The sequence below is a fragment of the Acinetobacter sp. AM genome, from assembly GCF_003105055.1.
GTDB lineage: Bacteria > Pseudomonadota > Gammaproteobacteria > Pseudomonadales > Moraxellaceae > Acinetobacter > Acinetobacter tibetensis.
The window spans coordinates 115,344-173,014 of sequence record NZ_QETG01000002.1 but is presented as its reverse complement, the minus strand read 5'-3'; the positions used below and the strand labels follow the sequence as shown (position 1 = coordinate 173,014).

Here is a 57,671-nt window from a genome sequence, read left to right as displayed (position 1 = left end):
GGCACACATTTATTGAATCCGATAGATGCTTTCTTTCATGTAACAATCAACTAGAATTCCCATTTCAGTCACAAAATAAGTATTAGAATCTGCAACTTCAATATTATAGACATAATCACAGTAAGCTTCATCACCGCCATAAGGAATACATCATTCAATTGCATCATCATATAATGCGATAAAATCTCTATCCTTACGCTTATCTAAATATAAATAATCTCTTTCATCTTGTTTTATTAAGGTTTCTGGTAATACACCACAATGTCCAATGACCTCGCTAGATAACTCTTATCATCTTGATATAGTAAGATCGTTCTTGGACGACCTAGACTAAAATCGACCAATTCATAAGTACATTCATATCGCAAATATACCGAATTGTTCATTTTAGGCTGTTCAATCGGTACTAAATCTTGTTCTGCATGGATCCATATCCCTGCGACAAAACCATATTCTTTTTGTTGTTACATTTTATAGATTCCTAAAAACAAAGACCTTTCAAAATTGAAAGGTCTTTGTCAGATTCACGTAACTAATCGAAATTAGTCACCTGCATAACCTTTTAGTTTCAAACGTGCAGCATGTAACAATGGCTCAGTATAACCAGAAGGTTGAACACCACCTTTGAAAATTAAATCAGAAGCTGCTTGGAAAGCGATATTGTTATCAAAGTCTGTTGCCATTGGTGTATACAATGGATCATCAGCATTTTGACCATCTACAATTTTAGCCATGCGTTTCAAGACTTCTTCAACTTGTTCACGTGTAACGATACCGTGACGTAACCAGTTTGCAACGTGTTGTGAAGAAATACGTAATGTTGCACGGTCTTCCATTAAACCAACGTTGTTGATATCTGGAACTTTAGAGCAACCTACACCCAAGTCGACCCAACGAACTACATAACCCAAGATACCTTGACAGTTATTTTCAAGTTCATTGTTGATCTCTTCAGCCGACCAGTTAGTCTCTGGAGCAAACGGAGGCGTTAACAAATCATCTAAAGAAAGCATTTGTTCAGCTTTTAACTGATCTTGACGTGCTTTTACATTCACTTGATGGTAATGCATCGCATGTAGAGCAGCACCCGCTGGTGATGGCACCCAAGCACATGATGCACCAGCATTTGGATGTGCAGCTTTAGTCGCTAACATATCTTTCATACTGTCTGGCTTAGGCCACATACCTTTACCAATTTGCGCCTTACCTTGCAAACCACACTCTAAACCAATTGCTACGTTACGGTTTTCGTAAGCTGCAATCCATTTTTGTGTTTTCACTGCTTCTTTACGAACAACTGGTGCTGCTTCCATAGAAGTATGGATTTCATCACCTGTACGGTCCATAAAACCAGTGTTAATAAAGATCGTACGGTCTTTAGCAGCCTCAATACAGTTTTTCAAGTTAACTGATGTACGGCGCTCTTCGTCCATAATACCGATTTTTAAAGACTTCGCTGGTAAGCCAATTGCTTGTTCTGCACGTTCAAACAATTCAACTGCAAATGCAACTTCTTCTGGTCCATGCATTTTTGGTTTAACGATATACATTGAACCTTTACGAGAGTTCTTGTTCTCATTTTGACCACGAATATCAGCAACACTGAGTAACGGTGTTACCAAAGCATCCATAATGCCTTCAAAAATTTCTTCGCCATCGACCAAAATAGCAGGGTTCGTCATTAAATGACCGACATTACGTAGAAGCATTAACGAGCGACCATGTAAAGTTGTCGTACCACCAATCAAGTTTTTAATGGTACGGTCTTTATTTAATGTACGAGTAATGGTCTTGCCATTTTTCTCGATCGATTCTTGCAAATCACCTTTCATTAGGCCCAACCAGTTACGGTAGCCTTCTACTTTTTCTTCAGCATCAACAGCAGCAACAGAATCTTCTAAATCCTGAATCGTTGTAATTGCTGCTTCAAGAACTAAATCTTTAACACCAGCAGTATCTGTTTTACCCACTGGGCTTGCCGCATCAACTTCAATAATGACATGTAAACCATTATTGAGTAGAACAACTTCTGATGGATTCGCCTCTTCACCATTGAAGCCAACAAATTGTGCTTCATGTGCTAAACCCGTTGTAGAACCATCTTTTAAAGTCACAACAAGTTTATTATTTTCCACTGCATAACGTGTAGCGTCTGCATGTGAACCTTGTGCCAATGGGAAAGTTTCGTTTAAGAAATTTTTAGCAAATGCAATAACTTTGTCACCACGTACAGGGTTATAGCCTTTACCTTTTTCTGCGCCACCTTCTTCTGAGATTACATCGAAGCCGTAAAGTGCATCGTATAAAGAACCCCAACGAGCGTTTGCCGCATTTAAGCAATAACGCGCATTACGCACAGGTACGACCAATTGTGGACCTGCCAATAATGCAACTTCTTCATCAACATTTTCTGTGCTGATCTGGAAATCTTCTACTTCTGGTACCAAGTAGCCAATTTCTTTAAGGAAAGCTTTATAAGCTTCTAATTCAAATGTGTTGTTGCGGTGCCATTGATCAATTTTAGCCTGAAGATCTTCACGCTTAGCTAAAAGCGCTTTATTTTTTGGGCTAAGATCGACAACGACTTGCTCAAAGTTTTTCCAGTATGTTTCGCTGTCCAAACCAGAACCTGGTAAAGCTTCATTCTCGATGAAATCGTAAAGTTCTTTAGCAATCGCTAACTTACCCTTTTGAATACGTACAGTCATTGTCTTTCCTGATATTGCTACTTTTTATAACAAGAGATTCCAGTATACCTATTTATACTTTTCTGAATACGAATATCACATTCCTAAATAGTAAGCATTTTCTGTGCAATAAATATTGACTTCATCAAATAAAATCCTATTTAGTTTGTATTATCACGTTCATGAATACTCTTTTTACAGTGTATTAAGTTTTTGAAATGTCGAAATTAGACTTAAGTTCAGCGTTACTTCGAACCTGCCTCATTTCTTGAATTTTTACTTGTTTTGAGGTATTCACATTTCCTTATACAAGAAAAAATGTTGATTTAACATACAATACTTTCACCCATAAAAAAACGCCATTTAATGGCGTTTCTTTATTTATTCGTTAAAATCTTTGGCAGATTTCTCAATGAGTCGGTGTTCTGAATGCAAATAGTCATCGGATTGCATTTCAAGTAAGCGCGAACGTGTCCGTTCAATTTCAAATGCCAACTTTTCACCTTGATAAATATCAATGATCGTGTCTTGCGACGTCAGCAACAATTTGACTCCGCGGTCATAAAACTCATCGACTAAATAAATGAATCGGCGCGTCCCTTCCGACAGGTAATCAGTTAAATGCGGGACATTACTTACCAGTACCGTATTATAGATATTCGCAATTTCAATAAAGTCGGCTGGACTACGAGGTTTCAAGCACAGTTCAGAAAACTCACACCACAATACATCTTCAGTATGACCAATAGTTTCTACCAGACGATTATTGATCACAATTGGTTCTTGCGACTGATGCTGAGTTTGGGTCAATGCTGTAAAACGCTGAGCAATCCAAAGTTTATGGTCATGCGTTAATGGATGTTTAAACAGTTGTGCCTGCTTGAGTACACGCAAACGGTAGTCTACACCCGCATCTACATTTAAGATGACACAATTCTTCTTCACCATCTCAATAGTTGGAATAAAACGATCTCGATGAATCCCATTTTTATACAAACCATCTGGCGCAATATTTGATGTCGCAACCAAAGTCACACCACGGCTAAACAACTTCTGGAATAACTCACTCAGAATCATTGCATCCGTAACGTTGGTAACGAAGAATTCATCAAAACAGATAATCACTGCATCTTTATAAATTTGATCTGCGACCGCATCCAAAGGATTACGCTGACCAGACAATTTATTCAGCTCACGATGCACATGTTGCATAAAGTGATGAAAATGCATACGTGTTTTACGACGGAATGGAATCGAATCATAGAACTGGTCCATCAACCATGTTTTACCTCGACCCACACCACCCCACATATAAACACCTTGTGGAGATGTCTGACGACGGAAGCGACGAAATGCTTTCTTTGATGCCTTATAGCGTTGAATCAGTTCTTGCCAGACGCGATCTAACTCGTGCACAGCCTGCGCTTGAGCTTCATCAGGCATAAATTGCCCCGAAGCTAAGGCTTGTGCATAACGTTCAGCTGGTGATAAAGGAGCAAAGGCGGTGCTGTGAAGATTTAAATCCGACATATCTTGATTACTATTTTGGTCTGACGAAAGTATAACGAAAATTGGAGAACAGTAAATAAAACTTTGGCATGAGTCCAAGCACTACTTGGAATATTGCCTTGGACTACGCCCAAACCATCGTTTAAATGCATGGTTAAAAGCAGCAGGCTCAGAATAACCCAATAATTCAGCAATCATTTCAATGGTGTACTCCTGATATTCAATTAATCTTAGAGCCTTTTCCTTAATTAATTGCTCTCTAATCTGTTTATAACTGCTATTTAACTGCTGCAACTGGTGTCTTAACGTACGTTCAGGAATATGTAATGCTTGTGCTGTTTTCGCCATAGTCGGAATAACACCTTGCTGTAAATCCAAATAATCCTGCACACGCTCTACCAAATCAGGCACTGCCGATTGCTGAGACAATCGCTTCATTTCAGCCTGACATTTATAATCATAAATACGGAAGGTCATCTGATCAGCCGAAGGAATTTTAATATCCAAAACTGCTTCATCAAACCAAAAAGCGGCATAAGACTTTGAAAATGTAATGTCCAATCCATAGTACGCTTGATACATTGCCAAAATCTCGGCATTTTCAGGTGGATCAAAAGGCAGCTCAACTTTAAGCTGAGGTACGCTTAAGCCCATCTTCTTATACAACTCTTGAATAAATTTGTATGTCCCTGCCAATTCAGATTGCGCACGCAACATATTTAGTTCATCGGTTAAATCATTGGCTTCATAACACAATGCCACCTGATGATTCTGAAATTTTAAACTCAGTTTAGCCGTAAGATGTGTTAAAGGTTGATATGCAATGACCTTTTCAAGTGCAACTCTAATATTATCACTGGTCACCAATAACATTAATAAAGGACCATATCCAGCCAATGCATAATGTTGCCCAATATTTAAGCCTTGCTCAGAAGAAATATGCTCACCTAAGACCATCAATACATCACGTTCCAAACTGGGCTGAATAATGGCAGTTGGATCCAACGCATCCGCACTTAAACCAATACTTTTTAATTGCTGATCGATATCAATCCCAGCTTTACGCATCGCTTGTATTAAATACATGAGACTGAGAATCGATCTTTTCATATTTGTGTCAATAAAGATAAGAACCCTTTTTTAACCCAATTCTTTGTATTTGAAAATTGCCGAATCTATCAAACTACAATCGTATATAAAGATATACTTCTTTATTAGACTTGTGCCGAACCTCAAAAATCTTGATTTACCTTTGCATGAGTCACTGCAACATTCGCACACTTAAGCTATGATGGCACAACACCAAATTTTCACTTTACCTATGCAAGCCTTTATACTGATATCTCAGCTTCTTTTGTGCTTAGCCGCTGGATATTTCTTTGCAAAAAAAATTCCAAGTAGTTTGATCAAACTATCTTTTAAGGTCTTACCTTATTTTTCATATTTGCTTTTGATCGGCATTAGCATGGAGTTTACCCATGCCCTTGAAAATATTCACGACTCTTCTCAGATATTAAGCAGTGCAACCGCATTGGCTTTTTTTACGACAATAGGGTCATTTTTATGTTGCTTTGCGCTTTATAAATTTATTGGCATACAACCCGTTTCAGGCAAAATCTCACTTACCCTACTATTCAAATCTTTCATTAGTATTTCCTATGCTTGTATAGCCTTAGCTGTAGGATTTCTTTTAGCAAAAGTACTGGAAAATATAGGAATTCCAATCCAAGTAAATACATGGTATCTACTACTGGTTTTCATGTTCTTGATTGGACTCGATCTTGCATTCAGCCCATTAGATCGCTCTTGGTTAAATTTTAAAATTCTTTTAGTGCCTATTGGCTGTATTATTGGTTCTATTATTGGGGCCTTGCTGTGTAGTATTTTTCTAGAACAACTGCAACTGAAAGATCTAATTATGCTGTCCCAAGGTTACGGTTTCTACTCCATGAGCGGAATTGTCGTTTCAGAACTTAAAAATCCTGCTCTAGGTAGTATTGCTCTCATTAATGATTTATTTAGAGAGATCTTTGCAATCATTCTCATGTATTGTATTGGTTGGCGTTATCCGCGTTCAGCGATTGCTTCAGCAGCAGCTACTGCAATGGATGTTTCGCTTCCAATGGTCAAGCAAGCTTGTGGTAACGACTTTATCCCTCATGCCATGGTCAGCGGTTTTATTCTCTCTATTCTTGCACCCATTGCTGTTAGTGTACTTGCTGCACTTTAAGAAAAAGATAAGCCCTTGGTATTGATTTTGATAGTTAACACCAAGGGAAATGAATAAAATCGAACCAGACGCACTACAGATCTATATCAATATTACCAATAATATCACCTATAGCTTCAATGATGGCAGATCCGATATCTACCAAATCAATTCCAGATGACCAATCAGTAGAAGACTCTTCTTTCTTTTCTTCAAGTAACTGCGTTTCTTCTAAAGTGTTCTGCAACGCGGCAACATGCTCTGCATCACCAACCTCACTAAGCTCAAACATTTTTTTATTTTCCATCTATTCACCTTTTTAATGTTGTATTCATACAACAAAGCCTTTCTTTCGAAAGGCTTTTTTCGATTATTCGCAATATTAAAGATTAAAGTGTTGCCAAAATATCTTTTAAAGTTTGACGTGGATTTTCAGATTTTGTAATTGGGCGACCAATGACCAAATGCGTAGAACCATCTAGCATCGCTTGTTTTGGCGTAACAATTCTCTTTTGGTCATCCGCATTAGCACCTTCAGGGCGAATACCCGGCGTCACCAAAGCAAAATCTCGACCTAACAATTCACGCAACATTTTTGCCTCTTGCGCTGAACACACCACCCCATCTAAACCACTATCTTTCGTTAAAGCTGCTAGACGCTTTACTTGTTCAAATGGCTCAACATCCAAACCAATATCACGCAAGTCTTCACGACCCATTGATGTCAGCACAGTCACAGCAATCAGTTGAGTTTGATAACTCCCAGCCTTTAAACGCTCCACACAGGTTTCCATCATCTTACGGCCACCTGAGGCATGTACATTCACCATCCACACACCCAAATCTGCTGCTGCACATACAGCTTGTGCCGTGGTATTCGGAATATCATGAAACTTCAAATCCAAGAAAACTTCAAAACCTTCTGCGTGTAAAGCTTTGACTACCGATGGACCCTCGTGAGTAAATAACTCTTTACCAACTTTTACTCGACATAATGCAGGATCTAACTGCTCTGCAATGTGCAATGCATCAATTTGGCTTTTAGCATCTAGTGCAACAATGATACTCAAGAGAATTTACCTTTGATTAGACAAAAAGAAAGCCCATTATAATGGGCTTTTATTATCGTTTGTTACATCAAATACAGTTTTTTCATGCCTTACGTTCGCAGCTGCCTCAGCAGCCGCTAATTGCGCAGCTTGAATTTGTTCTTTTCGAAGGTGATCAATATCTTTACGTAAGCGTTTAATCTCCCAACTTGTCTGAAACACTCGGAATACTTGTACACCAAGCAATAATCCGACCACCACACCCAAGGCTAAAGTCAGTAATAAAACTAGACCTAAGCGCATAGCTGGGACTTGTGTAAATAACAAATCGACCGTGACTTCAGTACCGTTCTGTAAAACCAAAGCCAAGGAATAACCAAATAAAATGATTAATATGGCGACCAATACATAACGCATATACACCCCTCTTATTATTAATCTATAGCTTCATTCACCGCGTCACGTAATGCCTTACCAGGTTTAAAATGTGGAACTGCTTTTGCTGCCACTTCAACAGATCTTCCTGTTTTCGGATTGCGACCAATTCGTGGTTCACGATGATGCAAGGCAAAGCTACCAAACCCGCGAATTTCAATACGACTATCAGACGAAAGTGATGCAATCATTTGATCAATCATGATCTTAACAGCTTCTTCCACTAAAGGCTCCGCTAAGTGCGGGTTTTTTAGGGAAATACGCTCAATTAAGTCAGACTTATTAAGAGCTTCAGTAGTCATCGGCGACCTCTTTAATTATCAAGCTACTTTGTACCTAAACTGATAATAACCTGTTTAAATACAAAACGGTAGCGCAATAATTAAATACTACGCTACCGTTTACAGTATTTGTGTAAAAAGTATTAGTTAAATTACATTAACAATACAATTTATACGACCTACTTAGTGGTTCATTTGAGCTTTGATCAAGTCACCAATAGTCTTAGGACCATTTTCTTGAGAAACAGATGTAGTTTTCAAGTTAGCAACAGCTTCTTTCTCTTCAGCTTCGTCTTTCGCTTTGATAGACAAGTTGATAGAGCGAGATTTACGATCAACGTTGATGATTTTAGCTTCTACTTCTTGACCAACTTCCAAGAATTTAGTTGCATCTTCAACGCGATCACGGTTGATTTCAGAAGCTTTTAATTGAGCTTCTACTTCGTCAGCCAACTTAACAGTAGCGCCTTTAGCGTCAACTGCAGTTACAGTACCTTTAACCAAAGCACCGCGTTCGTTAGCAGCTAAGAAATCGTTGAACGGATCGCTGTTCATTTGCTTGATGCCAAGGCTGATACGGTTGCCTTCAGCGTCTACAGACAAGATAACAGCTTCAACAGTGTCACCTTTCTTGTAACGACGAATCGCTTCTTCACCTTGTTCGTTCCAAGAAATATCAGACAAGTGAACTAGACCGTCGATACCACCTGGTAAACCGATAAAGATACCGAAGTCAGTGATAGATTTGATCGTACCAGAAACTTTCTCGCCTTTGTCGTGGTTCTTAGCAAACTCTTCCCATGGGTTAGCACGAGTTTGTTTGATACCAAGAGAAATACGACGACGCTCTTCATCAACTTCAAGAACCATAACATCAACTTCATCACCAATCTGAACAACTTTAGATGGGTGGATGTTTTTGTTAGTGTGGTCCATTTCTGAAACGTGTACTAAGCCTTCAACGCCTTCAGCGATTTCAGCGAAGCAACCGTAGTCAGTTAAGTTAGTTACGCGAGCTTTAACGATTGAACCTTTAGGGTAACGGCTCATGATCGCTAACCATGGATCTTCGCCTAATTGCTTAAGACCTAAAGATACGCGGTTACGCTCTTTGTCAAATTTAAGTACTTTAACAGTAACTTCTTGACCAACTTCAACAACTTCTGATGGGTGCTTGATACGTTTCCAAGCCATGTCAGTGATGTGAAGAAGACCATCGATACCGCCAAGGTCAACGAATGCGCCGTAATCAGTAAGGTTCTTAATAGTACCTGTAACTGTTTGACCTTCTTCAAGCTGAGCAAGAAGAGCTTCACGGTCAGCTGAAGATTCAGCTTCCATAACAGCACGACGAGATACAACAACGTTGTTACGTTTCGCATCAAGTTTGATTACTTTGAATTCTAACTCTTTACCTTCAAGGTGAGTCGTGTCACGGATAGGACGAGTATCTACCAAAGAACCTGGTAAGAATGCACGAACTGGACCGATGTCAACAGTGAAACCGCCTTTAACTTTACCAGAGATAACACCAGTAACGATTTCGCCATCTTCAAAGATTTTTTCAAGTTTAGTCCAAGTTTCAGCACGTTTCGCTTTTTCACGTGATAAAACAGTTTGGCCCATACCGTTGTCAAGAGCTTCAACAACAACATCTACTGTATCGCCAACTTGAACTTCAAGTTCACGTTGTTCGTTTAAGAATTCAGCACGGTCAACAACGCCTTCAGATTTAAGGCCAGTGTCAACTGTTACCCAGTCAGAGTCGATGCTTACTACAACGCCCTGGATGACAGCACCCTTTTCAACGTTGAGGTTTAATTCACTTTCTTCAAAGAGGGCTGCAAAAGATTCGGTCATGATATACCCGATAAAGTATGCGGTCTTGGATCAGACAAGGCCGTTTTAGTTACGCGTCTACATAGTCTTTTATAAACTGATCAAGCTATGCTTTCGCTAAAAATTTCTTTACTTAGCTAACTGCTTGTCGATATATTGAGTCATCAGGTTAAACACTTCATTAATGTTTAACTCAGAGCTATCAATAATCAAAGCGTCTACTGCGGGTCTGAGTGGAGCGACTTCGCGTTCCATATCTCGTTTATCGCGAGCTTCAATATTAGCTAAAATGTCGTTTATTTTAACATCCAGCCCCATACCCTGCAACTGTTTTACCCGACGCTCAGCTCTGGATTGTGCTGAAGCGGTCAAATAAATCTTCGCTGGCGCTTCTGGAAAAATTGAAGTTGCCATATCTCGACCATCTGCAACCAAGCCTGGCGCTTGTGCAAAGGCACGCTGACGCTCAAATAATGCCGCTCTAAGTGCAGGAATTGCAGCGACTTTTGATGCTAATTCGCCTACACGTTCAGTACGAATGGTTTGAGTGACATCTTCGCCATCTAACAAAATCTGTGTTTCATTTGGGGTTGTTACAAATTGTATGTCTAAATTTGTTGCAATTTCAGCACAACGGTCAATTTGAGAATCAATTTCTTCTAATAGGTTTTGCTTATGCAATGACAGTCCGAGCAACCGATATAAAGCACCAGAATCTAATAAATGAAATTGATAATGTGCAGCTAATTTAGCAGCTAGAGTACCTTTGCCCGAACCACTAGGGCCATCAATTGTAATAATTTTAACTGTCATTACTTTTCCGTTATGCCTTACACAGATTTCGCGAGTTTAGAAAAACCTAGTTTAATCGCAGAATTAAGCTGTGCAAGGATTAATTTACTGACAAAAGGAACGCGTGCTTGTAATTCAATCGTATACGTCACCAATGTTGAATCTGGCGTCAATGCTTCAAACTCAATAATCCCGAGATGGTGTTTAATGAGTGGATTCTGAATAATTTTATATTCAATACGCTGGTTTTCTTGCATTAATGTTATTTTTTCACGCAAAGGCTTTACAGGACCAATCCCCATTCGTCGAACTGAACCTAAGCCATCTGGTCTTTGTGGATCCTTTGAATCCACTACACGCTCGACTTGAATCGGTGCGAAAGCTACATTATAAGTCGCATGTTTTGCTAGCAAATCAAAAACTTGTTGAATTGGGGCTTCAAATTTCTTTTTAACTTGAATTGAATTCATATATACATCCATCTTGACAATTTTTATTGTCATTAAATTCTACATGAAATTGACTTAATTAATCTGAACCATCAAGTTTTTCTTGTCTTTTTTGCTCTTTCTTCTGCTGACGACGCATTCTAAAGAAATCACTCAATTGCTGAGAACATTGCTCCTGCAAACATCCAGAAACCACTTCAAACTGGTGATTATAATAGCCCGTTTCCAATAACTTACGTGCACTCACCAAAGAACCCGCTTTAGGTTCAGTTGCTGCAAACACCACTTTAGCAACACGCGAATGAATTAAAGCCCCGACGCACATGGTACAAGGCTCTAAAGTTACATATAAAACTGCATCTGAAGGTAGTCGGTAATTTTGAAGTTTGTGACATGCCTGACGAATCGCTTGGATTTCCGCATGTGCTGTTGGATCAGTTTGTGAAATGGGGGCATTATGACCCACTCCAAGAATTTGATTCTGACTGACCAAGACAGCCCCCACAGGGATTTCTTGCTGTGAAGCGGCAATAGCAGCCTGCTCATAAGCAAGCTGCATCCAATATTCATCGGAATAAAGTTCAAATTCCGTCATTTAATTAGGCAATCACACCATACTGTTTAAGCAATTGATTCCAACTTTCAATCGTCGTGACAGGTGGATTTGCAGATAAGATGCCTTTTAAGGACAAATCTGCTCCTTGAGTCCATTCTGGAGCCAAATCTTTGTCCACCAAACGTGCGCGAACGCCTTCCACGAAGTCAGCATGACGAATTTTCCAATCAGAAATTTGCGTTTCTAACTCAAATACTTCATTCCAAGAGTGAATCTGCTTACCCCATTGCCATAACAACCATGTTAGCGCAGCAGTCGCAGGTGAACCTTTTTGTAAATTTTCACTGGCTTGACGCAACCAATCGCTACGGGCATCTCTCAAACCAATGATCGATTCATAATCATGTTCAAAATTTACACCACGACAAACGCTTTGGATCACATCCAAAGAGTTTTGTAACGGACCAGGTCCTACAGGTCTATGCAAACTGTTTAAAGTATCATCAATTGCGCGAAAGTCCCCTGCTGGGTAGTGCCCCCAATCAATATTGACTAGCTTATCAAGTACCTTATCGCGATGTGCATCACAAATATGCGTTGCCCAACCAATACTATAAGCACCAGCAGCCGTCATAATTGAGCCTGTTAAACCTGTAAACAACCCAATCGCACCACGATCAGCCAAGAAACGTGTTGCACCCACATCAGGATATAAACCAATATTAATTTCAGGCATTGCCAAACGCGAATATGGTGTCACCATACGAAAAGGAGCTGCCATAAACAGGCCTAAACCGCCACCCATGACATAGCCTTCACCCCAAACCAATACGGGCTTCGCATAGTTATGCAAAAGCAAATCAAGCGCATATTCCTGTTCAAAGAATTTGTTTGCTGAATCAACTTCTGAATTAATGACCAGTTGGCGTAATTTACGGACATCCCCACCCGCACAAAATGCTTTTGGTGTCGTAGAATCCAGCCAAATCGCCTTTACGCGATCATCATGATGAAAATCTTGGAATACTTCTAACAACGCTGAGACAATAGACTCATCTAGCGCATGTAGAGACTTCGGACGATTTAAGCGCACAATACGCCAACCGTTAATTGCTTCTTCAACAAGAATATCAGGATGATAACTTTTTAATATGGGAGAATGTGTCATGCGTCCAGCTGCCAATTTATAGGCTCAATGCCATTATGTTTGAGATAATTATTTGTTTTTGAAAAAACTTTACATCCAAAAAAACCGCCACGATTTGCAGCCAGTGGAGATGGATGTGCCGCTTTTAAAATTAGGTGCTTATTAGGATCTATTCTTTGCCCTTTCCGTTGAGCATATGCGCCCCAAAGAATAAATACTATGTGTTCACGTTGTTCATTTAACACATCAATCACATGATCAGTAAAATTTTCCCAACCACGCTTTTGGTGTGAAGTCGGTTGACCCGCCTCAACAGTAAGCACGCTGTTTAGTAAGAGCACACCTTGTTCAGCCCAATGCGTTAAATCACCGTGACGAGGAATTTCAACACCTATATCCGCATGTAATTCATGAAAAATATTACGTAAGGATGGAGGCAATGCAACACCTCTTTGCACAGAAAAACTTAAACCATGTGCCTGATTTGGTCCATGATATGGGTCTTGCCCTAAAATCACCACCTTAACTTGCTCTAAAGGTGTTGTATTAAACGCATTAAAAATCAAGCTACTCGGTGGATAGATTTCTTTCTGCGCTTGTTTTTCTGACACCAAAAAATCTCTTAACTCATCCATTTGTGGGCTGAGTAAGAAATCACTGAGTCCATATTTCCAACTGGCATCAAGCTGAACTTTATCCAACTTGTGTAGTTGTTGATCGGTATAAGACATGCTTATTTCCTAATCCCTTTGAGTTCTTTCTTAATGTGTAAATTAAATTTTTACTTGTAAATCCACGCTCGGATTTTGGAATTTAAAGCCCTGTTTCAGCTTTTCATACATTAAAGGGTCAGTCCATTCTGATTGTACTTGTTCAGAAAATACAATTTCATCTAAGGACAATATTCCCATCTGTTTATTATCAATATCTTCTAAAAAGCTTTGTGCATAACCTGTATCAGTTTCATGCACAATTACAGAATAGACTTCTACATCACCTTCACCATTTTGTGTTTCGGTTGATGCCAAAATCTGTTGTGCTAAAAAGAAGAAAATACGAGAAAATTGTTCTGCTGAAGGTGAAACAGGTAAGGCTACCCAACGTGCACTAAATTGTTTACACGCCTGAATATACTCTGGGTCATCATGCTGCCAAAAACAAATTGCATGATCAAAACTATCAAAAATGTCTTTGATTAGCCCTTTAAGCAAACCAAAGTCATATACCATTTGACCATGATCCAACTTCGAAGCTTTAAGTAGTAATTCAACTTTATAGCTATGCCCATGAATCGAACGCTTGCAGCGGTCTGATGTGCAATTTCGCACTATATGCGCATTTTCGAACTTAAATAACTTACGAATTAACATGTGCCTTAACGGTATCAGTCATCAATGAAATAATATTAATTATAGAACAAAAGTGACCTAAAGCACATTAATTTTCCCATTTATCACGATCGGTCCTTGAGATTTACCTATTCGGGAGCAAGCGACCGACTCAGTACATAAACTTTCTTATCTTCTCTCAATAAATTTGTTTGAAATTGACGCTTCCGTTCACTCAGCACAACTTCAATTTTTGCACGAAAGTAATTCGACTTTACCCCAAGTAAACTTTGAACTGAGCTTCGTGTATTAGCGTTAATTTGACTAAAAGGCGCTAGCTTCCAGAACTCATCCAGATTAGCAAAATGCTCTATATTCTGCTGTTTAGTCTCCAAAGCTACCTGCACAGTTTTTACATCTAAATGTTCATCCAAACTCGCCAATACAATTGCAGGTGCAGTATTAATATTCAACTTGGTCTCTTTAACCGAAATAGCACTGACGTATGGTGCAATTTTTAGGTATTTCTCACCTTCAAACCCTCGGACCATTTTTAGCTCATCAATCGCATGAAATTTCGTATTTGCTGGCAAATAGGCATTATTGAGCCCTCGATAATAGCCGTCTTCTGCCCCCATTGGTCCTATATTTTCATTATCAGCATCTTGCCAGTCAATTACGGCTTCACTTAATTCTGCTGTCAAACCCACATTCAGCAGTAGTCGTTCAAACCATTGCTTTGCAGCGACATTCACTTGCCCCGAATCATCAATAAGACTATTCAGATTAAATTTGCCTGATTCATCGTAAAGCTGCCCTGTCACATAGCCATCTTCAACAGGGAATGCAGGCATAGGCTTTGCCCAATTTTCTTGTAAGAAATCGACATCACCTGCATTTTCAGCATCTTCAATCAACAATTCCGAAAAAAAAGTTTCCGCACTTTTTGCATACCACAATGATTGATTCTGTCTCATCAGATAAGCAGTATTGTCCGCGGTGAACTTTTGGCGCTGACCAATGGTTGCAGCCAAAATAGTAGCTAAAGCCACCATCACCAATATCGTGATTAATGCGATACCCTTTTGCTTATTCATTTAACATCCCATTGTGTCAGTCACCCAAAATACACTGCACTTTAACTTTTTTGCTTCTGCTCTAAATAATCAGTATTCAGCAAACTAAATATCCACTCATACGCAACACCATTGACCGTTAGATTTATTTTTATTCCTTTTGGCAGTCTCTTTTTTTGCACCAAATCGTCTTGCTGTTGCGCAAATTCAGGCCATGAGAAGAGTTCATTTGGATTCAACACACTTACTTGAAACTGTTCAACATTTTCAAGTAATACACTTGATTCTGGCTGCATTTGTGATGCTGCATTCAAACCACGCGTACGCAATCGGTTTATGCGCTGCGTATCTGCTTGATATTGATATTGAATGCGTTCCTCGGCTGGAATGCCCTGTAATAGCGGATCAGTGACACCAATTTTACTAAAAACAAAACGATCATTTTGCAGAACCAAAGCAGGTTCAATTTCACCATTTACATTTGAGGCAAGCGGTGCAATTTGAATACTGTCTTTCAAAATTTGCTGGTAAGCTTGTTGTAAATTCGCCAACTTCTGCTCATGTTGAGCATTACGCTCTTTTACTTTTATTAAATAATCAAAAACTTTCCAACCCAAAGCAGACAAAACTGCAAAAATTGCGATAGCAACCAACAGTTCGACCAAAGTAAAACCAGCGCGTTTTTGCATGATTATGTTCTATTATTAAAAAAGACCAGATGGGTAACTCCCGCTTCGGCCTTACCGGTTTCCGTATTAAACAAATGCACTTGTATTTCTACGCGTTGCACATTTGGACTAATCGTAGACTGTGCACTTTTCTCTATCTGCCAATGCTCACCTTGTTGGGATAACTGTTCAGACTGTGTACCATCCAACCATTCACCTTTGATTTGCATTTCAGCGATTTCATTCTGCGCAACAAATTGAGCTTTGGTTCGTAAAATCGCTTGTGCTGTCGCTTGTGTATATTGCATTGCGACTTTGGTCAATGCCATCGCCGCAGTTGCGAAAATTGCCAAAGCCACCATGACTTCTAATAGTGTAAACCCTTTAGATTTCATTAATTTTACCTAAATGGTCAATTTCAATTTCAGGTCCAATTGGCTGTTGTGAATAATAAAATTGTATTCTTACTGGTTTGACTTCACCATTACCCAACCAAATTAATTGGGGTGCTTTAGCATCCAACAAAGTTGAGTTCTGTGCTTTATCATATTGATAATCTGTCGATTGTATTTGAAAACTGACATTCTCTGGCAAAGGTTGTATTTTAAAAACTGAATATTCTGTCCAAGAAGACTGATTCGCGACCGTATTCACTTCAGTTTTTGCAGGATGATATTCAACAACCATATATCGAAAAGGATTTACATCTGTTGCAGGCTGTACATTTAAAGCCAAAACAAGCGATTGATCATTCGACTCACGAGCAATACGTTGCACATTCATAATGAAAATTTCACGCGCTTGCATCGCTTTACGCTGATCAATCCCGCCAAAATTCATCATGATTAATGAAGTAACAATAGCGACCACCACAATGACCACCATCACCTCAATCAGTGTAAAACCTCGACTCGAAGCGCGTTGATGGTATTTCATTATTTGAACGTCTACGAACTAACTTGTTTGGGTAATGCAAGGGCTTGGTCAATATACGCCACGCGTAAAGTATCACGAGAGCCAAGATAGCGTTGATAGAAGCTAGAATTCAAAATTGCAGCAGCACCATAGGTTAAAGACCAAATTGATGCCAGATAATCACGCACAGACATCAAACTCTGAATAGAGCCCAAATAGGTTTCTGTCATATTAATAATGAGTCGCAAACGATGACGCCGTACTTTGTACAACTCACTAAATAAATGTTGAATGCCTTGACCTGTAATAGAAAGGCGTTCTTCTATTTGATGAAAAAGCACTGTCCGTTCAGGATGATGAAGATGATGAAGCATAAAAAATGCGAGATGTTCAGGAAAGGCTTTTTCCGAGTCCATAATCATCTCTAGCAACATACGCTCATTACGAATGATGAGCAGCATATACAGTTCATCTTTACTTTGAAAATGCTTGTAGAGTGTGCCTTTTGCTAAATCAAGCTCAGCAGCCAAAGCATCGAGAGTCATGCCTGATTCGCCATTTTCAAGCAATAATTGCTCAGCTACTTGGAAAATTAAAGTTTCTCTTGCTCGAAACTGAGCTTGACGATCCATCTTCACTCTACACTCTCTTCAATTCTTATATTCAGTCTAAAGCCACACAATCTATTACTTTAATTGCAGCAAGTTTTCAAAATTTTGCGTGGTAATCAATGCCATTTCTTCCAGCGACTTATCATATACATCAGCCAAGGCTTTGGCTACATATGGCACATATTTTGGTTCATTTGTTTTACCACGATAGGGCACTGGCGCAAGATATGGGCTATCCGTTTCAATCAACACGCGATCTAAAGGAACTTGCTTGGCAACATCTCTTAAATCTTGCGCATTTTTAAAAGAAACAATGCCTGAAAAAGAAACATAATAGCCACAATCTAAAACAGCTTTCGCTGTGGCCCAGTCTTCTGTAAAACAATGCAAAATTCCATGCGTCGACTTTTCCGCACGAATAATATCTACTGTGTCATGCTTAGCCGAGCGAGTATGTACAACGACAGGCTTTTTCACAATTTGTGAGGCTTGGATATGTCGAGCAAAACACTCTTTTTGTTCTTGAATAAAGTCTGTACTGTGAAAATAATCCAATCCAGTTTCACCCAATGCCCAAACCTTGTCTGCTCGGGCTAGCTCCACCAAATAGTCAGTTGTTGCACGCGCCATCGTACCTGCATCTTCACAAGGATGCACACCCACGGTATAGCCCACATCGGCATGGCGTGCGGCAATTTCAGCTAAAGCAATATGGTCATCTAGATCGACCGAGATACTCATAAATTTGGTAACGCCAGCCTCTCGCGCTTGCGCCAAAGCCAGATCTAAATTTCCATCATATGGCGTCAGATCAAGCATAGTTAAATGACAATGAGTATCTACAAACACAATTTTTTCCTATTTTTAAACCATATTACATGGTGTAACTATAACGACCTTCGACCTTAAAACCTGCGAGAATTTTTTCAGCTTCGGCTTTAAAGAAAACACCTTTTTCACCCGATAATTGCATACCAAAACCTTGAGGTTTGATGCCGTTTTGTTTCTGCGAAATCCAAATCACTTTACCTGTTAGAGGTATTTTTTGAGATTGTTCTGGCAATGTCGTGAGTACAAAAACCTCATCCCCTAATTTTACAGCTTGTTTTGAAGGAATAAATAAACCGCCGCCTACGACATAAGGCATATAGGATTGGTACAATGTTTCCTTATCTGGAATGTTTGCCTGAATGATACCGCCCATACGTGGTTGCATTGTTTTCCCCTTTAAACATTCATTAGTTTTATACACAGTTGATCGAGTACTAAATTTGTTTGTACGTTTTGCTCAATAAACTGCTTGGACTGTTGCAAATCTGAATATAAATTGAAAAGCATTTCTAAAGAATATTGCTCAGAAAGCTGTACCAACTCCAAATCTATATTTTTAATTGGTTGATTTAGCTTGACACAAATCAGGTCAGCCAACAAGTACTCAAACATGCGACTAAAATCATCAAATGGCAAGGCTTTCTGCCATTTGGTCGCGATTGCCATTGGCATATTTTTATCATGAAGTAATTTTTGCCAATCATTTAAAAAATCTTGACGTAAATTCAACCATTGACTTTGTGCCAACTCTAAAGCTTGTAATGGCATATCGTTCGACAGATTCAACAACAGCGTCAATTGCTCTTGTGAAAGTTCAGAAGCAAGATGTTCTGCCAAGTACGTCCGTGTTTGCTCCGTGCTAATTCGATCAAGTGCAAAATGCTGTAATCGACTGCGTATCGTGGCAGGTAATTTTAAATAATGTTCCGCCATAAGAATAATGAGAACACGATCACCTGGCTCTTCTAATGTTTTCAAAAGTGCATTAGCAGAAGCCGTATTTAACGCTTCTGCTGGATCAATCACAATCACCCGCCAACCATCTACAGTTTGTTGTACAAATGGCAATAATTCTCGGATTTTTTCAATCTTGATTTTTGCGTTTTGCTTTTTATTCTCTTCATCCGTTGAAATATAAACATAATTTGGATGTGTATCCGATTTCAACCACTGACAACTACCACACTCCCCACAAGGGGCATTACGCAAATGACGTTGTTGGCACAAAATCCACGCCAAAAAATATTGGGTAAATGCTTCTTTACCACAGCCTTTTTTGCCATAAAACAATAAGCCATGTCCTAACTGTGGGAAACGTCCTGTTAAGGTATCCCACACATGTTGTTGCCACGGAAACACTTGCGGTTGAATATCGGTTTGCATCATCAATCTATCTTATTCAAAATGTGCAACATCCATGCTGTTTAAGCGATCCAAATCCGCTTGGGTATCTACACCTGGCGGTAAATTCGCTTCTGCAACTGCAATTGCAATACGATGTCCATTTTCAAGCACACGCAGTTGCTCAAGACTTTCTAGTTTTTCTAAAACACCCATGTCCCAAGTCACATATTCTTGTAGCAAGCTGACACGATAAGCGTACAAGCCTAAATGGCGAAATGCCTGATCATGCAATACTGGATTGACAAGTTTCGCTCCATCACGATCATAAGGAATCGTTGCACGGCTGAAATAAAGTGCCTGATTAAACTTAGACTTAACCACCTTCACGATGCTGTCACGCTGGAATTCATCTAGACTATGTATTGGCTCACACAAAGTGGACATCGAACAATCTGGTTGCGCAACCAAAAGCTCTGCCACCTGCTTGACCAATGTCGCAGGCAATAATGGCTCATCACCCTGCACATTGACAATGATATCGTCTTTATCCCAGCCTTTTAAACGTGCCACTTCACTTAAACGGTCTGTGCCAGATGGGTGGTCTGCACTGGTCAGTACAACATCTACACCTTCCGCGCGACATACCTCTGCAATACGCGCATCGTCTGTCGCCACACATAAATCATCAAAACCTTGCACTTTTTTGGCTTGATCAACCACACGTAAAATCATGGGACGACCATGAATTTGCAATAATGGCTTACCAGGAAGTCTTGAACTGGCAAAACGCGCAGGAATGACGATATGTTTCATAATTCACTCTTATTCAATTGAAATGCCTAAATCAGCCAATTGCTGATTTAACACACGATAACATGCACTAGACAGTACAGCTTCAACAGGCACTACCCAAATTTCACGTTTAAAATCTGGATGTTGTTTTAAAATAGACAGCAGTTTAACTGCATCTTTTTCCGTGGTAATAATCGGATTGCTATCTTCAAACTGTAGATCTGTTAAATCATAATCATAATGATCTGGAAATTCATGACACTGGAACTGCTGCACACCTAAGGACTCAAGGGTACGGTAAAAACGTTGTGGAAAGCCAATACCCACAACTGCATAAAAATTTTGTTTAGAGTCAAAGCTTCGAATTTCATCTGTATTCAGCAAATAAGGTTCAGCAACCTCTAAATGCATGTTCAGTTCTGTTTCTGGCTGAGCGGCATGTTCAATCACAGTACCTGTATTCAAACGACTTTTCGGTTCACGCAAATAACCTTCTGGCAACAATTTTTCATTGCCCAAGCCACGATTACGATCTAATACAATCCACTCAAGCTGCCGCGCAAGCGCATGATGCTGCAAACCATCATCACTAATAATCAAGTCCAACTCATGCTTAGCCAACAGCAACTCTATGCTTTGTTGACGACTTGAACCCACCACCATCGCAGCGCCAGTAGATTGTACAATCAGGCAAGGCTCATCACCCACTTGTTCAGGTGTAGCATCTAATCCCACAAATGCAGGGAATGGCCCTTTCCCCCCATAACCACGACTGATGATACCTACACGCACATTCTTAGATTGTAAGTAATTCACTAAATGGATCAATAGCGGTGTCTTTCCACTCCCACCCACAGTAATATTACCAATAATCATGACTGGCACTGGCGCGGTATAAACGGCTTTTATACCTTTTTCATAAAGCTTTCGATTAAACCAAAACCCAAAATGATACAAGCAAGACAAAGGACGTAGCACAATTAACCACTTTGCTTGTCTATTCCAAGCATTTTGAATAAGTTGTGCTACTGACATTGCTTAGTTTTCCTCAAAATTACGTTGATGTAACTGGAAATATGCCCCACGCTTCTGAATCAATTCGGCATGTGAACCATGCTCAACAATACGGCCCTGATCCATCACTACAATGCGATCTGCATTTTCAATTGTTGATAATCGATGTGCAATAACAATCGTGGTGCGATTTTGCATCGCCGAATCAAACGCTCGCTGAATAAAGTATTCAGATTCGTTATCTAATGCGCTAGTTGCTTCATCTAAAATTAAAATCGGTGCATTTTTTAGAATCGCACGTGCAATTGCAATACGTTGACGTTGACCACCTGATAGATTCAAGCCTTGCGCACCGAGTTGTGTATCATAACCCTTGGGTAGTGCCATAATAAAATCATGTGCATAGGCCGCTTTTGCGGCAGCAATTACTTGTTCATCTGTCGCATCTTGCAATAAACCATAAGCAATATTTTCACGTACGGTACGGTTAAACAACACAACCTGCTGATTCACCATCGCAATTTGCGAACGTAAGCAATTGACTTCAATATCATCAATTGCGTATTGATCTAATAGCAATTGACCCGAACTTAACTCTTGAAAGCGCGGTAACAAATTAACTAAAGATGTTTTACCCGCTCCTGAGCGCCCAACCAATGCAACTGTTTCGCCAGTTTTGACCTGCAAGTTAAAATCATGAATGGCATGATGACCATCAGAATAAATTAAATTGACATCCTTAAACTGGATATTGCCTTGTAAGACAGGTGTTAAAGTCCCTGTATTTTTTTCTTCTGGTAAATCAATTAACTCAAAAACAGAATGCGCCGCTGCCATACCACGCTGTAATTTTTCATTCACATCGGTTAAAGCTTTAATTGGCTTACTCAGCATACCTGCCGCAGTAATATATGCGACGAATTCACCCGCAGTTGTATCCCGTAAAATTTCAGGACGCAAAGCAATCCACATGATCGTAGCCATGGCAATGGACATAATGAACTGCACGATTGGGCTGTTCAACTGCTGCACCACCACCATTTTCAATCCACGCTTTAGGTTTTCAATAGACGTCGCTTTAAAACGCTCTTGTTCAAAAGCCTGTCCACCAAAGCCTTTCACCACTACATTACCATTGACCGTTTCTTGCACCACATGGTTGACGTCACCCATCGTGTCTTGCACTTGTAATGACAATTTACGCATACGTTTTGATGCTTTACGAATCAACAAGCCAATTAGTGGTGCGAAAATAAGAATAATCAGGGTTAAGCGCCAGTTGGTATAAATCAAATATCCCAACAAGCCCAAGGTTATTAAGCCTTGCTGCACAATGGTCTTTAGCGAGTCAGATGAAGCAGCGGTTAACTGCTCCACGTTATACATAATTTTGGCCGTGATATGACCACTAGTATTGTCTAAGTAGTATTGCGAAGGCAAACGTAATAACTTGGCAAATACTTCCTGACGAATATCAAAGACCAAATTTCTCGAAATAACAGCAGTAAAATAACCACCGATAAATGAGCCCACACCACGAAAGAACATTAATAGCACAACCAAAAACGGGATAAGGTTAGTAAAACTCTGATCCCGATGTTGTATGGCTGTGATAATTTTTTCTAGCAACTTAGCAATTGATACTTCGGTTGCTGCATTAATAGCAAAACCAATGACGATTAAAATCGCTACGCCCCAAAATCGCTTCAGATAGCTCAGAAGACGTAGATAGACCTTGAAATCCTGACTCACTAATAACCTCGAGATGGTACTTTGGTACTGATATTAATATTCACAAAACCGAGTTGCCCTGCAACATCCATCACACGGATGACGTCTTGATGCGTAGCTTTCGCATCAGCAGCAATCACAAACATTAAATCACGTCGCTCATTAGAAATCTGTTTAATTGCAGTACTTAAATCAGCAACTTCTTTACTCGACAAGGCCTGTCCATTGACGGCATAGTGCCCTGAAGAGTCCACAATCACTTCAATCTTTTGATTGTATTGCTTCGGTGGAACGCCTTGCGCATCGGGCAAAGTCAAGTTCATGCGACTGAACTGATTAAATGTGGTTGATAACAGCAAAAACACCAAGATAAACAGTAAACAATCTATCATTGGTGTCAAATTAATATGAATATCTTCAACTTGCCTACGCTTGAATTTCATCTTCCACCTTAACCTGCTTTACGTAGTTCTTGCTCTTCAGTAGCAGAATTCTGGTAGTAAATCGCCGCGTGGAATAAGGTTGATTGCTGCTCTAATTCCGCCACATATTCCTGCACCAAGCGCTGAAAATAACGATATGCAAATAAAGCCGGAATCGCGATGAGCATGCCCGCGGCTGTGGTAATTAAAGCTTTTGAAATTCCTGGAATCATCATGGTTGGGTTACTGTTGCTTCCCATATCAATCACTAAAAAGGATTCAATAATCCCCACGACTGTCCCTAATAATCCAAGTAATGGTGCAACCGCACTTAAAGTACCCAAGAAATTAATATTTTTTTCTAAAAAACCAATTTCTTGTGATGCTGTTGCTTCCATTTGTGCACGTGCATATTGCTCTGTTTGCTTTTGACTATTTAAACCAGAGACTAAAATGCGTCCAAGGCTACTCAACTGCAAGCTTTTGCTATTTTGTAATTGTTGCACGACCTGATGTACATCTTGTCCTCCATTCAACAGTAGCTCTTTTGGTAATACCATAGAACGCTTTAAACGAATAAAACGCTCAATGGTAATCGCCACTGTAAAAATGGAACATAAAACCAGTGGTATCATTAACCATCCACCAGCTTTCACTAATTCCCACATTATTCTTCCCCAAGAATTTTTAAAATATTAATCAGCTAAACAAATATTCAAAATACCATCCAGCTCATCGAGTGAATGATAATGAATCACGAGTTTGCCTTTACCTTGCTTATTATGATCAATTTTTACATCTGCACTAAAGCGTTCAGCTAAACGCTGCGTGAGCTGTTGTAAATCTGGCGCAACGTCGGTTTTTGCCTTTTCAGTTTTTGGCGCAGTCAAATCACGTACGAGTTGCTCTGTTTGACGTACCGACAAGCTTTTAGCAATCACTAACTCTGCGACTTTTATTTGTTCTTTCGCTTTCAAAGTCAAAATTGCTCGCGCATGCCCCATGTCAAGCTGCCCTTGCTGCATCATATCTTTGACTGATTCAGCCAAAGTCAGTAAACGCAATAAATTACTCACCGTGGTCCGTGCTTTACCCACTGTATCTGCAATCTCTTGATGACTTAAACCAAATTCATCGTGGAAACGCTGTAAAGCAAGTGCTTGATCAATTGGATTTAAATCTTGACGTTGAATGTTTTCAATCAATGCCAAGGCAATTGCAACTTGATCATTTAAATCACGAACTAACGCTGGAATTTCAGTCAAACCCGCCAATTTCGCTGCGCGCCAACGACGCTCACCCGCAATAATTTCGTATGGATGCTCTTCATCAGCAATCGGACGGATCACAATGGGCTGCATCACGCCATGCTTTTTAATTGATGCAGCTAATTCTTGTAAATCATTTTCCTGAATAAATCGACGCGGTTGATATTCGCCACGTCTAAGCAAATTAACATCAATTTGTTTTAGCTGACCATGATCTAATGCTTGCACTTCAAGTTGTAGTTTTTCTTTTTGGATTGACCCAAGTAAGGCATCCAAACCACGACCTTTGGCAAGTCCGCGTTTTTTTAAGGTCATGCTTTACTTCCTTTCTTCACTTTGCTTTTCTTTAAAATCTCAGCTGCTAAATTTAAATAGGCAACTGCACCCTTTGAACTTTTTTCAAAATAAATAATCGGTAAACCATGAGCAGGTGCTTCAGCCAAACGCACATTACGCGGAATCACACAGTCATACAGCTTTTTACCAAAATACTGCTCTAGTTCAGCCGATACGTCACGGGTTAAAGCATTACGACCGTCATACATGGTGCGTAACACACCCACTACTTCTAGCTCAGGATTTAAAGCCTGTTGAATGCGATCAATGGTCTGGGTTAAGTCTGCTAGACCTTCTAGGGCATAATATTCACATTGCATTGGAATAATGACACCTTGAACAGCAGCTAATGCATTTACTGTAATCAAGCTTAAACTTGGCGCACAGTCCACAATAATATAGTCAAAGGCATGATCAATACTTTGTAAAGCATCACGCAAAATAAACTCACGACCTTCTTGCTCGGCAATTGCAAGTTCCACGCCCGCCAAATCTCGGTTTGCCCCAAGAACTTTATAACCGACTTCCGCTTTGCTAATTGCGGTTTCAATAGGTACTTCACCCAAAAGCACATCTGTTACTGAATATAATAGGTCATTCTTTTGAATGCCTGACCCCATTGTGGCGTTACCCTGTGAATCCATATCCACAAGTAAAACTCTTTTTTTCAGCACGGCTAATGATGCTGCCAAATTAACTGCGGTTGTGGTTTTTCCTACGCCACCTTTTTGGTTCGCAATCGCAATAATTTGAGCCATGGTAACCCCAGTCCTTCGAAAATAATTAAATCTGTTTCAATAATAATAAATGGCGTTGCTCATCTAATCGAGGTACTTTTAACTCGGTCACTTCACAACTGTATTCATCTTTTAACGCGATAATTTCATCTTGAGGAATCAAGCCTTTCATTGATGCAATGATGCTCTTTTCATGCATGTAGGGCTTAGATGCAGTAACGAAGTCGGTCAGTGAAGCAAATGCTCGACTGGTAATGACATCAAACTTTCCTAAATCTTGAATACTATCTTCATCTTCAACACGTGTTTGTACAGCAACCACATTTTTTAATTTTAAGTCTGCGATAAACTGCTTTAAAAAACGAATTTTTTTACCATTCGAATCTAACAACACACAGCTACGTTCAGGCTGACATAACGCAATGATCATGCCCGGCATACCACCCCCTGTACCAATATCGAGCAAACGACCTGCTGGTAAATCCTTTAAAATACTGAGGCTATCAAGCAAATGCTTAACCAACATTTCTTTAGGATCTCGAATTGCTGTCAAGTTATACGCCTTATTCCAAAGAACTAAAGCGTCTTGGTATTTGAGTAATAAATTTAAAGTCTCTTCACTGAGCTCTAAACCTAAAGCTTGACTACCCTGCTTTAGTTCTTGAAAAAACATGTGCATATACAATTAACGTCTCGAAAATGTTAGGTGAAGTATACCGATTTATCCATGAAGTCATAGTGGCTTGTGCTTAGTGAATATGCACTTAAGCATACATGCCTTGCCTAATCTGCAAATCTAGAGCAGTTAAACGCTCTGGCGTCCCCACATCAACCCACGAAGCTTGCATTTTTTCTGCTGAAACTCGACCATCCAACATCGCCTGTTTCAATAAAGGTGCCAAAGGACGTTTACCATTTTCCAAGCCTGCGAACATCTGCGGATGTAAGACAGCCACACCACTATAGGTTAAATCTTCGCCTTGCTGTGCTTGTTCAAAAGTATATGCACGGCCATTGACCAAGGTAAAGTCACCTTGTAAATGTTGCGGTGGGTTCTTCACAAAAACTAAGTGTGCCAAATCCTGATCAAGCTCGACATCTAGTAATGAAGCAAAATCGAAGGTCGTCCAGACATCGCCATTGACTAGAATAAACGGCTCAGTCCCCAATAAAGGTAATGCATTAATAATGCCACCCGCTGTTTCTAAACCTTCGTCTTCGCGTGTCCACAAAATATTGACGCCAAATTGTGAACCATTGCCTAATGCACCAATCAACACATCGGCTAACCATGCAGAATTGATCACAATTTCGGTTACGCCAATTTCTTTGAGTTTTTCAATGTGCCAAACGATCAATGGTTTGCCACCAACCTCAAGTAAAGGCTTAGGTTTATACAGCGTTAAGGGACGCATCCGATTCCCTAATCCCGCCGCTAGAATCATCGCTTTCATGCAGCAACAACCTCGTATTTGCCATATTTTTGTTCAAATTTCGGCATTACTTTAACCTGAATGAACTGCATAAATGGTTGTAATTCTGCATATGGCTTGCTTTCTTCGAATAAATACCACATTACCCGCGGTAAATCTTTGAGATAACCCGATTTACCATCCCGCTCAAACAAGCGCACAAAAATGCCTAAAATTTTGATATGTCGTTGAATTGCCATGAAGTCTGCATCTTGCTTAAACTGTTCAAAGTCACGCCCTTCTTTCGCAGAAGCAGGCAACAAGTCATAAAATACTTTAAACCAACCATAAACACGCTCAGGATCCCACTGCACGTATGCATCACGTGTGATAGAGATGAGGTCATACGTATCCGCCCCAATCACAGCATCCTGAAAATCAATCACGCCTTGCTCTTGCTCATCTGCCAAAAGCATTAAATTACGACTGTGAAAATCACGATGCACAATCACTTGAGGCTGAGCCAAAGCGGCATTGGCTAAAATCGCAAAAGTACGTTTAATCAGTGCAGCCTCATCATCAGATGGCTGAATTTGCAAGCTCGGCAGTAACCAATCTGTTAACAGCGACATTTCTGTGAGCAATTTCTCATAAGAATAGGCGGGAAAGTGACCCTCGCCATCAATCGATTGTAATTGAATCAATTGCTTAAAACTTTGCTCATAATGTGCGTCGACCGTGTTGTCATCTAACTGTGTCGACAACAGCACATCGCCAAAATCCTCAAGCAACAACAGACCTTGTTCTAAATCTTTCGCCACAATATGCGGTACGCGTACACCATGTGCATCAAAAAATTCATCAATCAACACAAAAGGTACACAATCTTCTTTCTCAGGTGGTGCATCCATCAACATAAATGTTTTATTATTCAAATTGATTCGTGCATAACGACGGAAACTTGCATCGCCTGCTAAAAAATTAATTTCAAATTGATCTGAACCAAGTACAGATGTAATCCATGTTTGTATCAATTGTTCACGTTGTGTATTCATTTGCGATAAATTCTAATACAGGCTGAGTTTTTAAAGTGCTAAGTGTAGCCACTTATCAACTTTTTCTCTATGATGCGACAATAATTAATTGCGATTAAGCATACTTGGTTAATGACACAAATGAAGCATCAGTTTAAATTCAATCCTTTAGCGACTGCTATTTTCAGCCTCTTATGCGGAAGCTCGATTACGGCATACGCAGATACATCTAATACTGTTTCGTCCCTAACCAATGAGCAACTGAAAGCAAGTATAAATGAAGCCTATGCGGGACAGCATTTTTTTGAACAATACTATGTCGACAAATCTGCACCAGAAGCACAGCAACGTCAGGGTAAATCGCTGAGTGCAGCTTATTGTCAAGGTGCATGGATCACTCCAATTGCCTCAAACACAGCAGCAGTCGATCCAAGCAAAGCCACCTCTGTTGTTACGGCTGATTATGGTCATTATGACCCAAATGGTGACTCTGTCCTTGAAGGTAATGTCCTGATTGACCAACAAGGTCGACAAATTCGTGCCGATAAAATTACCATTGATAAAACACAAACTTTTGCCAATGCCCAAGGACGTGTGCAAATGGCACAAGCGGGTCTTTTAGCGCAAAGCGATCAAATCAATTACAACTTAAAAACCCAACAAGGCGATTTAAACAATAGTTACTATATTGCTGAAGAACAACATGCACATGGTCATGCTGAAAAAATTGCACGTACCTCTGAAAATGTTGTCGTTTTAAGCAATGCCACTTACAGCACTTGTCCGCCAGAACAAAAACCTACTTGGAAAATTCAAGCCAATACCATTGAATTGAATCAAGACACAGGACGTGGTGTTACCAAAGGCACCAAGCTATATGTGAAAGATGTCCCTGTTTTAGCTGTACCTTACTTTAACTTCCCAATTGATGATCGTCGAACCACTGGGATTTTAACTCCAAGTTTTGGCTACACCAATGATGGTGGTATCGAATTTTCAGTTCCTGTTTATTTAAACCTTGCGCCAAATTATGATGCCACACTGACACCACGCTATATGAGCGACCGTGGTGCCATGATTGATGCAGAGTTTCGCTATTTAACAGAAAACTTTGGTGAAGGTAAAATTTGGGGTGGTTATTTACCTTCAGATGAGAACTATGAAAATCAAGATCGTAAAGATTTGCACGTTATCCACAAATGGCAAATCAACAACAGCTTTTCAACCAACCTTGAATACAACTATGCATCGGATAAAGACTACTTTAGCGACCTAAGCAGTAATCCAAATACCAAAACCGACTTGAACTTACGCCGTGCTTGGGAGCTTAATTACAAAAACGGTATTCCTGGTCTAACTGCCCAGTTAAAAGTCGAAGATTTCCAAACTTTGGATAAAACAGTTTCTGATGAAGACCGTCCTTATGCGCGTTTACCTCAATTCTTACTCACCTACAAAGGTGGAAATCCACAAGGCTTCCAGTACGAATTTAACAACGATACAGCTTATTTTAAAAAGAATATTGACAACACCACATTAGCAACATCTGAACCAAGCGGTACGCGGTTCTACAACGATTTCGCTGTCCGCTATAATTATCGTAATCCATGGTCATTTGTCATTCCTGAAGTATCCGTTCGCAGTATCAATACCTTCTACGACCAAGACACCATTACTGCTCAGCAGAATCAGACCACAAGTATAAGCAATAGTGATCAAAACAAATCTGTCGTTGTACCGCAATTTAGCCTAGATACAGGCTTAACATTCGAAAAAGATGGTAAATACTTACAAACCATTACCCCGCGTGCCTTCTATGCTTACTCGCCTTATGAAAATCAAGCGGATTATCCAAACTTCGATACCATTAGCGCTTCAATCAATTATGATCAATTATTTAGCTCAAGACGTTTCTATGGCCACGACCGCTTAGAAGACAACAATTTTTTATCATTGGGTTTAAGTTATAGCTTATTTGATGATATTGGCTTAGAACGCTTAAAAGCGAGTGTAGGGCAAAGTTTCTATTTTGATGATCGTCGCGTGACTTTAGATGGTACAACGGATGAATTAAACACAGAATCACATACGGGTCCTATCGTTAGTCTGTCCAGCCAACTCTCGCAGCATTATCGTGTAAGCGCAAACTCTGCTTGGATGGCAAATGGAGATAATGCACAACGCGATGTGCAAATTTATTACATGGGTGATCAAGGGAATATTTATAGTGCGGGTTATTTCTATCGCAAAGAAATCGCCAACCGCCAAGATAAATATGACCAGTTTGTTGCATCATTTATACAACCCATTCACAACAACTGGCGTATTATGGGCCACGCTCAATATGACATGGACAACAATGTTGCGCGTGAATACTTACTCGGTGTGAATTATGAATCGTGCTGTTGGGGGCTCTCTCTCTACGGGCGTTCTTACTACAATGACTTGGATGATGTAAGTGATTCTAGTGTTAAACCAAAACGTGCTTTTATGGCTGAAATTAACCTGAAAGGTTTAGCTGGTTTCAACAACAAACTGGCATCCATGCTTGAAAATCGAATTTTAGGTTACGATCGTATTAATTAATTTGGACACGATGTTAATGAAGACAAAACAGTTAAAACAATTCTTTAAGGCAACTGCGCTAGCAATTGCCCTTTCTTCATCAATGCCGACATTTGCCCAGACTTCGGATGAAGTTGTGGCAGTTGTCGACAACAGTGTCATTTTACGCAGTGATTTACAACAAAGCGTTGCTGAAACCAAAAGTCAATTAGAAGCCCAAAAGCGTCCTGTTCCGCCAGAGCAGTATCTTGAGCAACAAGCCCTTGAGCAACTTATTCTACGTCAAACTCAGTTAGAACAAGTAAAACGCTACAACATTAAAGCCGACGAAAAGAGCTTAAATGAAGCCGTACTCAAAGTAGCGAACCAGTCTGGAAGTAACTCATTAGAAGCATTTCAGCAAAAATTAGACAAAATGGCACCAAACACTTACGAATCACTCCGCAAACGCATTGCGGAAGATTTAGCCATTACTCGTTTACGCCAACAGATTGTGATGTCGCGCATTAAAATTAGCGACCAAGATGTAGCAAATTTCCTTAAAACCCCACAAGGACAAGCCGCTCTTGGTAGTCAAGTTCATGTCATTCACGCACGCATAGCGGGTGACAGCAATGTTGAAGCCGTTGCTAAACAAGTACGTACTGCTTTAGACAGCAGCAATGACATAGCAGCGATTAGCAAGCAATACAGCACCAAAGACATCAAAGTTGAAGGTGCGGACATGGGCTTCAGAAATCTTTCTGAGATTCCCACAGAACTCGCAGCACGCGTTACACCATTACAAGTTGGTCAAACCAGTGAGCTGATTACAGCTCGTGATGGTATTCATATTATTAAGCTGTTAGAACGAAAAGGCTCTGAACAAAAAGCCATTATTCCTCAATACCACACTCGACACATTCTGATTCAACCTTCAGAAGTTGTAAGCCCTGAAAGTGCTAAACAAATGATTGATAGCATTTACAACCGACTTAAAGCGGGTGAGGATTTTGCAGTGCTGGCTGCCACATTCTCAAATGATTCTGGCTCTGCACGCGATGGTGGTAGCTTAGGTTGGGTAAGCCCAGGCACGATGGTTCCTCAGTTTGAAGAGCAAATGAAGAACACTCCTGTAGGTCAAATTAGTCAACCCTTCCAAACTCAGTTTGGCTGGCATATTCTTCAAGTGACTGAGACACGTCAGCAAGATATGACACAGGAATATCAAGAACGCATGGCTCGACAAATTTTAGGTGAGCGTCAATTCGATACCGAATTAGACAGTTGGTTACGTGAAATCCGTAATAATGCTTTTGTCGAAATTAAAGACCCAACTTTAGACCGTAAAAATAATAAAACATCTTAAGTGATAACTTAAGAAGCCAGTCAAGTGACTGGCTTTTCTTTGCCATAGAGTGATGTAATTCATTTACCATTTATAAACATTTAATGGGTCTTTACTCTTGTTATTAATCTAGTGTAAATATTATCCCTATACCCACTCTGCGTAATTTGTAAAATACCTATAATTTCTATTAAAAAAAAGCCTCTCACGTGAGAGGCTTTTTTAATGCATATCAATTAACGATTGTTGTCGTCTTCTTGAGAGTCATCAAATTTAGTTTCGCTATCAAAGCCACCTTGACCACCGAAGCCGCCGCCTTGACCACCGAAGCCACCTTGACCACCGAAGCCGCCACCTTGACCACCGAAGCCACCTTGACCACCGAAGCCGCCACCTTGACCACCGAAGCCACCTTGACCACCGAAGCCGCCACCTTGACCACCGCCAAAGCCGCCGCCTTGACCGCCACCAAAGCCACCGCCTTGACCGCCACCAAAGCCACTACCTTGTGCACCACCAAAGCCTGCACCTTGTGCACCACCAGCAGGAGCACCAGCAGGACGTGGGTTACGCGCAGGAACAACCGTAGAAATAGCGTGTTTGTAAACCATTTGGCTTACAGTATTTTTTAACAGAACAACATATTGGTCAAAAGATTCAATATGACCTTGTAACTTAATACCGTTTACAAGGAAGATAGATACAGGAATACGTTCTTTACGGAGAGAATTCAAGAACGGATCTTGCAAAGTTTGACCTTTAGACATGTTATACAACTCCAAAAAAAATATTAAAAATCAGCGCAAAAAACTATCTTTATTTTTCAATTAAAAATTATAAAAAAGACAGTATGTAAATTTTGCTTTATCCGTAACAGTTTCGCAAGTCTTCTTGAGCCTGCTTTATTGTTAAATATGTTTTAAATTTATGCGACTGTTGCAAAGATCTTAACCAAGTATATTGACGTTTCGCAAGTTGTCGTGTTGCAAAAAGGGCTTTATCCTCCATTTCTTTCTTATTTTCGAGACTTTTGTCGCTTTTTAATAAAAAATCTAAGGCTTGCCTATAACCGACTGATCTCATTGAAGGCAAATCATCAAATAGATCGTATTTTTCAATTAGTGATTCAACCTCATTTAAAAAACCGATTTCCCACATAATTTCCAAGCGTTTTTCAATTCGCTTATGTAATTCTAACCGATCTGGCAACAAAGCATAATTATGAAAAGTGTAACGATATGGTACATTTTTAGGTTGTTCTGCTTGTAATTTGGTAATCGGCTGCCCTGTAATACGAAATACTTCGAGTGCACGAATAATACGCTGCTTGTCACTGACTTTGAATTTCTCACCTGCAAGTGGATCCACTTCACATAAAGAAGCGTAAACTGACTCCCAACCTTCTCGATCACCCTGTGCTTCAATTTCAGCACGGATTGCATAATCCGCACTTGGCAGATTACTCGATAGGCCTTCTAGCAAAGCTTTGAAATACAACATCGTACCTCCGACCAAAATCGGAGTTTTGCCTTTAGCATGTATCTCATCAACCAGCCTAGTTGCATCTTCTACAAATTGCGCAGCAGAATACACTTCTAGTGGGCTAATAATATCAATCAAATGATGTGGATACTGTACTTGCTCAGCTTTACTTGGCTTCGCTGTCCCGATATCCATATCTCGATAAACCAATGCCGAGTCAACAGAAATCAATTCAAAATTGCCCTGTTCATATAACTCACATGCTAAAGCCGTTTTACCACTGGCTGTAGGTCCCATCAAATTGATGACAGGCAATTGATTCGACATTTAGGTTTACTCTCCTCGAGCAAAAAGTTTATCTAGCTGAGCCAATGGGAATGCACGCCAAGTCGGTCGCCCATGGTTACATTGACTCGCAAATTCGGTCTGCTCCATTTGACGAAGCAAGGCATTCATTTCAGAAAGGCTCAACAATCGATGTGCACGCACAGCACCATGGCACGCCATACCCGCCAAGATTTGATCACGTTTCTGCAATAGCCCACGCACCTCGTCTGTTGGATCCAAATCGTTGAGTAATTCGGGAATCAAAGCCGAAAAATCAGCTTTATGTAAAATAGCAGGGACACCACGAACAATGACTTGTTCATCACCATATTGATCAATTTCCAAACCCAATCGCGCTAAAGGTTCTTTTAAATCTTCTACTCGAAGGGCTTGCATCCGATTTACATTAACTATTTTCGGAATCAACAATTGCTGAGATATCCAAAACTCTGGATTTTCCCAAGCAGATTTCATTTGTTGTAATAAAATCCGCTCATGTGCAGCGTGCATATCAACAATAATCAGACCTTCGGTGTTCTGCGCCAAAATATAAATGCCGTGTAACTGCGCAATCGCAATACCCAAAGGATGCTCATCTACCCGAGGAGCCATATCATCCACCACAACATCATCAGTGGACTGACCAACTGCTCGTAATGGCGCAAGATAGCTCTGCAAAGCAGCAGTATTTACCGGTGATGCAGGATTGACTCGATACGCTTTGGTGTCTTGCGCTACATACTGCACAGCTTGTGGCTGTGGAGATTCAAAGTCTGTTAATACTGCGACAGACTCAGGCATTGATGTTGATGCTGCTGCACGATGCAACTGAAACTGCTCTTGATAACGGGGTTGCTGTATATTGGTTGGGCTTGCTGGCTCGACTTTCAATGCTTGCGCTAAATCTGCACTCGCAGTTTGAAATTGAGACAGCGTATCTTTTGCAAAATGACGTACAAACTCATGAACTTCGCGTTGATTTAAAAAACGAATTTCATGCTTGGTTGGATGTACATTGACATCGATATTTTCAGGATCAACCTCTAAAAATAACAAATAGGCAGAGTGTTGGTGTCCGTGTAAAATACCATCATAAGCCATGCGTAAAGCATGGGAGATCGTTTTATCTTTGACAATGCGTCCATTGACATAGACATACTGCAAATCTGCCTGTGCTCTTGCATCAGAAGGATGCCCCAACCAACCACTGAGACGCATATTGATGCTGTCTGCATCAATCCAATACGCATTTTCTGTGAATTGACGCCCCAGTAATTGTTGTACCCTTTGAAAGCGTAATGCACCACTATCAGCAACAGGTAAATTCAAACGAATGTTATTGTTATGTTCTAGCACAAACCGAATATCAAAATGAGTAAGGGCTAAACGACGCACAATTTCTTCGATATGGCCGAATTCCGTGCCTGGTTTTTTTAAGAATTTTCGGCGTGCAGGAACATTAAAAAATAAATCCTGTACTCGAATCTGTGTGCCACGCGATGCTGCTACAGCTTGAATTTCTTGGTGTTGAAATGCAGTGCCATTCACTTCAACCTGATAACCAACACCATCGTCTACTTGGCTACTGGTCAAGGTTAAACGCGAAACCGCTGCTATCGATGCCAATGCTTCACCACGGAAACCTAAACTCACAATCGCATGTAAATCTTCTGCGGTTTGAATCTTACTGGTCGCATGACGCATCACTGCCAAAGATAAATCATCAGGATGAATACCTCGACCATTGTCGATAATTTCAATCAGCGTACTACCACCTTGTTCAACACGAATGATCAGTTCTGTTGCGCCTGCATCAATTGAGTTTTCCAACAGCTCTTTGACTACAGAAGCTGGGCGTTCAATTACTTCACCCGCAGCAATCTGGTTGGCAAGTGCAGGATCTAAGGTATGAATGCGGCGTACAGAAACTTCATCACGCATGTTGAAATGCCTGCTCAAGTGCTTTATAGAGCATTTCATCTTGAAAGTTTAATGTGGCATGACGGGATAACTCGTCTTCAGACTTTAAAATTTCAATAGTGAAATCGGCAGCCGGAATTTCTTCACCACCTTTAGTTGGCCATTCAAATAAGAATAAAGCGTTGGGTGTATCCAAATAATCGCGAATACCCATTAACTCAAGTTCATAAGGATCATTGAGGCGATACAAATCAAAATGAAAGACTTGTTTATTCTGAATGCTATATGGTTCCACCAAAGTATACGTTGGGCTTTTTACTGAACCTTCATGCCCAAGTTGTTGTAACAAATAACGGGTAAATGTCGTTTTCCCTGCACCTAAATCGCCAATTAAATAAATTACACCCTCAGTAAAATGTTGTGCAACCACACGCGCAAGTTGCTGGGTATCTGCTTCAGAGTTTAGGGGCAAATGAAATGAATACGACATATGACTCACAGCATGATTCAAAAGTGGAATTATGATAGCATCGCCACGCTCTTAATACCTATGCCATGCATACGAAATGTGCATTTTTAATACAGTGCATGGTATACCCTAACCTGTTGTGATTGATGACTTATGACTGTGCATGACTTTGTTCCGCCGATGATTCGTGGTGTAACTGCAAGCAAACTGTTCTTACCTGCTTTACAACCTGCGCCACAGCGTTTGTATGATTATCTCTGCCAACAGTTTGCACATATTTCAGCACAAGAGTGGCAACAGCGTTTTCAAGACCAACTAATTTATGCAGCCGACGGTACGATTCTAAGCCTAGATAGCCAATATCTTGCCAATCAACATATCTATTACTATCGTTTTTTAGCACATGAAATTCATGTTCCGTTTCAGCATGATATTTTGCATGAAACTGATGATTTATATATCGTCGATAAACCACATTTTCTAACCATGAGCCCTACAGGTCAGTATGTGCAGGAAACCTTATTGGTTCGCTTAAAAAACCAAACAGGCAATGCGGATTTAACCCCGATTCATCGTTTAGACCGTGAAACTGCTGGACTGGTTTTATTTTCCAAACGACCAGAAACGCGTGGTATTTACCAACAAATGTTTGCTAATCGCAAGGTTAAAAAGACTTATCATGCGATTGCAGCTTATCATTCCACCCTTGAATTTCCTCGTACCGTTTGTTTAAGAATGGACAAAGGGCATCCCTTTTACACCATGCAAATTGTAGAAGGCGAACCAAACAGTGAAACTCAGATTGATATTTTGGAACACAATTCTCAATGGGCCAAATATCTGCTAAAACCCGAAACAGGGAAACAGCATCAGTTACGAGTTCACCTGAATCATTTAGGCATTGCCATTCAAAATGACCCTTTTTACCCAACCGTTCAGCATAAATCTGATGATGATTTCTCCAACCCATTACAGTTGTTAGCCAAGCGAATTCAATTTATAGATCCTGTCACAGGAGAATCTATAGACTTTTCATCCAATTTTGAACTGACACTGTAGTTTGTTTGTCATTACAAAAAAATGAAGTTTTCAATTCAAAAATATTGAAATTACAATAAAATTGATTAAAATGAAGGCTAAAAGTTCAATCTTCAAATTTATAAAAATCATGAGAAAAACCGAAGTTTATCAAATTCGTCTCGATTCACAGGAAAAGAAACAGGCTTTTGCTGTCTTTAAACAATTGGGGATTACGCCAGCTCAAGCTGTGCGGCTCTTTTTCAAACAAGTTGTACTGACAAAGTCCATCCCCTTTTCTATTGAAAATCAGAATATCAATTTAGAGCAATTGATTAAATTAAGACGGCTTAAACAAGAGCAGAAAACCACTACTGTTACACATGAAAGTGATGACACAATAAACAGCGTTCAACCTAGCGATGAATTTCTTATGGATGATGACCATCTAGACTTATTTGAAGAACTTAACGCGATCTTGGGTGAAAGTGATAAAAATTAACCCTGTTGCATTTTTATACATTATTTCAATTTTTTCATTTAAAAACTTAGGTATGCTTCATGCAAGGACAATAAAAAATGCATGGAGCAATCAATGATTGTAAAAAAAGCCACATTAGATGACCTCAATCAACTTGCAGTTTTATTTGATGAATACCGTCAATTTTATGGTGCTTCTTCTAATTTAAATCTTTCCCAACAATTTTTAAAACAACGTTTTGAAAACCAAGAAAGTGTCATTTTTATTCATGTCAAAGATCATGTATTTACAGGTTTTATTTTGCTCTATTTAGGTTTTTCTTCTGTCGCCTGTTCAACCTACTATATTTTGGACGATGTCTATGTAACGCCCCAATTTCGTCGTCAAGGCTCAGCCAAACAACTGATTGATACTGCAATTATGTTTGCACGACATGAAAATGCGCTTCGTATTAGCTTAGAAACGCAAAAAACCAATCGTGAATCTCATCGACTATATGAAGCTATGGGCTTTATTGCTGACAACGAGTTTAGAACCTACCATTGTTTCCTCAAATAGTTTCTCGGGTACGTGCTAACGCTATCTGCTCAGGTGTCAAATAGATCCATTCGCCTTCTTTTAGCTCAGGGCATTGCAATGCACCGATTTGTACGCGATGTAATTGTTCAACTTTATTCCCAACCGCAGCCAACATTCTTTTTACTTGATGATAAACACCTTGATGAATCGTCATTTGCAACTCACACGCTGCCAATTGCTGAACATCTGTAGCCGCAAAAGTACCTTGTTCATTGCGTAATTCAACACCCTGTTCAAGTTGCTCAATCTGTTCAGCGGAAATAGGATCGGCAGTTTGCATCCGATAAACTTTGCCCACATGTTTTTTGGGATGGGTTAATGCTTGAAGAAATTGACCATCATCCGTGAGCAGCAATAAGCCTGTCGTATCTTGATCTAAACGCCCAACGCATTGTAATCCTCGATTCAACAGCACATCATCAAACAAGTCGAATACACTAAAATGATGCGTCGCCTGATGAGAACATTCATAGCCCGCGGGTTTATTCAAGGCAATATAAACGTTTTCTCGATATTGATAGTGCTTTCCATACACCTCGAAAACTAAGTTGTCCAAATTTAACTTCTGCTTAGGATTTTGCATAATGTCTTGGTCAATGCAAACAACCCCAGATTTAATCAATTGTTGGCAATGCTTACGCGAACCAAAACCTTGAGATTGCAACATTTTTTCCAAATACATAATGTAAGACCTTACAATAGACTGCCGCATTTTAAACAATTTTCGACTTTTCCGCTGATTTTCTCGATGTGATAGGCAAAAAATCGCTACAATAGTTGCATTTTCACACATTCTCCCTGCATCTCATGCCTAATTTAGATCTAAATTTGCTTGTACTACTGGTTTTATTGGCTTGTGGTATTTTCAGTCATAACAATGCGGTCACCATTGCTGCTGCTGTACTGATTGTCTTCAAAATTACCCCCTTAAGTGAGTTTTTCCCACTATTACAGCAACATGGTTTAAATATTGGTATTGTCATTTTAACCATCGGCGTTTTAACCCCAATTGCTAGCGGCAAAATTCCCGGCGAAGCTATTCTTAAATCCTTTTTAAGCTGGAAGTCATTACTTGCGATTGCGATTGGTCTTTTTGTCGCTTGGTTAGGTGGCCGTGGTGTAAAACTAATGACTCATCAACCAAATGTGGTCGCAGGATTGCTCATTGGAACCGTTGCTGGGGTTGCCGTATTACGCGGGGTGCCCGTTGGCCCTTTAATTGCCGCAGGCGTACTGTCATTATTTATAGGACAATCTTAGTCCAATTCAATTTTGTGTGATGATGCAATCTATAAATTGCACCATCACAGCAAACTGCATCAATTTGATTAAGACAAATAATATTGATGACGCTTCTGTGAAAATTTATCCAATTGCTTCAAGAAGCCTTCAAAATAAGTTTTCTCTTTTTCATCCGTTCGATACCCTGCATATAAAGTACGGCGTAGACCTTTTGCAGACACACAATCCAAACGGCGTGACGTTACCCAACCTTTTTGCTCATATTCATTTACAACCCAATCAGGCAATGCAGCAATGCCGCGCCCACTTGCGACCAATTGAATCAACATCTGAGTTAAATCCGTGGTACGAATCTGTTTAGGTAGAATGTTCGCTGGAATGAACAGCTTTGACATAATATCTAAGCGATGTTTATCGACTGGATAAGTAATTAGAGTTTCTTCAGCCAAATCCTGTACTGTAATCTTTTCGGCACGCACCAAAGGGTGTGTATTAGATAATACTAAACGCGATTCGTATTCAAAGATTGGAAAGTAATCCACCCCTTTCAAAGCAATTGGATCGGCAGTAATAAGCAAATCAAACTCGCCATTTTGCAACAATTCATGCGGATTGGCTTCGAAACCAGAAGCAAAATCTAAATCGACATCTGGATATTGTTGGCGATATTGATTTAAAAGAGGCATTAACCAATCAAAACAGCTATGACATTCTGAGGAAAAAATAATACGTCCTGTCTGACCATGTACAATTCGCGTAATGTCGGTTTGCGCAATTTGAATTTGTGGTAGAACATCATCGGCAAGCTTAAGCAAACGTTGTCCAACATTGGAAAATGATACTGGGCGACTACGGCGATTGACCACTTCTACCCCGTACCAATGATCTAACTCTTTTAACTGATGCGAAATAGCAGAAGGTGTCAAACATAAATCATTGGCTGCTGCAACCAAAGAGCCATGTTCACGAAGTGCAAGTAATGTTTTTAGATGTCGAATTTCAAGCATGTTTATTATCAGTCCGCAAAGATCAAAAGCTAAAATATCAGCGCAATAGTTTAAATCGGCTTAAATGCCGCAAACTGAGCGAGCAACAGAATAAGAGATTATTGATGTGATTTAATGTAAAATCACAAAATGAATTTGACTCATTCTAACATAAGATTAATTAATATATTTCACCTTAAATACAATTTCAGTATTTGTTTATCTAAAGAAATTTATAATATTTTCCTAAATCCATATTAAAAAAATCCATCTTCTGCTTTGTGATATTTATTTCTTAATAAAACACTTAATATTTCGACCAATTTTCATAGAGTATTTATTGCAATATCTCATTATATACATGATTATATTAGATAATTAAAAATATTAAACTTACAGACACCTAAATTTAATCTATTCATCAACTCCATGAATTCCGAGTAAATGACTTAACATTATTCGCTCATTTCACCTATAATTAGCTCTTTCTCCCCCTCCCAATATTCCGATTAAAAATGATATCTCCGAGTTTAAATACGGCGACTAATAATACGCCATCCTATCGCCTATTTTGGGTCATTCTGGCACTCGCCTTAGGTGGCTTTTGTATTGGTACAACAGAATTTGTCGCGATGGGGCTTATTCAAGAAATTTCACATAATTTGAATGTAAGTATTCCTGTAGCAGGTCATTTTATTAGTGCCTACGCATTAGGCGTTACTATCGGTGCTCCAATTATTGCAATCTTAGCGGCCAAAGTACCAAGAAAAACCCTACTGATTGGACTTATGCTCTTTTATGGTATTGCCAATGCTATCACAGCATTTGCCAATCATTATGAGAGCATGTTGCTGTCACGTTTTATCTCAGGATTGCCTCACGGTGCTTATTTCGGTATTGCAGCCTTGGTTGTGGCTGACTTCGCAGGCAAACAAAAACGTGCTTCTGCGGTTGCCAAACTCATGATGGGCTTAAATGTTGCAACGGTTATTGGTGTGCCTTTTGCAACATGGTTGGGACAACATTATGGTTGGCGGTCTGGGTTTGAATTTTCGGCTTCAATTGCATTTTTTACCGTCATTGCGATTTGTTTTTTCCTGCCAAAAATTCAACTCGACCATACAGCTAGTATTCAAAATGAACTTCGCGGACTTAAAAATACGCAAATGTGGCTAACTTTAGCTATCGGCGCTATTGGTTTTGGCGGTCTTTTCTCGGTGTATAGTTACGTTTCACCCATTTTGACTGAATATACACACGCCAGTATTGAAATCGTACCTTTTGCACTTGCAAGTATTGGTTTAGGTTTAGTACTTGGTGGTTTAGTTACAGGGCATTTCGCCGATAGAAACTTGAATAAAGCAATTATTTGGGTCCTCCTTTCAAATGCAGGCTCTTATATTATTTGTGCACTCGCCATTGGAAATCTCTATACCGCGTTTGCTGCATTATTCTTAGTCAGCTTTAGTATTGCAGGTTTAGGACCATTGCTACAAACCCGTCTCATGGATGTTGCGGGGAATGCTCAAAGTTTGGCAGCTTCTCTCAATCATTCAGCATTTAACATCGCCAATGCTTTTGGTGCTTTCCTAGGTGGTTGGTTAATTAGCCAAAACTTGGGTTGGCTCGCACCCATTTGGGTTGGCACACTACTCAGTTTTGGTGGTTTAATCATTTTATTTTTTGCTTTTCAGCATGAGAAAGCTGCGACACTAGTTGCGCAAGAACAATTATAAAATTTCAACACATACTCAGGCCATAAAAGATCAATCCATCATTTATGGCTTAGTCTTAACATTTTAAAACACCCTAAATTATTCAGGTAACTTCTTACCACAATGTGGACAATAGGCATATTGTTCACGTTCCTGTTTTAAAGATTCCTCTTTTTGCTCTCGAATCAATTGCAAAATAATATCTTGGGTCTGCTCTTGAGTGAGTCCTACTTCTTTACGTATTTCCTCAATCTTTTCTTTTTCAAGAATAAAATCAATATCACTGTTTTGAATCAATTCTCGAAATCTAAGTTCCAGTTCTTGTTTACGCAATTCAAGTTCATTTGCCAAACCATTGGCTAAAATACCTGCGGGCAAAGCTGCCAATCCGACACCTAGAATGGTAATTAATGCCCCTAAAAAACGTCCAAGCGGCGTTACAGGAGTCACATCACCATAACCCACCGTGGTTAAGGTCACGACCGCCCACCACATCGATGCTGGTATTGAACTAAAGACATCGGGTTGTACCCGACTTTCGATCAAATACACACCTGCCGCAGCCATAATAATCATAATCACCAAGATAAAAATGACGGCTTGGAATGAACCTTTTTCGCGTTCAATGACACGTAATAAAATTTGCAATGAAACAAAATATCGAGTCAGTTTTAATAAGCGGAGTAAGCGTACAATTCGAAGGAAACGTAGGTCGAAATGAACAAAGAAATTGAGATAAGCAGGTAAAATAGCCAGTAAATCAATAATCGCTCCACCACTTTTAACCCAATGTAAACGATTTTTCCAAGCCGATTCAAAACTGTCTGACTCTGCAACTGACCAGAAACGTAAAATGTATTCTACGGTAAAAATAAAAATTGAAAAAAGTTCAAAATAATAAAAAAAAGTTTCGTAACGTACATAATATTGGTGTACTGACTCAAGTAATACCGCAGCAGCATTACTCATAATGAGTCCTATCAGAAAATAATTAAGCCCTCGACTTAAGCGAGTTTCATAATCTTCATTGTGCAAATTGTTATAGACAAACTTGCGTAGCGTATACCATGCCGTAAATTTCATTGCTGTTCTAAGTTATTCTTATCGCTTATAAATCAGTGTATATGAACTTTAATTTAAAGTAAGCAAGAATTACCCCTGCCTACTCCTTTTCCATATTTAAGTTTTATTCAATATAAAGTAACGCTAAACGCACTTGGTCATAGCCCATACGTGGATTAGTTGCCTCTACAATTGGGCGTAATTTAATGGCACCATCATCCGCAAAATGATCTGGGCTTTGGCGTTTTTGCAAACGTTTATAAATCTTACGGACTTCCTCTACAACCTCTTCACCTGGATGCGCAACAGAAATATCTAAGCCTTGTTCTTTATGCAACCGTCCCAAATGATTAATAATGGTGGCAGGCGTGAGTCCACGTTCCGTTGCAATATCTTCAATCTCATAACCTGACTCAAAGAGTTCACGAGTTTCATCTAAAGTTGCCGAGGCATAGTTTTGCTTACCTGCATTTCGAGCAATTTTTTTCTCATTTCGCTCAATTTCAACGTCATTCAGCGTTCCGCCACAATGGCGAATGAAAGCTTTATGTTGCACGGTTAAATCGGTTTCAGCAAAATTTGTTTCAGCTTCGGCAGATAGCTCCTGAAAACGGCGATCTGCTTTAATCGCAAGACTATCCAATTCTAAGGCTTGCATATTAAAACCCAGCAGTTTTAAACCATTTAATGATTTTAACCGTGATAATGCGACATAACCTTGTCCTTTTTCAAAGGTATGACTTAAGTTTATTTCTGCCGCCGCCAAGGTCATACCTTGGGATTTATGAATGGTAATTGCCCATGCCAGACGCAGGGGAATTTGCTGCAAACTGGCAATACTCTTCCCCGCTTCGTTATCCACTGACCATGTTTCTGGCTCAACCAATAAGACTGAACCATCAGTGAGTTTCACTTTTGGCAAAATGCCATGATCATCATCTTCTTCAAAACCAATGACTTCTCCTAAACTGCCATTGATATAACCCATGTCAAAGTTATTTTTTACAAACATCACTTTGGCATTCTTCTTCAATGTTAATGCTTCAGGCGCACGTACAGAGGATTTCAAGGTTTCAATTAATTTATCGTTACCATCACAGACCGCCATAAATTCATGACCTTTCTGCTCAATGGCATTTAAATGTTGAAAATTAATCGAATCAACGTCCATATTATGGGTGTATAAACGTGTGAAAGTCTCACCAATATCTTGTGAACGCGTTTGTTCTAATACACGTATATGCTCCGAAGTAATACTCTGACTACGAATGGCATTCAAAATATCATTAAGATAATCATTACCTTGACGATGCTGCTCGGTCAGATAGCAAACACGGAACTTGGCTTCAACCCACGCCTCAGACATAAAGCAGAATTTATCCCGATTTAGCTCTTCTTTTTTCCCAACAGGTGGCAACTGAAAAAAGTCACCTGCAACAATCACCTGAATGCCACCAAAAGCGTCATCACTTTCTTTGAAGTATTTTAAAACTTGATTGACCAAATTCAGTTGTTTTGCGTGCAACATCGAAATTTCATCAATAATTAATACCTGTGCATTTTCTAAATGTTCTTTGAGGTATTTGCGCTCTTTCATACGCTTAAGATCATCATCACTTAAGCTATCTTTAATACCAATACCTGCCCAAGTATGAATAGTCATCCCATTCATATGCGTTGCAGCAATACCTGTAGAAGCCGTAATCGCAACAGGTACCTTACGCGCTTTCAAATAATTGATGTACTGATTTAAAGTATAAGTTTTTCCTGCACCAGCCGAACCTGTAAGGAAGACATTTTCGCCAGCTTTGAGGAGCTTAAGTGCAGTTTCTTGTTTCATATGACCGATAACCAATAAATAACGGCTATAGCCTAACGAGTTTTGCGTTAAAAGTTAAGTCTGAGAAGAAACACACTCGTTTTTTCGTACATCAAATGATTAAATAACAAAAGCTTATCCATGAATTAAAAAAAAGAACCAAAATAGTTTTTGTTAATTGGTTAAATCATATGAAGTCTATTTCTGTGATGGTGAAAAATGTTCGTTAAACCATTGAATAAATTGTTCCGCAATCGTCACCAACAATTGCTCCGCTTTTTGATTATTTGGATATTCCAATTGATCAAATAGCAATTTCCCTGCCTGAATATGGCAACCCAGCGTTAAAGACTGCGCGTAATGCGGTGATGACATATGAAAAGCGACATATTCTCCCTGCATAATTCGTTCCGCATAACTCATCGCCAGGCAATGATGAAATACATTCGATTCTTCAATAATACGTTCAATTTGATGCAGTTCCTCAAAACTCCAACCTGAATATTGCAAAATGGTTTGAGGCGATACCGCATTCCAGGTATTCACAGCAAAACTCTGTTTTAAACGCGCTAAAATTTCATCTTTATGTAACTGCCGATGCCATTCTACAGCGTGGTGAAACAAACCTAGCCATGTACTATTTTTGGCAATTTCACGGTTTTCATTAAAACAATAAATCAAATAATCTCGAACATAGGCATCAAATACAGACACTCTCAAATTCTGATATCTTAAATAAAATAAAGCCCTAAACTCATTCACAGGGACATGATGCCGACGTAAGGTACGATAAAACCCCCGATTTTGGTGCGTACTTGGATGCACATAATTCAATAACTCATGGGGTAAATCTTGCACAATATGATGTAAATGCAACATATATGCCTGCATGACGCGGCTAATTTTTTTATAGACCTGCTTGACTATAGTTTCATTCTTATTGGCAACATTACGCAGTAAATTCATCCATTCATCCAAATATAAAATAGATGGACTGATGGCAATGCGCTGATCCTCAACCGTTTGCTGTTGTCCTTTCAGCACCACACTTTGATTGTTTTGGTGCTCAAACCATTGTTCTGTGGTCGCATGAATATCACAACTTTGAATGAACATCCGCGCACAGGTATGTTGAAAATATTGCAGTATTAATAAAATGATACAAGGATGAATTTGACTGGTATCGACAAAACTTAAAGCGGTAACGGCGATGCGTACATGACTGTGCTGGATGTGTGCACTTAACCAGTCAAGCACCATTGCATCTTGCTTAAACAACCAATTGACCGTTCTGGAATAGTCAAATATAGGTAAACGCGCGACTTTCTTTTGCCAGATCTGCGCATTGGGTTGCAAAAAATTCTGTTTGGCCAATAAATCATCTTTATGCCACAACTCCCGATTCATCAAGCGTACAAAGGACAAAACATGACTTTGCTGTAAGGCATAAGGTTGCAGTAATGCAAAATCCATTTGATGATCAAGCAGTTCATCTAAATTAAATTTTTGTTCAAACGTTAAAGTCGCTATCCGATACAGTGCTGAAGGTAAAAACTGCGCTGCACTGTGACAAAGCTCATCATAACAATCCATTAAGCCCTGCAACGGTAAAAAGTCTTCCCCATTCACAATGTGTAAAGCACAAAGCTGACTAAAATGTTGTTGTAATGCAGGATCCAAATCGGTTCCCATTTGTTTAGACTGGGCAAAACAAGCGTATTTCGCCATTCCGAGTACCATTAAACGCCGATCTAACAACTCAGCTTGAACCATGCTCATTTGGTTTAAACATGCAATGACACGCGTAGGTCCATCCACCCACTGATAAATTTGTTTCGCAATAAGTTCACGTAATTGCTGTGCTTTATTTTTAAGAAATAAGGAGTGTTGTTCATTCAATTGATCAGTCAAAAAACCAACATCATTCAAAAAGAAATCTTCAAGTAATTCCGCATGTTGATCTTGATCATTAAAATTGTATTGAATAAATGGGGTATGTTGGTTGTGGACTAATGCAAAAGAAATATGAAACATCTCGTTCATAATAAAAATGGTCTGCTTTTCTTGATCAATCCGAAACATATTTTCTGCATTCAGATTCCCCAAGATTTGCCACTGTTGATGCTGCATGGCGATTAAATCTGGAGAAAATCCCAGAATCAATTGAGCAATTTGACGATGTTGCGGTATTAAACGCTCTTGTTCCATACACGCCCCTCATTCTACTTTTGTATAATGCCTCTTTCTATTGTAATCAAATTTTCAAAAAATTCACCCCAAGATAGAATTCATATTTTTATATTAATTTTCAGTTATATATAAGAATAAATTTTCTCATTCAATTTATATTTCATATCTAACTACCCATATTGTTTTTTGTAAAACATTTGATGGTAGGTGTTTGGTAGGTAGGTTTAAAACTGTCTTCGTTAAATACTCAAGCCACGGTGAGGGTCACCGCTTAGAACATAACAATGGTAGAAGGAATCGCACCATGGCTTTTAAAAATATTGCAGATCAAACAAACGGTTTTTACATTCCATGTGTTTCACTCTTTGGTCCAGGCTGTGCTAAAGAAATTGGAACCAAAGCACAAAATTTAGGTGCTAAAAAAGCACTGATTGTTACCGATGCAGGTTTATTTAAATTTGGTGTAGCAGACACTATTGCGAGCTATCTCAAAGATGCGGGTGTCGACAGTCATATCTTCCCGGGCGCAGAACCAAACCCAACAGATATTAATGTCCATAACGGCGTACAAGCATATAACGACCATGCATGTGACTTTATTGTTTCATTGGGTGGTGGCTCCTCACATGACTGTGCAAAAGGTGTTGGTCTGGTAACAGCAGGTGGCGGTCATATTCGTGATTATGAAGGCATTGATAAAAGCTCTGTCCCAATGACTCCCCTGATTGCAGTAAATACAACTGCTGGTACAGCATCTGAAATGACGCGCTTCTGTATTATTACCAATACAGACACACATGTAAAAATGGCAATTGTCGATTGGCGCTGTACTCCACTGATTGCAATTGATGACCCTAAACTCATGATTGCAAAACCAGCAAGCTTAACCGCTGCTACAGGTATGGATGCATTGACTCATGCTGTAGAAGCCTATGTTTCTACTGCTGCAAATCCAATTACCGATGCATGTGCGGAAAAAGCCATTTCAATGATCAGTGAATGGTTACGCCCAGCGGTTGCGAATGGTGAAAACCTTGAAGCTCGTGATGCGATGAGCTATGCACAGTATCTTGCAGGTATGGCATTCAACAATGCCTCTTTAGGTTATGTGCATGCGATGGCACACCAATTAGGCGGTTTCTACAACCTGCCACATGGTGTATGTAATGCAGTATTACTACCACATGTTTGCGAATTTAACTTAATTGCATGCCCTGACCGTTATGCACGTATTGCAGAACTTATGGGCGTTAACACCACTGGATTTACCGTGACCGAAGCTGCCTATGCTGCGATTGATGCAATCCGTGAGTTGTCATCTTCTATCGGTATTCCATCAAGCCTAGCTGAACTCGGTGTGAAAGAGCAAGATTTAGGTATTATGTCTGAAAATGCTCAAAAAGATGCTTGTATGTTAACCAACCCACGTAAAGCTACTCATGCTCAAGTGGTTGATATTTTCAAAGCAGCATTAAAAAGTGGTGCTGAAGTTGTAGATTTTAAAGCAGCGGTGTAAGTCTCTCCAATCTCTTACTTTTTGCTTTTGGCAACCCAGTTCTGTTTGAATCGGGCATGGAATGTAACCAATGTTGACTAACCATTGGCTACATTCTAGATTCTTAACAGAAGAAGGCACTGGGTTGCATTTTTTTATTTTACAATCAATTCAATTTGACAAATGTTCCAACATCATCAAGGATTAAACCATAATAAATCTTGATGAGTATAAAAATGACATCGCTCAAAATTCCTACCACCTATCAAGCCGATGTTCTGGGGCCAGATTATCAACAGCTTGTGCTTGAATTCCCCGATGATTATGAAGGCAAAGTCGTTGCGACTTTAGTCCGCAAAAAAAATACTCAAACTACCACCAAAGCAATTTTGTACATTCATGGTTTTATTGATTATTTCTTTCAAACCGAAATGGCAGATCAGTTCAATCAGCAGGGTTTTGATTTTTACGCACTGGATTTACGCAAATATGGACGTTCCCGTTTAGGGCATCAACAACTCTATAATGTACGTGATTTAAGTGAATATGATGCAGAAATTAATAAAGCGTTAGAAATTATTCAAGCTGAAGGTCATGATGCTGTGTTGTTAAGCGGGCACTCAACGGGTGGACTCATTTGTACCCTATTTGCAGCCCATCACCCGCAGCATTCATTGATTAAGGGGCTATGGGCAAACAGTCCTTTTTATGATTTCAACATGAGCGAGTTTGAAAAAAATAAAGCGTTACCACAACTCAGCAAACTAGGTCGATTGCTTCCGAATCTCACTATTCCAAGCGGTCTGAATAAATGGTACGTCCCTAGCCTACATTGTCACTATCACGGTGAATGGAAGTTTAACCTTGAGTGGAAACAACCAAGCTACAAGATGGTAAAACTCAGCTTTGTGCGAGCCATCTATGAAGCTCAAAAAGAGATTCACGCAGGCGTAACACTCACTATTCCCACTATAGTTATGCATTCACATCAAACCACGAACCCGAAAAAATGGGGGATTGAAGCTCAGACCAGTGACGTGATTTTAAATGTTAATGATATTCAAAAATACGCCGAGAAAATGATTGGGGATATCAGCATTCAAACCATTGAAAATGGTTTGCACGATTTGGTTTTATCCGCACCTAAAGTTCGTGAACAGGTTTATCAGCACTTATTTGCTTGGATAAAAGAGAAAGGGATCTGAATTAAAAATCCTCTCTATCCTTAAATTTCAACAGTGTTTGATGAACAGGATGTGTCTTAGGCATCAGTTCAATCAAACGCTCTACCGCATCTATTGCTTCTGGAAAATGCGCCACATGTTTAAGTAACACATCAGTTTCATTGGCTTTAAAAATGGCATCACTTAAACGCGACTCCAAACAATCCCGCCAAGCACATAAAAATGGACTTTCGGTTTTCGCCAAGAACACGCCTGTATACAGCTTTAATGCGGTTTCTAAATATCCAGCGTCTAAAGCTTGCTCTGCCTGTAAAAAATCCGCATCGACATTGACCAACAAACGGTAAGGTCTTGAGCCTAACATGCCTCCCAAAATATCACGAAGTTGTGACATTTCTGCCTTTAGTGTTCCCACACTGACCTTACGCTCCCCATAAAGTGCTTGATGCAAAGTATCTAAGGTTAGCCCTTGAGGACACAAAGCCAAGATCGCCAGAATCTCAATTTGACGTGGAGTCAGTACTAACGTCTTGCCATTGAACAAAATTTGCGGCACAGCAAATGCACGAATAAATAACTGTTGCTTTTGATGTTCCAATAAGGCGGATTGAATAATCGAGGCACAACGCTCAGCAGCTAAAAGCCCCAAACTATTGTGGTTTTTCCATGTGGTTGATAAATCAATGACCCCTAAGACTTGCTTTGAATAAGGGTCAATTATCGGTGCCGCATAACACACCCAATCTTGTATTGAAGTCATGTAATGCTCATTAGAGAACACACAACTCGATTGCTGGGTTTTTAACGACAATGCTAATGCATTGGTACCAACCAACTCTTCTCGCCACTGCCCACCTTCAACAAAGTGTACACTTTCAGCCGCACTCTGCATTTGATGGCTCGATGCCGACCACACAATAGTACTACCGATATCACCCACAGCAATCACCATGGAAGATTGCTGAGCAATATGTTTGAGATCTTCAGTGCAAAGTTGTAAGGCATGCTCTAAGGCGCCATTTAAACCACGACGATGCTGATGATTAATTGGCGCTGCCATACGGTCTTTAGGAATCGCTGCCGAGGCTGAACGCTGCCATGAGCTTGCAATACTTTGCCCTAATTGTTCTGCATGTAACGGCGAAAGGCTACTACTTTGGCGGAACTGATCAATCCGTTGTCTTTTTTCTACTAATGTTTGCTTATTCATCATTGCTTTCTCTCAACAACTAATGATTCGACGTCCTGTACTTAACTGTTTTTGTAAGCATTTGTCGTCCTGTTGTAAACCTTCAACTTTCCAACCTTTCTCCAACCTTATGCTAGTTATGCTAAACAAATAATGTACTGATGTACCTTATACCAAAGCTGTAGAAGCTGAGATAAACAACAAGCAAAGGAAATTATATATGCGTTACGTCGATCCTAATCAACCTGGTTCTAAGGTTCAATTTAAAGCACAATACGAAAACTTTATTGGTGGACAATGGGTACCACCTGTTAAAGGAGAATACTTCGAAAACATCTCGCCTGTCGATGGCAAAGTATTCACCAAAATTCCTCGCTCAACGGTTGAAGATATCGAACTTGCGCTTGATGCAGCGCACAAAGCTAAGGCTCAATGGAACAAATCCTCTCCTACAACGCGTTCAAATCTGTTACTTAAAATTGCAGATCGTTTAGAACAAAATCTTGAATTACTGGCAGTTGCAGAAACTTGGGACAATGGTAAACCTGTCCGTGAAACACTTGCGGCAGATATCCCTCTAGCAATTGATCACTTCCGTTATTTTGCAGGTTGTATTCGTGCACAAGAAGGCGGAATTTCTGAGATTGATGAAGATACAATTGCTTACCATTTCCATGAACCATTGGGTGTAGTGGGTCAAATTATCCCATGGAACTTCCCAATTCTTATGGCGGCATGGAAACTTGCTCCAGCATTGGCAGCAGGCAACTGTATTGTTCTTAAGCCGGCTGAACAAACCCCTGTCGGTATTTTATTGGTTGCTGAATTAATTCAAGACCTACTACCAGAAGGTATTTTGAATATCGTTAATGGTTTTGGTGCCGAAGTAGGTCGTCCGCTTGCAACTAGCCCACGTATTGCAAAAATTGCATTCACAGGTTCTACGCAAGTGGGCCAGTTGATTATGCAATATGCGACTGAAAACATTATTCCTGTAACGCTGGAACTTGGTGGTAAATCTCCAAACATTTTCTTTGAAGATGTAATGGATCGTGAAGATGACTACCTAGACAAAGCACTTGAAGGTTTTGCAATGTTTGCCTTGAACCAAGGCGAAGTTTGTACGTGCCCTTCACGCGCTCTCGTTCAAGAAAGCATTGCAGACAAATTCCTCGAAAAAGCCATTGAACGTGTTAAGCGTATTAAAACAGGTCACCCTTTAGACACAGAAACCATGATTGGTGCTCAGGCATCTCAAGAGCAGCAAGACAAAATCTTGGGTTGTATTGCAACAGGTCGTGGTGAAGGTGCGGAAGTTCTGACTGGTGGTGGTGCTCGTCACGAAGTTGGTAGTGGTTTCTACATTGAACCAACCATCTTCAAAGGCAACAACAGCATGAAAGTTTTCCAAGAAGAAATTTTTGGACCTGTATTGTCTGTAACAACCTTCAAAGACTTTGATGATGCCATCAAAATTGCCAATGACACCATTTATGGCTTAGGTGCAGGTGTATGGTCACGTTCAGCACACACTTCTTATCGTGCAGGTCGTGCGATTGAAGCAGGTCGTGTATGGACTAACTGCTACCACATCTACCCTGCGCACGCGGCATTCGGTGGTTACAAAAAATCAGGTATTGGTCGTGAGAACCACAAAATGATGCTTGATCATTACCAACAAACTAAAAACTTGTTAGTGAGCTATTCGACTAAGCCTGCTGGTTTCTTCTAATTCTCATATAAGACCTATTTCCTTTGCAAGAAAACTGAAAACAGCGAACCAAGGTTCGCTGTTTTCATATTCGAATCTACTATTAACTGTTTTATCCACAATAAGTGAGAACAATCTTTTGATTTGATTCAAATTTGGGTTGTTCTTTAAATAAAATCATCAAACAAAAATCAGCCCTATTCCTAACTAGCCAAATCCATCTAATTCCTCTCTAACCACCAGTATTGTAAATAACTCAGTACTGTGCCAACTCGTTGGTGCTATTAGCCTTGCGCGTGGCATGGCAGATGAAACCATACAAAAACAAGTGATCGAATCCAGCAAGGCATTTTTAAAAGCAAGCCTTGCTGTTTAAATTTTATTACTTACGCAACTTTATTATTTTGGTATATATTCAAAACCATTTCGTTTATTCATCACAATTCAAAGCGTATGAAAACAACAGCTCCCGATTTTCCAAAAACCATTTATGCGATTCAACATCTTGCTTTTGAAGACCTTGGTGCTCTAGAAGATACTTTTTACCAACTTGGCTTTCGTGTGAGATACGTAGAGGCAGGTGTTGATGACCTGCGTAAAGCCCTAGAACATGAAGGACTCACTGTAATTTTAGGCGGCCCAATTGGGGTTTATGAAACGGAAGATTACCCATTTTTAAAGCAAGAAATTGAACTATTACAACAGCGCTTAGCACGTAATTTGCCAACGCTCGGCATTTGTTTAGGTGCACAACTGATTGCTCATGCATTAGGTGCCAAAGTCTATACTGGCACACAAAAAGAAATTGGCTGGAGCACTTTAGAAATCCATCCGATAGCACAGAATCCTCTCACAGGCCTAGCTGATACGCCAGTTTTACATTGGCATGGTGATACTTTTGATTTACCGCAAAATGCAGAACTTCTGGCAAGTTCTGCACTATATCCAAATCAAGCATTTAAAATAGGTAACAATATTCTGGCACTACAATTTCATGTTGAAGTTGCTGCGGATGCAATGGAAAAATGGCTGATTGGTCATACCTGCGAATTACGCAATGCAAAAATTGACATTCCAAGCCTACGTGCGGATAACCAACGTTTTGCACCCACTTTAGAACAAAATGCACCGCAAGTGCTTGAGTTTTTTATGCAACATATTGAGTAAAACGGTTAGATCAAATCGATCCTCTATTACTCCAAGAATTAACGGACATAAAAAAGGCACTCAATCCGAGTGCCTTTTACTTTCCCGAAGAAATCGTGGGGAGATTATTTCTTCGCAGGAACTGATGCTTCGGTGGTGATATTTACAGTGATTTTATCACCCACATTAGGAACGTATGCGCCGACACCAAATGCAGAACGGTCGAATGAGGTTGTAGCATTAAAACCAATCGACTGTAGCTTCGTCATTGGATGCTCACCCTGTTTGTTCAATACTGCATCAAGCACAACAGGTTTAGTCACATCTTTAACTGTTAAGTTACCTATGATTTTATATTTATTGCTACCTAAAGCTTCAACTTTAGTACTTTTAAACGTGATGTTTGGGTAATTGATTGCATCAAAGAATTCAGCTTTTTTCAAATGCTCATCTAATGCAGCCACATTGGTATTTAAACTTGCCAATGGAATAGTCACATTCACTGAAGAATTCGCAGGCTTGTCATTATCTATATTAATTGTGCCTTGAATATTACTAAAGTTTGCAGATGGTGTAGAAAAACCAAAGTGGCTCCAAGAAAATACGGTTGCCGTGTGTGTTGGATCAATTTGATATGCAACAGGTTTTGCTATAGAGAATGTTGCAACTGAAGCAACTGCCAAACCCAAAGTTAATGTTTTTAAGTTCATGTGATTGTATCTCGTTTCAGAATGATTATTAGTGTATACCTTTCAAATTATAATTCACTGTTATGAATAAGACGATATGTTTCAAATTTAGAACAGTTTAAAGGATTAATATTAATATGAATTTTAGTAGAACGATTGCAACAGATTACACATTAAATTAATCACTTTTATTTCAGCATCTTTCAAATAACCGTTGGTCTACTACTTCGGAATATGCAACCCTAAGAATTTTAGCCGTGAGATCCATTTCAGGCTTAGTTTTATCTGCTTTTATTGTTGTGACTTAGGAACCTTAAAACCATAAAAAACGCCTCTTATTAGAGGCGTTTTTTAGAAATGACCGATTAAGCTGTCAATTCTTTTACTGCATTTACAACTGCTTCAGTCGTAATACCAAAGAACTGGAACAAGTCTTTCGCAGGTGCAGATTCACCATAAGTCGTCATACCAATTACACGACCATCAAGACCTACAAACTTCCACCAGTAATCAACATGCGCAGCTTCCACTGCAACACGTGCACGGATGTGAGCTGGTAATACAGCTTCACGGTAAGCAGCATCTTGCTTCATGAACTCTTCAGCACATGGCATAGAAACCACACGCACACCTTCTAATTGTGCATAGGCTTCCATCGCCAATGACACTTCAGAACCGGTTGCAATAATAATTGCTTTTAATTCACCTTTTTCTTCAGCAAGCACATAACCACCTTTTGCCACGTTCTCAATTTGTGCTTGAGTACGTGTTTGGAATGGTAAGTTTTGACGAGAGAAAATTAACGCAGAAGGACCGTCTTTACGTACAAGAGCAGATTTCCAAGACACCGCTGCTTCAACTGTGTCACATGGACGCCATGTATTTAAGTTTGGTGTACCACGTAAAGAGGCAATTTGTTCAACTGGTTGGTGTGTAGGACCATCTTCACCTAAACCAATAGAGTCATGTGTATAAACATGAATGACACGTTGTTTCATCAGTGCAGACATACGGACTGCATTACGTGCATATTCCATAAACATCAGGAATGTTGCAACGTAAGGAATAAAACCACCGTGCAATGCAACACCATTTGCCATTGCAGTCATACCAAACTCACGTACGCCATAGTGTACGTAGTTACCTGCTGGGTTATCTTGAACGCCTTGGCAACCTTTCCAAAGTGTTAAGTTAGAACCCGCTAAGTCGGCAGAACCACCCAATAATTCAGGCAATAATGGACCAAATGCTTGTAATGTATTTTGACTTGCTTTACGAGTCGCAATGGTTTCTGCTTTAGCATTAGTTTCTGCAATGAACGCATCTGCTTGAGCAATAAATTCAGCAGGTAAGTCACCTTCAATGCGACGTAATAATTCAGCCGCTTCTGTAGGGTACTTCGCTTGATATTGAGCAAATACCGCATTCCAAGCTGCTTCAGACTCAGCACCTTTCGCTTTTGCATCCCATGCAGCATAAACATCAGCAGGAATTTCAAATGGACCTTCTGTCCAGCCTAAAGCTTCACGCGTTAATGCAATTTCATCATTGCCTAACGGTGCACCATGGCAATCTTCTTTACCTTGTTTGTTTGGAGAACCTAAACCAATAATTGTTTTACAAATAATAATCGTTGGTTTTTGCGTTTCTGCTTTTGCTTCCAAAGTTGCAGCACGCAATGCATCAGTATCGTGACCATCAACACGAAGTACTTGCCAACCATAAGATTTGAAACGTTGCTCTGTATCGTCAGAGAACCAACCTTCAACTTCACCATCAATTGAAATACCATTGTCGTCATAGTAAGCAATTAACTTACCTAGACCCAAAGTGCCTGCAAGTGAACACACTTCGTGCGAAACACCTTCCATTAAGCAGCCATCACCCAAGAAACAGTAGGTGAAGTGGTCAACAACATTCAGGTCTTCTTTGTTAAATTGAGCAGCTAAAGTTTTTTCAGCAAGCGCAAAGCCTACAGCATTGGCAATACCCTGACCCAATGGACCAGTTGTGGTTTCAATGCCAGGTGCATAACCTAATTCTGGGTGACCCGGTGTTTTAGAGTGTAGTTGACGGAATGCTTTTAAATCTTCAATTGAAAGCTCATAACCCGTTAAATGTAACAATGCATACTGAAGCATTGAACCATGACCATTTGACAATACGAAACGGTCGCGGTTCGCCCATTGTGGGTTAGTCGGATTGTGATTTAAAAATTCACGCCAAACGACATCTGCAATATCTGCCATCCCCATTGGTGCACCTGGATGTCCTGAGTTGGCTTTTTGCACAGCATCCATAGCCAATACACGAATTGCATTTGCAATACGACGTTCGTTCAAAGGGGTTGTCATAGATCAGAGTCCAATTAAAACAATTTAAGAAGATGAATATCACATTCAATAGTGCGCCTATTGTCTTAAAAAAAGCGGGATGGGTAAAGCCTTATACACAATTTTTCCCTATTAATTGCTACTTATGTGGACTTGAATGAATAGAAATTTTAGGATTTTAATTTAAGCGACCAAGCAATCTTTCTTTTTTATCATTTATATCAATTGCTACACGCTGCAATACATTTCAAATTATCTTTATCTCTGTAAA

57 protein-coding genes (1 of these 57 only partly in view) are annotated in these 57,671 nt (G+C 39.7%); 12 read left to right on the top strand and 45 right to left on the bottom strand.

Going from position 1 to position 57,671, the window contains the following annotated elements:
* The 4 genes from DCO44_RS02150 to DCO44_RS02130 form a co-directional block, all read right to left on the bottom strand.
* On the bottom strand, positions 1-9 hold the start of the coding sequence (locus DCO44_RS02150) for an SOS response-associated peptidase (RefSeq protein ID WP_116758977.1). It extends 660 nt beyond the left edge of the window; 9 of the gene's 669 nt are visible here — the first part of the coding sequence; its start codon is at positions 7-9; its stop codon lies off the left edge, out of view.
* Positions 10-542: 533 nt separating this feature from the next.
* Entirely contained in the window at positions 543-2,708 is a 2,166-nt protein-coding gene (locus DCO44_RS02140) for a malate synthase G (protein ID WP_116758976.1), read from the bottom strand.
* Between the two features lie 360 nt (positions 2,709-3,068).
* Positions 3,069-4,217: a cell division protein ZapE gene (zapE, locus tag DCO44_RS02135; protein ID WP_116758975.1), complete on the bottom strand. Its 1,149-nt coding sequence runs from the start codon at positions 4,215-4,217 to the stop codon at positions 3,069-3,071.
* Between the two features lie 81 nt (positions 4,218-4,298).
* Positions 4,299-5,306: an AraC family transcriptional regulator gene (locus DCO44_RS02130; RefSeq protein WP_116758974.1), complete on the bottom strand. Its 1,008-nt coding sequence runs from the start codon at positions 5,304-5,306 to the stop codon at positions 4,299-4,301.
* Positions 5,307-5,517: 211 nt separating this feature from the next.
* On the opposite strand from DCO44_RS02130, the gene DCO44_RS02125 reads away from it, so the two are divergent.
* Positions 5,518-6,426 (top strand): lysine exporter LysO family protein, encoded by a 909-nt coding sequence (locus tag DCO44_RS02125; protein WP_116759015.1) that lies wholly within the window; start codon positions 5,518-5,520, stop codon positions 6,424-6,426.
* Positions 6,427-6,499: 73 nt separating this feature from the next.
* On the opposite strand, the gene DCO44_RS02120 is transcribed toward DCO44_RS02125, so the two are convergent.
* The 29 genes from DCO44_RS02120 to DCO44_RS01980 form a co-directional block, all read right to left on the bottom strand.
* Complete coding sequence (locus tag DCO44_RS02120) at positions 6,500-6,712, bottom strand: hypothetical protein (RefSeq protein WP_116758973.1); 213 nt, start codon at positions 6,710-6,712, stop codon at positions 6,500-6,502.
* 82 nt (positions 6,713-6,794) lie between these two features.
* Positions 6,795-7,475, bottom strand: coding sequence for an orotidine-5'-phosphate decarboxylase (gene pyrF, locus DCO44_RS02115; RefSeq protein WP_116758972.1), 681 nt, complete (start codon positions 7,473-7,475; stop codon positions 6,795-6,797).
* 36 nt (positions 7,476-7,511) lie between these two features.
* Entirely contained in the window at positions 7,512-7,871 is a 360-nt protein-coding gene (locus DCO44_RS02110; protein WP_116758971.1) for a lipopolysaccharide assembly protein LapA domain-containing protein, read from the bottom strand.
* A gap of 17 nt (positions 7,872-7,888) precedes the next feature.
* Entirely contained in the window at positions 7,889-8,191 is a 303-nt protein-coding gene (locus tag DCO44_RS02105) for an integration host factor subunit beta (RefSeq protein ID WP_116758970.1), read from the bottom strand.
* A gap of 162 nt (positions 8,192-8,353) precedes the next feature.
* Positions 8,354-10,030, bottom strand: a complete 1,677-nt coding sequence (rpsA, locus tag DCO44_RS02100; protein WP_116758969.1) for a 30S ribosomal protein S1 — start codon at positions 10,028-10,030, stop codon at positions 8,354-8,356.
* A 108-nt stretch (positions 10,031-10,138) separates the two neighbouring features.
* A complete protein-coding gene (gene cmk / locus DCO44_RS02095) occupies positions 10,139-10,822 on the bottom strand; it encodes a (d)CMP kinase (RefSeq protein ID WP_116758968.1) in 684 nt (227 codons plus the stop codon).
* 17 nt (positions 10,823-10,839) lie between these two features.
* A complete protein-coding gene (locus tag DCO44_RS02090) occupies positions 10,840-11,271 on the bottom strand; it encodes an SRPBCC family protein (RefSeq protein ID WP_116758967.1) in 432 nt (143 codons plus the stop codon).
* A gap of 58 nt (positions 11,272-11,329) precedes the next feature.
* Positions 11,330-11,845 carry a tRNA adenosine(34) deaminase TadA gene (gene tadA, locus DCO44_RS02085; protein WP_116758966.1) on the bottom strand — a complete coding sequence of 172 codons (516 nt, stop codon included), beginning with the start codon at positions 11,843-11,845 and terminating at the stop codon, positions 11,330-11,332.
* Positions 11,846-11,849: 4 nt separating this feature from the next.
* The gene (locus tag DCO44_RS02080; protein WP_116758965.1) at positions 11,850-12,974 is read right to left on the bottom strand and encodes an enoyl-CoA hydratase/isomerase family protein; all 1,125 of its coding nucleotides are present in this window, start codon (positions 12,972-12,974) and stop codon (positions 11,850-11,852) included.
* A complete protein-coding gene (gene ung / locus DCO44_RS02075) occupies positions 12,971-13,684 on the bottom strand; it encodes a uracil-DNA glycosylase (protein ID WP_116758964.1) in 714 nt (237 codons plus the stop codon). The genes DCO44_RS02080 and ung overlap by 4 nt, the downstream gene beginning before the upstream one ends.
* 42 nt (positions 13,685-13,726) lie before the next feature.
* Positions 13,727-14,323 (bottom strand): 6-pyruvoyl trahydropterin synthase family protein, encoded by a 597-nt coding sequence (locus tag DCO44_RS02070; RefSeq protein WP_116758963.1) that lies wholly within the window; start codon positions 14,321-14,323, stop codon positions 13,727-13,729.
* A gap of 107 nt (positions 14,324-14,430) precedes the next feature.
* Positions 14,431-15,378, bottom strand: coding sequence for a type II secretion system minor pseudopilin GspK (gene gspK, locus DCO44_RS02065; protein ID WP_116758962.1), 948 nt, complete (start codon positions 15,376-15,378; stop codon positions 14,431-14,433).
* 41 nt (positions 15,379-15,419) lie between these two features.
* On the bottom strand, positions 15,420-16,046 hold the full coding sequence (gspJ, locus tag DCO44_RS02060) for a type II secretion system minor pseudopilin GspJ (protein WP_116758961.1): 627 nt from the start codon (positions 16,044-16,046) through the stop codon (positions 15,420-15,422).
* A gap of 2 nt (positions 16,047-16,048) precedes the next feature.
* Complete coding sequence (gene gspI / locus DCO44_RS02055; protein ID WP_116758960.1) at positions 16,049-16,420, bottom strand: type II secretion system minor pseudopilin GspI; 372 nt, start codon at positions 16,418-16,420, stop codon at positions 16,049-16,051.
* Positions 16,410-16,961 carry a prepilin-type N-terminal cleavage/methylation domain-containing protein gene (locus tag DCO44_RS02050; protein ID WP_116758959.1) on the bottom strand — a complete coding sequence of 184 codons (552 nt, stop codon included), beginning with the start codon at positions 16,959-16,961 and terminating at the stop codon, positions 16,410-16,412. The genes gspI and DCO44_RS02050 overlap by 11 nt, the downstream gene beginning before the upstream one ends.
* An 11-nt stretch (positions 16,962-16,972) precedes the next feature.
* A complete protein-coding gene (locus DCO44_RS02045) occupies positions 16,973-17,572 on the bottom strand; it encodes a TetR/AcrR family transcriptional regulator (RefSeq protein ID WP_116758958.1) in 600 nt (199 codons plus the stop codon).
* A 54-nt stretch (positions 17,573-17,626) separates the two neighbouring features.
* A complete protein-coding gene (locus tag DCO44_RS02040; RefSeq protein WP_116758957.1) occupies positions 17,627-18,400 on the bottom strand; it encodes a TatD family hydrolase in 774 nt (257 codons plus the stop codon).
* Between the two features lie 25 nt (positions 18,401-18,425).
* Complete coding sequence (locus tag DCO44_RS02035) at positions 18,426-18,767, bottom strand: PilZ domain-containing protein (RefSeq protein ID WP_116758956.1); 342 nt, start codon at positions 18,765-18,767, stop codon at positions 18,426-18,428.
* An 11-nt stretch (positions 18,768-18,778) separates the two neighbouring features.
* The gene (locus DCO44_RS02030; protein WP_116759014.1) at positions 18,779-19,765 is read right to left on the bottom strand and encodes an AAA family ATPase; all 987 of its coding nucleotides are present in this window, start codon (positions 19,763-19,765) and stop codon (positions 18,779-18,781) included.
* 12 nt (positions 19,766-19,777) lie between these two features.
* Positions 19,778-20,539 (bottom strand): 3-deoxy-manno-octulosonate cytidylyltransferase, encoded by a 762-nt coding sequence (kdsB, locus tag DCO44_RS02025; protein ID WP_116758955.1) that lies wholly within the window; start codon positions 20,537-20,539, stop codon positions 19,778-19,780.
* Positions 20,540-20,548: 9 nt separating this feature from the next.
* Positions 20,549-21,553 (bottom strand): tetraacyldisaccharide 4'-kinase, encoded by a 1,005-nt coding sequence (lpxK, locus tag DCO44_RS02020; RefSeq protein ID WP_116758954.1) that lies wholly within the window; start codon positions 21,551-21,553, stop codon positions 20,549-20,551.
* Positions 21,554-21,556: 3 nt separating this feature from the next.
* Entirely contained in the window at positions 21,557-23,284 is a 1,728-nt protein-coding gene (gene msbA, locus DCO44_RS02015) for a lipid A export permease/ATP-binding protein MsbA (RefSeq protein WP_116758953.1), read from the bottom strand.
* Positions 23,284-23,706 (bottom strand): ExbD/TolR family protein, encoded by a 423-nt coding sequence (locus DCO44_RS02010; RefSeq protein ID WP_016167675.1) that lies wholly within the window; start codon positions 23,704-23,706, stop codon positions 23,284-23,286. Before DCO44_RS02010 ends, msbA begins: the two co-directional genes overlap by 1 nt.
* An 8-nt stretch (positions 23,707-23,714) precedes the next feature.
* Positions 23,715-24,353, bottom strand: coding sequence for a MotA/TolQ/ExbB proton channel family protein (locus tag DCO44_RS02005; protein WP_116758952.1), 639 nt, complete (start codon positions 24,351-24,353; stop codon positions 23,715-23,717).
* A 27-nt stretch (positions 24,354-24,380) separates the two neighbouring features.
* A complete protein-coding gene (locus tag DCO44_RS02000) occupies positions 24,381-25,268 on the bottom strand; it encodes a ParB/RepB/Spo0J family partition protein (protein WP_116758951.1) in 888 nt (295 codons plus the stop codon).
* A complete protein-coding gene (locus DCO44_RS01995; RefSeq protein ID WP_116758950.1) occupies positions 25,265-26,047 on the bottom strand; it encodes a ParA family protein in 783 nt (260 codons plus the stop codon). Before DCO44_RS01995 ends, DCO44_RS02000 begins: the two co-directional genes overlap by 4 nt.
* Before the next feature lie 25 nt (positions 26,048-26,072).
* Positions 26,073-26,705, bottom strand: coding sequence for a 16S rRNA (guanine(527)-N(7))-methyltransferase RsmG (gene rsmG, locus DCO44_RS01990; protein WP_116758949.1), 633 nt, complete (start codon positions 26,703-26,705; stop codon positions 26,073-26,075).
* A gap of 85 nt (positions 26,706-26,790) precedes the next feature.
* Complete coding sequence (murU, locus tag DCO44_RS01985; protein WP_116758948.1) at positions 26,791-27,480, bottom strand: N-acetylmuramate alpha-1-phosphate uridylyltransferase MurU; 690 nt, start codon at positions 27,478-27,480, stop codon at positions 26,791-26,793.
* Positions 27,477-28,493 carry an aminoglycoside phosphotransferase family protein gene (locus tag DCO44_RS01980; RefSeq protein WP_116758947.1) on the bottom strand — a complete coding sequence of 339 codons (1,017 nt, stop codon included), beginning with the start codon at positions 28,491-28,493 and terminating at the stop codon, positions 27,477-27,479. The genes murU and DCO44_RS01980 overlap by 4 nt, the downstream gene beginning before the upstream one ends.
* 120 nt (positions 28,494-28,613) lie before the next feature.
* Here DCO44_RS01980 and DCO44_RS01975 point away from each other — a divergent pair, with 120 nt between their 5' ends.
* Both DCO44_RS01975 and DCO44_RS01970 read left to right on the top strand, forming a co-directional pair.
* The gene (locus DCO44_RS01975; protein ID WP_116759013.1) at positions 28,614-31,058 is read left to right on the top strand and encodes an LPS-assembly protein LptD; all 2,445 of its coding nucleotides are present in this window, start codon (positions 28,614-28,616) and stop codon (positions 31,056-31,058) included.
* Positions 31,059-31,074: 16 nt separating this feature from the next.
* The gene (locus DCO44_RS01970; RefSeq protein WP_116758946.1) at positions 31,075-32,385 is read left to right on the top strand and encodes a peptidylprolyl isomerase; all 1,311 of its coding nucleotides are present in this window, start codon (positions 31,075-31,077) and stop codon (positions 32,383-32,385) included.
* Between the two features lie 215 nt (positions 32,386-32,600).
* Here the strand turns inward: DCO44_RS01970 and hfq are convergent, their stop codons facing one another.
* From hfq to tsaE, 4 genes are all read right to left on the bottom strand, one after another.
* Positions 32,601-33,131, bottom strand: coding sequence for an RNA chaperone Hfq (gene hfq, locus DCO44_RS01965; RefSeq protein ID WP_116758945.1), 531 nt, complete (start codon positions 33,129-33,131; stop codon positions 32,601-32,603).
* A gap of 97 nt (positions 33,132-33,228) precedes the next feature.
* Positions 33,229-34,173: a tRNA (adenosine(37)-N6)-dimethylallyltransferase MiaA gene (gene miaA / locus DCO44_RS01960; protein ID WP_116758944.1), complete on the bottom strand. Its 945-nt coding sequence runs from the start codon at positions 34,171-34,173 to the stop codon at positions 33,229-33,231.
* Between the two features lie 6 nt (positions 34,174-34,179).
* Positions 34,180-36,114 (bottom strand): DNA mismatch repair endonuclease MutL, encoded by a 1,935-nt coding sequence (mutL, locus tag DCO44_RS01955; RefSeq protein ID WP_116758943.1) that lies wholly within the window; start codon positions 36,112-36,114, stop codon positions 34,180-34,182.
* The gene (gene tsaE / locus DCO44_RS01950; RefSeq protein WP_116758942.1) at positions 36,107-36,583 is read right to left on the bottom strand and encodes a tRNA (adenosine(37)-N6)-threonylcarbamoyltransferase complex ATPase subunit type 1 TsaE; all 477 of its coding nucleotides are present in this window, start codon (positions 36,581-36,583) and stop codon (positions 36,107-36,109) included. Before tsaE ends, mutL begins: the two co-directional genes overlap by 8 nt.
* Before the next feature lie 132 nt (positions 36,584-36,715).
* On the opposite strand from tsaE, the gene DCO44_RS01945 reads away from it, so the two are divergent.
* From DCO44_RS01945 to DCO44_RS01935, 3 genes are all read left to right on the top strand, one after another.
* Entirely contained in the window at positions 36,716-37,621 is a 906-nt protein-coding gene (locus DCO44_RS01945) for a pseudouridine synthase (RefSeq protein WP_116758941.1), read from the top strand.
* Between the two features lie 109 nt (positions 37,622-37,730).
* Positions 37,731-38,081, top strand: a complete 351-nt coding sequence (locus DCO44_RS01940) for a type II toxin-antitoxin system RelB/DinJ family antitoxin (protein ID WP_116759012.1) — start codon at positions 37,731-37,733, stop codon at positions 38,079-38,081.
* Positions 38,082-38,174: 93 nt separating this feature from the next.
* Positions 38,175-38,618 carry a GNAT family N-acetyltransferase gene (locus DCO44_RS01935; RefSeq protein WP_116758940.1) on the top strand — a complete coding sequence of 148 codons (444 nt, stop codon included), beginning with the start codon at positions 38,175-38,177 and terminating at the stop codon, positions 38,616-38,618.
* On the opposite strand, the gene DCO44_RS01930 is transcribed toward DCO44_RS01935, so the two are convergent.
* Positions 38,611-39,321: a pseudouridine synthase gene (locus DCO44_RS01930; protein ID WP_116758939.1), complete on the bottom strand. Its 711-nt coding sequence runs from the start codon at positions 39,319-39,321 to the stop codon at positions 38,611-38,613. The two genes, DCO44_RS01935 and DCO44_RS01930, sit on opposite strands and share 8 nt — an antisense overlap.
* 125 nt (positions 39,322-39,446) lie before the next feature.
* Between DCO44_RS01930 and DCO44_RS01925 the strand changes: the two genes are divergently transcribed.
* Positions 39,447-39,899, top strand: coding sequence for a DUF441 domain-containing protein (locus DCO44_RS01925; protein WP_116758938.1), 453 nt, complete (start codon positions 39,447-39,449; stop codon positions 39,897-39,899).
* A 68-nt stretch (positions 39,900-39,967) separates the two neighbouring features.
* Here DCO44_RS01925 and DCO44_RS01920 read toward each other — a convergent pair whose 3' ends face one another.
* Positions 39,968-40,888 carry a LysR family transcriptional regulator gene (locus DCO44_RS01920; protein WP_116758937.1) on the bottom strand — a complete coding sequence of 307 codons (921 nt, stop codon included), beginning with the start codon at positions 40,886-40,888 and terminating at the stop codon, positions 39,968-39,970.
* Between the two features lie 494 nt (positions 40,889-41,382).
* On the opposite strand from DCO44_RS01920, the gene DCO44_RS01915 reads away from it, so the two are divergent.
* Entirely contained in the window at positions 41,383-42,603 is a 1,221-nt protein-coding gene (locus DCO44_RS01915; protein WP_116758936.1) for an MFS transporter, read from the top strand.
* 78 nt (positions 42,604-42,681) lie between these two features.
* Here the strand turns inward: DCO44_RS01915 and DCO44_RS01910 are convergent, their stop codons facing one another.
* From DCO44_RS01910 to DCO44_RS01900, 3 genes are all read right to left on the bottom strand, one after another.
* Entirely contained in the window at positions 42,682-43,665 is a 984-nt protein-coding gene (locus DCO44_RS01910; protein WP_116758935.1) for an ion transporter, read from the bottom strand.
* Positions 43,666-43,768: 103 nt separating this feature from the next.
* A complete protein-coding gene (locus tag DCO44_RS01905; RefSeq protein ID WP_116758934.1) occupies positions 43,769-45,484 on the bottom strand; it encodes an AAA family ATPase in 1,716 nt (571 codons plus the stop codon).
* 177 nt (positions 45,485-45,661) lie between these two features.
* Entirely contained in the window at positions 45,662-47,671 is a 2,010-nt protein-coding gene (locus DCO44_RS01900) for a hypothetical protein (RefSeq protein ID WP_116758933.1), read from the bottom strand.
* Positions 47,672-47,957: 286 nt separating this feature from the next.
* On the opposite strand from DCO44_RS01900, the gene mdh reads away from it, so the two are divergent.
* On the top strand, positions 47,958-49,169 hold the full coding sequence (gene mdh / locus DCO44_RS01895) for an iron-dependent methanol dehydrogenase (RefSeq protein WP_116758932.1): 1,212 nt from the start codon (positions 47,958-47,960) through the stop codon (positions 49,167-49,169).
* A gap of 215 nt (positions 49,170-49,384) precedes the next feature.
* A complete protein-coding gene (locus DCO44_RS01890) occupies positions 49,385-50,353 on the top strand; it encodes an alpha/beta hydrolase (protein WP_116758931.1) in 969 nt (322 codons plus the stop codon).
* Between the two features lies 1 nt (position 50,354).
* On the opposite strand, the gene DCO44_RS01885 is transcribed toward DCO44_RS01890, so the two are convergent.
* Positions 50,355-51,545: a transcriptional regulator gene (locus tag DCO44_RS01885; protein ID WP_116758930.1), complete on the bottom strand. Its 1,191-nt coding sequence runs from the start codon at positions 51,543-51,545 to the stop codon at positions 50,355-50,357.
* A 196-nt stretch (positions 51,546-51,741) separates the two neighbouring features.
* On the opposite strand from DCO44_RS01885, the gene DCO44_RS01880 reads away from it, so the two are divergent.
* Positions 51,742-53,253 carry an aldehyde dehydrogenase family protein gene (locus tag DCO44_RS01880; RefSeq protein WP_116758929.1) on the top strand — a complete coding sequence of 504 codons (1,512 nt, stop codon included), beginning with the start codon at positions 51,742-51,744 and terminating at the stop codon, positions 53,251-53,253.
* Positions 53,254-53,685: 432 nt separating this feature from the next.
* Positions 53,686-54,399: a glutamine amidotransferase gene (locus DCO44_RS01875; RefSeq protein ID WP_116758928.1), complete on the top strand. Its 714-nt coding sequence runs from the start codon at positions 53,686-53,688 to the stop codon at positions 54,397-54,399.
* Between the two features lie 104 nt (positions 54,400-54,503).
* On the opposite strand, the gene DCO44_RS01870 is transcribed toward DCO44_RS01875, so the two are convergent.
* Together DCO44_RS01870 and tkt are read right to left on the bottom strand one after the other, a co-directional pair.
* Complete coding sequence (locus DCO44_RS01870) at positions 54,504-55,088, bottom strand: YceI family protein (RefSeq protein ID WP_116758927.1); 585 nt, start codon at positions 55,086-55,088, stop codon at positions 54,504-54,506.
* Between the two features lie 344 nt (positions 55,089-55,432).
* Entirely contained in the window at positions 55,433-57,421 is a 1,989-nt protein-coding gene (gene tkt / locus DCO44_RS01865; protein WP_116758926.1) for a transketolase, read from the bottom strand.
* Positions 57,422-57,671: the final 250 nt, after the last annotated feature.

Coding starts and splice junctions, on each gene's coding strand:
- DCO44_RS02140 (WP_116758976.1), bottom strand. CDS start 2,708: ATGACTGTACGTATTCAAAAGGGTAAGTTAGCGATTGCTAAAGAACTT.
- zapE (WP_116758975.1), bottom strand. CDS start 4,217: ATGTCGGATTTAAATCTTCACAGCACCGCCTTTGCTCCTTTATCACCA.
- DCO44_RS02130 (WP_116758974.1), bottom strand. CDS start 5,306: ATGAAAAGATCGATTCTCAGTCTCATGTATTTAATACAAGCGATGCGT.
- DCO44_RS02125 (WP_116759015.1), top strand. CDS start 5,518: ATGCAAGCCTTTATACTGATATCTCAGCTTCTTTTGTGCTTAGCCGCT.
- DCO44_RS02120 (WP_116758973.1), bottom strand. CDS start 6,712: ATGGAAAATAAAAAAATGTTTGAGCTTAGTGAGGTTGGTGATGCAGAG.
- DCO44_RS02110 (WP_116758971.1), bottom strand. CDS start 7,871: ATGCGTTATGTATTGGTCGCCATATTAATCATTTTATTTGGTTATTCC.
- DCO44_RS02105 (WP_116758970.1), bottom strand. CDS start 8,191: ATGACTACTGAAGCTCTTAATAAGTCTGACTTAATTGAGCGTATTTCC.
- rpsA (WP_116758969.1), bottom strand. CDS start 10,030: ATGACCGAATCTTTTGCAGCCCTCTTTGAAGAAAGTGAATTAAACCTC.
- cmk (WP_116758968.1), bottom strand. CDS start 10,822: ATGACAGTTAAAATTATTACAATTGATGGCCCTAGTGGTTCGGGCAAA.
- DCO44_RS02090 (WP_116758967.1), bottom strand. CDS start 11,271: ATGAATTCAATTCAAGTTAAAAAGAAATTTGAAGCCCCAATTCAACAA.
- tadA (WP_116758966.1), bottom strand. CDS start 11,845: ATGACGGAATTTGAACTTTATTCCGATGAATATTGGATGCAGCTTGCT.
- DCO44_RS02080 (WP_116758965.1), bottom strand. CDS start 12,974: ATGACACATTCTCCCATATTAAAAAGTTATCATCCTGATATTCTTGTT.
- ung (WP_116758964.1), bottom strand. CDS start 13,684: ATGTCTTATACCGATCAACAACTACACAAGTTGGATAAAGTTCAGCTT.
- DCO44_RS02070 (WP_116758963.1), bottom strand. CDS start 14,323: ATGTTAATTCGTAAGTTATTTAAGTTCGAAAATGCGCATATAGTGCGA.
- gspK (WP_116758962.1), bottom strand. CDS start 15,378: ATGAATAAGCAAAAGGGTATCGCATTAATCACGATATTGGTGATGGTG.
- gspJ (WP_116758961.1), bottom strand. CDS start 16,046: ATGCAAAAACGCGCTGGTTTTACTTTGGTCGAACTGTTGGTTGCTATC.
- gspI (WP_116758960.1), bottom strand. CDS start 16,420: ATGAAATCTAAAGGGTTTACACTATTAGAAGTCATGGTGGCTTTGGCA.
- DCO44_RS02050 (WP_116758959.1), bottom strand. CDS start 16,961: ATGAAATACCATCAACGCGCTTCGAGTCGAGGTTTTACACTGATTGAG.
- DCO44_RS02045 (WP_116758958.1), bottom strand. CDS start 17,572: ATGGATCGTCAAGCTCAGTTTCGAGCAAGAGAAACTTTAATTTTCCAA.
- DCO44_RS02035 (WP_116758956.1), bottom strand. CDS start 18,767: ATGCAACCACGTATGGGCGGTATCATTCAGGCAAACATTCCAGATAAG.
- DCO44_RS02030 (WP_116759014.1), bottom strand. CDS start 19,765: ATGCAAACCGATATTCAACCGCAAGTGTTTCCGTGGCAACAACATGTG.
- kdsB (WP_116758955.1), bottom strand. CDS start 20,539: ATGAAACATATCGTCATTCCTGCGCGTTTTGCCAGTTCAAGACTTCCT.
- lpxK (WP_116758954.1), bottom strand. CDS start 21,553: ATGTCAGTAGCACAACTTATTCAAAATGCTTGGAATAGACAAGCAAAG.
- DCO44_RS02010 (WP_016167675.1), bottom strand. CDS start 23,706: ATGAAATTCAAGCGTAGGCAAGTTGAAGATATTCATATTAATTTGACA.
- DCO44_RS02005 (WP_116758952.1), bottom strand. CDS start 24,353: ATGTGGGAATTAGTGAAAGCTGGTGGATGGTTAATGATACCACTGGTT.
- DCO44_RS02000 (WP_116758951.1), bottom strand. CDS start 25,268: ATGACCTTAAAAAAACGCGGACTTGCCAAAGGTCGTGGTTTGGATGCC.
- DCO44_RS01995 (WP_116758950.1), bottom strand. CDS start 26,047: ATGGCTCAAATTATTGCGATTGCGAACCAAAAAGGTGGCGTAGGAAAA.
- rsmG (WP_116758949.1), bottom strand. CDS start 26,705: ATGCACATGTTTTTTCAAGAACTAAAGCAGGGTAGTCAAGCTTTAGGT.
- murU (WP_116758948.1), bottom strand. CDS start 27,480: ATGAAAGCGATGATTCTAGCGGCGGGATTAGGGAATCGGATGCGTCCC.
- DCO44_RS01980 (WP_116758947.1), bottom strand. CDS start 28,493: ATGAATACACAACGTGAACAATTGATACAAACATGGATTACATCTGTA.
- DCO44_RS01975 (WP_116759013.1), top strand. CDS start 28,614: ATGAAGCATCAGTTTAAATTCAATCCTTTAGCGACTGCTATTTTCAGC.
- DCO44_RS01970 (WP_116758946.1), top strand. CDS start 31,075: ATGAAGACAAAACAGTTAAAACAATTCTTTAAGGCAACTGCGCTAGCA.
- hfq (WP_116758945.1), bottom strand. CDS start 33,131: ATGTCTAAAGGTCAAACTTTGCAAGATCCGTTCTTGAATTCTCTCCGT.
- miaA (WP_116758944.1), bottom strand. CDS start 34,173: ATGTCGAATCAATTGCCTGTCATCAATTTGATGGGACCTACAGCCAGT.
- mutL (WP_116758943.1), bottom strand. CDS start 36,114: ATGCGTGATGAAGTTTCTGTACGCCGCATTCATACCTTAGATCCTGCA.
- tsaE (WP_116758942.1), bottom strand. CDS start 36,583: ATGTCGTATTCATTTCATTTGCCCCTAAACTCTGAAGCAGATACCCAG.
- DCO44_RS01945 (WP_116758941.1), top strand. CDS start 36,716: ATGACTGTGCATGACTTTGTTCCGCCGATGATTCGTGGTGTAACTGCA.
- DCO44_RS01940 (WP_116759012.1), top strand. CDS start 37,731: ATGAGAAAAACCGAAGTTTATCAAATTCGTCTCGATTCACAGGAAAAG.
- DCO44_RS01935 (WP_116758940.1), top strand. CDS start 38,175: ATGATTGTAAAAAAAGCCACATTAGATGACCTCAATCAACTTGCAGTT.
- DCO44_RS01930 (WP_116758939.1), bottom strand. CDS start 39,321: ATGTATTTGGAAAAAATGTTGCAATCTCAAGGTTTTGGTTCGCGTAAG.
- DCO44_RS01925 (WP_116758938.1), top strand. CDS start 39,447: ATGCCTAATTTAGATCTAAATTTGCTTGTACTACTGGTTTTATTGGCT.
- DCO44_RS01920 (WP_116758937.1), bottom strand. CDS start 40,888: ATGCTTGAAATTCGACATCTAAAAACATTACTTGCACTTCGTGAACAT.
- DCO44_RS01915 (WP_116758936.1), top strand. CDS start 41,383: ATGATATCTCCGAGTTTAAATACGGCGACTAATAATACGCCATCCTAT.
- DCO44_RS01910 (WP_116758935.1), bottom strand. CDS start 43,665: ATGAAATTTACGGCATGGTATACGCTACGCAAGTTTGTCTATAACAAT.
- DCO44_RS01905 (WP_116758934.1), bottom strand. CDS start 45,484: ATGAAACAAGAAACTGCACTTAAGCTCCTCAAAGCTGGCGAAAATGTC.
- DCO44_RS01900 (WP_116758933.1), bottom strand. CDS start 47,671: ATGGAACAAGAGCGTTTAATACCGCAACATCGTCAAATTGCTCAATTG.
- mdh (WP_116758932.1), top strand. CDS start 47,958: ATGGCTTTTAAAAATATTGCAGATCAAACAAACGGTTTTTACATTCCA.
- DCO44_RS01890 (WP_116758931.1), top strand. CDS start 49,385: ATGACATCGCTCAAAATTCCTACCACCTATCAAGCCGATGTTCTGGGG.
- DCO44_RS01885 (WP_116758930.1), bottom strand. CDS start 51,545: ATGATGAATAAGCAAACATTAGTAGAAAAAAGACAACGGATTGATCAG.
- DCO44_RS01880 (WP_116758929.1), top strand. CDS start 51,742: ATGCGTTACGTCGATCCTAATCAACCTGGTTCTAAGGTTCAATTTAAA.
- DCO44_RS01875 (WP_116758928.1), top strand. CDS start 53,686: ATGAAAACAACAGCTCCCGATTTTCCAAAAACCATTTATGCGATTCAA.
- DCO44_RS01870 (WP_116758927.1), bottom strand. CDS start 55,088: ATGAACTTAAAAACATTAACTTTGGGTTTGGCAGTTGCTTCAGTTGCA.
- tkt (WP_116758926.1), bottom strand. CDS start 57,421: ATGACAACCCCTTTGAACGAACGTCGTATTGCAAATGCAATTCGTGTA.